Origin of the sequence: Photobacterium aquae, from assembly GCF_001029445.1 — a bacterium.
In the GTDB taxonomy this organism is placed as follows: domain Bacteria; phylum Pseudomonadota; class Gammaproteobacteria; order Enterobacterales; family Vibrionaceae; genus Photobacterium; species Photobacterium aquae.
Genome location: NZ_LDOT01000026.1, coordinates 1 through 57,671, shown reverse-complemented (window position 1 = coordinate 57,671; position 57,671 = coordinate 1). Strand labels below are relative to the sequence as shown.

The window sequence follows — 57,671 nt, the reverse complement described above, 5'->3', positions numbered from 1 at the left end:
TGCGGATGTTTTTTAAGATAAGGTATTGGTCGGCCATCAGCTTATTTCCTGTAGCGCTTGTTTGAAGGCGTCTTGCCATTGTGTGACTTCGATTGCACCTAACGATAACTCGTTGTTTGCAATGTGGTTCACGCTAGCGACTATCCACTGGCCAAACATCGTGGCTATTTCTTGCTGCCACTGGTCATCATGTACATCCCATTGAGGATGGTTAGGGTCGAGCCAACGACGCTGAGCGAGTGGTAATTCAGTGGCATTATTGCTCCATCCTGTAGGTAACTGTTGCCATTGCGCCACTTTGCTGATGATGTGGTCGACCGTTTCATCCACGAGCTGGGAAACTCGGTTGCGAATGCGTACGTTACTATCAGCATGTTGCTGGTTCACTTTGATCAGAAATGCGGTGAGTTGTTTAATTGGCATTCTGGTTGCGTAACGGACCTCTGGATGGGTGAAGATGTTACCGCTCATCACTGGTGCTTTAAGCTGGGCTTGCCATTGAGGTGGGCGGGTTGAAAAGAGGTAATTACGCCCGCCACGCCCAGAGTTCAACTGAGAGACATTTTGGGGTTTTGAACCACCTGCGATAGTCAGGGCTAGATTGGGATAGGCCACGACCGGTTTGTCATGATAACGCTGTTTCTTGCGGGCTTCTCTCGCGGCAACCATGTCTTGGCTAAAGCGGCTATGAGTTACTTCTTGGTAGAGAGCCTGAGAAAGTGATGACGAAAACAAGGGGGCGAGTAGGTGATACTCGGCATTTCCGATAGGGAAATAGACTTGCTTACTGAGTGAATGGCTACTTGGTGTGGCATCTTGCAGCGCTTGCTTTAAGCCGCTTGCCCACTCACTTAATTGGGTGTCGCTGTGCGTCAAGTCTTTTAACGGCGTTATGTCGTCACGTTTTAAATACTCAAGCAAAGACTGGCCGTTATCATCTGTGAGCTGTAATAGGCGAGCAACATCAAGCGCCGCTGCGTTGCCTACGGCATCGACCGCAGGGAAAGGCAGTGAGGCTGTGTCGAGGTAGCGAACATCGTGACCAAGATCGGAGGCCAGTATATTGGTGCCTTTGGCCGAACTATGGGTAAACTTTACCGCGTGAGTCACCATGCTGATTTGCGCGGCTCTTTTGGCGGCGCTGTCTAACCAGTTAGACAGTGTGAAATCTTGCGTCAGCTTTTCTCGTTTTGTCGCATATTGGGCTTCGACATCATCTGCGCTTTCGCTTGATACCGCCTTGGCTCGCTCTTTTTCATATTCTTTATCAAGGGTGTCTCGCTTGGTTTGAAAGCGATCTTCAATAAAGGCTTTTATGTTGTGGGCTAATGTCTCTGGCATGCATCCTCCCTGTTAAAATTGAATTTGCTCAAATGTCTTTTCCTCTAAAAATGCCCAATACAGGGTGGTAGCGCCAAGGCAAACCTAATTCGTTGTCGTTGAGCGTTCGTAGACTCACGCTGGCAAACTTAAGGCAGGTATCGGCAAGGCTTAAATCATGTTGTTCAGATAGCTTTTCGACCACATTGGGTAATGCGATCTCTCCCCAAACAGAGACTGAATTGGCTATAAGCAGGTTTTCAAATGGCACAAATCCGGCAGATGGTATCAGGCTATTACTGGCGTTATCCCACTGCTGAAAGGTCAGTTCACCGTCTAATTCTTCTAGCATGCAAATGTAATCAATGGAGGGCATGCTTTTCCTAAAGGGGGTCTGTTTTTGAAATTCGGCAAACAAGTGCGCTTTGGTGTGGCTGTACCACGGTTTTACGGTATCGCGGAGCGATAGGTTTATAGCTAAGTGCTCAAGTTCAATAAATCCGCAGGCTTTTTTATTTGGGGCTAACAGGTGCGTTGGTTCTATAAACCGCGGGGTTGAACTGATTTCATGCAAAGAGTTAATGTCTAATTGCTTGCATAAATCGAGGCTGGAAAGTTGCAAGCAGGGTGCTTCATCGCCTGCTTTGTTGAGCCTAAAAGATTGCTTGCTTTCATAGCCCGGCTTTATGTAAGCGACGTTATCGCCACCTTTAAGCGCCTTTATATTCTTATTTAGCACCAGAATGTTGGTGTGTTTAGGCGCAATACGTCGATGTCGTTGTACTCGTCCTGCTAGTTGAATGATCGATCGCATTGAGCTGGGTTCGACGATGGCCCAATCGTAATCATGATCGCGGCCAACTTCTGCGACTGGCGTTGCCAAAACGACAAAAACATGGTGTTGCTCAGGGTATGCTACAAGCAAGCGTTGTATTTTTTCATGCTTAATGATGCCCTGAAGATCATCTCGATCTCGCTGTAACAGCGAGTCTAATTCTTGTTCAATTTTAGATCGGATAGCCAAAGGATGATGGCTGTGGTAAACGCAATAGTGAATGCGAGTATCCGGCGGGGGGGATGCGGCAAACAATCGTGTGGCAACTGCAACTAGTGGTTCAATATTCGCCATACGAACAATACCAGCCGAAACGGTTTTACCTTGGGATTTTGGTTGTTCAGAGATTGTTTTGTGCTCGGCGGCAAGCTGGATGATACCTTGTAGGACGGTTTCTGAGAAATGGTTAATGACATTCTGTTCGGCCGCGGGAGATGTGGCAATAGGAAGCCAGTCGCCTCGGTGTAGATGTTCAGGTTTTTGTGCCAATTTAGCTTGTCTTACAGAGGTAAACTCGTTGTGGCTTGTTCTGAAATCAGTGGCATTTATAGCCTCTGCTGATTTCACACCAAATTCATCAAACCATGCACATGAAACGGGTACATGCAGCTGTTGGCCAACGACCTGGTTGTATTGCTCGCGTCCACTTTGGTAACAAGCAAATAGGTACGTGACCAATGCGGGGGGAAGGGTGGCAGAGGAGAGCAGTACCCGTGAACCCAGTAGACCGGCAAAATACACCAGCCGTGAAAGGGCGGGGTCATCCTCTAGCGAGAAATCATCCGGTTCATCTAAGACCAAGTCACTGGTTAATAGGCGTAGCATCGGCGCGATTTGTTGACCGCCAGTTACCCCTTCCGAAACAGGAATGATGTGGTCGATAGTACTGATAGATAGTGGTGCGCTCACTAGATTATGTATTGCACTGCGCTCTTTCAACCAGCGATGCAAATAGTGGTTATCGACCTCACCGTCATAGCGAACGTATTCGTGCTCGGGGAAAAACGTTTCTGACTCGCTACCTGACGTTATGATCTGCGCTTGCTCTTCAATTTTAGCTATGTGTTTCTGGCTATAGAAGAGTTCTTTTACCGCTTGTGAACCAATGTGAACGGCGATGTCGTCGCTATCTAATGTCAGTCGTTGCTGTAAAGCATCCCCAGTCTGCAATGTTAGTGTTCTTAGTCCTAGCGCGACACTAAACCGACAACCATGCTGAGAGTTTGAAAGACCATACATGATACGTGCATTGGCGAAGGTTTTTCCTTGGCCGGTGGATGCCATGTTGATCCCAAAGAAACCTTGATGTTCGGTGTGTTCTGCAATGCTACATGCGCAATCATAGGCTTTATCTTGCCAGCGAAATTTATTCACCGTACTGCGACGTTTAAACCCTTTGTGGTTGGTGATCGCAGGCATGATAGATCGAAGCTTGGGAAGGGTTCGCACGAGTCGGTAGGCATTGTGTGCAACCCCTACACAGTGCTCGTCGAGTTGTTGCTTTAATTTGCCTGACTCTCTATCGGTATTAGCAAAGGCATGGTATTCCCGGTCTTGCCAATGGGCTGATGCCTCGCCAGATGAATAAGTGTGGTCTGCCAGCATTAATGCCATGCGTGCAGTGTGCAGAGGAAAGGCTTTATTTAATGATGCGTATTCAGTGAGGTTGGTTTGATTAAGGGCGCGCAGTGATAGTTCTTTGGCTTTGCTACGCCATTTAAAACTGCGCATAGGGGTGCCAAAAGGGAAAGTGATGTTGTCAATTTTCTCTTGTTCAGAGAATTTATCACTATGATGATTCAGCGCATTCCAATTGGCATCAAGCCCATCTAACCAACTGTCAACATTAGTCAAATCTTGTGTGGTACGAAGGTTTTTGGGTAATCTGTGGTGTGAAAGAATTAGCCATGCGACACATTGCGCCAAAGGAGCCTGTGAAAGCAAGTTAAAATTAACGCTGGCTTCGGGGTTGCAGTGTTCGATGAGATGCTTGTCATCGGTATCTGATAGTTGGGTGAGATGCTGCAGCCACTCATGATCCGGCCTACCTGCAACAAAGTTAATGAACAGTTGGCATGACAACCACTCATGGCGATAAGGTTCAAATCCTTTGCCTTTTTTGAGTTTTTGCTGAAATAGCTTATTGCCTTTGCCGAAATCATGAAAGAGCCCAGCAAGACCTGCCATTATGGCGGATGCCTGAATGCTGTTGAGGGTACTTTCATCTCTGCTGCGCAGAATGTCACGCTGGGTGGTATTGGTCGGTACTGTACCGTCGCGATTGAATTTTCTGCGGTTACCTACAATCCATAGTAATTCCGTTTGGTTTTTTCCTCGCACCCAATGGCACGCAACGGCGGTATTACGCCTTGCTGTTTTCTTTAATAGTGTTCTGAGTGTTTTTAGCCCTTCGTAGGTAATCGGTGTTTGCCACGTTCGGTGGCCTTTGCGTTCAGCAAATTGGTCAAGTACCCTGCGGGTTTCCGGTAGGGCTTGTTTACTGCATTCTGACACTAATAAAATATTCATCGCGATGGTTTCACTATTTGTTTTGCGCCAAGGCCGATGCCGTGTTTTGTAACGTGTCTATCATTACGTCTAATGCATGGGCCGAGCGAAATTTATTCAAGCATCGCTGGCGGAATTCTGTTTCGTCGTCTCCTTCCATCGCGGCAATAAATGCTTGCGGCAATATTAATGCGTCTTTAATAATATCGGCGACATCAAATACCAATCCACCGCGCCGGGTTTTACCGTGTAATACGGCCAGCCCATGCGGTAATCCAATCACCCAACATGCGGTTGCGGCTAAACCATAGGCAAGGTAGTTGCCATGATCTAAAAACCGGTTGGCAATATCGGTGCTATTGCCGCGTTCAGAGCGGGTGAAGTCACCATAGTGTGTGGCATTGCAGGCGAGTTTATACAGTGTCTTGGTGGTCGTTGCTTCAAGAGACAAGAGATCTTGGGTCGATGTACAAGTTTGTATGTTGTCTTCAAAACGGGTTAGGGCACTATCCAGTTGTTCTTTGGATAGTGAAAACAATTCATTTTTTATGTTGGCCGATAGCCAGTGTTTTCGTATTTGCTTAATACGTTCCAATTGAAAACGTTTGGCTGCCTCTACTCGCTTTTCATCATCAAACCAGAAGCTGACCCATTGCTGGAGATACTCGGTAGGACGATATTCAGACTGAGGAAGTAGCCAAGAAACATCAACTTGTACTTCATTGCCTGCATAGAGTGGTGTGCCACCACCCCCACAAAAACCAACGAGCACGCCGGCTTTCGCGAGTTCACGCATCGCAGCTTGGGTAATTGATGTACCTGTACCCAGCATAATCGCCGTAGTATTGGCGATGGGGATATTCCAGTATAGGCTTTCTTTGCCTTGATCGGTGACATATTCCACACGACCAGCATTGACTAAAACTCGGCAATGTTGCAAATAGTAAAGATTCGCACGTTTTGAGTGGAGAATTGTTTTTAGTTCACTGGGCTTGAATGTATTCGCCATCGTTTGTTCCCTAAACGGGGTATCGGTTTATGATTGGTAATCTAATATTAAATATGATTTTTGTCCTGAAATATAAGGTTTTTTTTGATCGCGTTCAGATAATTACATAACAGATGATAAAAAATAATTATATTTTTAATGGTGTTTATGTAAAGGCGATTGTGTTGATTAAAAGGATTTTTTAGTTGTTGTGTGTTCTCTATCAGAATTGAATCATAAGTGATGATATATCCAACTAAAGAGTTGCTGATGAAGTGTGAGATTTTATGTTTAATAATATTATAAAATGGTTGATGCTGTTGCCTTGATGGTAATCAACGGCGGTTGTGTTGTATAAAATGATCAAATAAAAATTAAAGTAGTTTACCACAATAAATTAACTCTTGTTGTGCATAGTATAATGTTGAATCTGTGATTTGATTTATTCGTTTCCTAAAGACTTATTTTCCTAATCTCACGAAGGATTAAACTCGTTTGAGGTCTAGAAGTATCTTCAATTGGCTTTCGCCTATCATAGAGATGGATAATACAGTAGCTAGAAAATTTGTTAGTTGGGTCTTTCGTGGCGAGTAGCCAAGGTTCTTGAGCTTACTTTTTATGAATAGCTTGCGTTGTTAAGTACTTTTGATTTTTGGGCGACTTTGTTGTCAAAGCCTGTTTAAGCTACTGTTTGTACACGGCGGCTTTTTTATTATTATTGAGTTCCCAACGCGATAGGACACCACAATATGTTTTTCGGTTTTGGCAAACGTAAAGAGAAAGGCAGGGCAGCCCCTCGATTTGAGAATGTACATGCTATTTTGTGCCGTTCGATGGCATTGTACCCATACTTTTCAGACCAGCAGCAACAGGTGATCTGCCAGTTCGTGAATGGCTTTTACGACGGTAAAACAGTGTTGGTTAGCCCCGAGATAGAAGTAGAGGATCATGAAACGCTATTGGTTGTGATTGCCGCCAATGCCGCATTGGTTGGTGCGGCACAGCAGACGAATTTTTTCTCCTCTGTTAAATGGCTCCATATCTGTGCCGATGACTTGCCCGTCGATGGTGATGCTTATGAGTCTTCAACAGTAAGGTTGTGTGCTTGGCCCTGTTTAGAGGAATCGTTTGAGATCCTTGAAGGTCATAATCTGGTTGTTCATGAATTTGCCCATGTTCTTGATCACCTGTTTGGCCTTTCGGGAAGTACTCCGGCGCTTTGCGCAGGATACGAGAACTATCTGGATAATATTGAAAAGCAGCAGGATGATGCCATTGCTGATTGTGCGACACCGCCCGGAGAGCGAGGGGACACCTTATATGGTTATGATGATGCCTCTTTTCATCCGCCTGAGGAGTACTTTGCTGTCTTGTCTGAGTTGTTTTTCACCAATCCGTCAGCGATTTTAAACGACTCACCTGAGTTATATCGCGATTTGGTTGCGATTTATGGGTTGGATATGGCGTCACATTTACGTGACACAAACGCGTAACGGCGTAACTATTTGTGTCTCAGTTCTAATACTGAGGTAGAAGAAGCGAAGGGCATAAAATGAATATTGAAAAAGAGGAATGAAGAATTAAAGGTTTCTTGTAAATGGACGCTAAATATAATATTGATATTATCAATAATGAGAATAATCACTTGTTAAGTGGTTTTAACATTAAAAGTTCAACTTATCATTGGGTTATGATTACGATGATTTAATTGGTCTATAACTTATGTATTTCGATAACACCATTTACAAAATTAAATATTCATTCATTGCTTTGCATTTAAATAAAGGTTTTATTCTAAAATTTTGCGACGTTAATACATTCTTTATTTTATAAGATCGATTGCATTTTCAATAATCAGAATATCCCTCCTTGATAAATTTATTTTATCGTCACGATGTATATCTTTTGTTTTTCTGTGCGTTAGACACACTTCTAGTATGCAGGCTTCTGCGGTTCTTGGGCCGTTACAATATTCATTAATAGGTTTATCAAAAAGAAGTCATGTACTGGGTTTTAGCACTGGCGTTGCTGCTAAGTGGATGTGCTAATGGATTGCCAGATATAAACGGAGTTATTCAAAAGGATATACAAGATAGCAATGAAAAAATATTTGTCGGCATTCCGGTTCTATTTAGCTTGGAAGGTACGGCAGCTCGGTTGGATAATCATTGGCTGGTAACGTCGAAACATAATCGACTGATACTGGCTTTAGATGGGAGAGATGTGTATTACCATCCTTACTGCGATATTGCATTAGTGAGAAGTGATGGTAACAGTACTCAGCATGCTGGGGTGGTGTATCCTCATCAGGGTGTGACTCACGTGGGGTATCCTATCGGGTTGCCGCTGTCTTCCAGTAAAGGTGAATACCTTGGGGATGTATATGTGTCCGGTTGGAAAAAATGCCTGATGTCGGCGACGACGGCGCATGTGATGTCGGGAATGTCCGGCGGGGGAATTTACAATGATAAAGAAGAGCTGATAGGTGTGACTCACGGGTTTTCGGTGGGAAATGTAAGTTGGAAGAAAAAGTCTTATTTTCAGCCAGCCATTTTTGTTCCGCTGTATGGTGTGCGTGACTGGTTGCAGACCATTACAGGTAAAGATTACTTTCCGAATCTAGAAGATAGTGTTTTAGAAGAAGCCCAGAGCACGCATATTGCTGATTCCAAATTGTCACCTTAGCAAAAGAAAAGGGCTGCTTTACGCAGCCCTTGATTATTTTATTCGCTGTAAGCCATTAGCTGTATTTGATTACCGCCATGATTAGTACCACGACCATGCTGGTCAGCATAGGGACAGAGGTACGGCGGATAACATCGATTGGCGTGAGGTTGGCCATACCTGAAACGGTAATGATAACCCCGGCCACAGGCGAGATAGTACGGCCGATACCTGCTGCGAATAGAATTGGCACGAGTGGTAGCAGTGGGTTGACGTTAAAGTTAGCGGCAATTTGCGGCACGATAGGGATAAATGCCATCACCGGTGCGTTGCCTGAACCGGTAATGAAAGCGGTTAGCAAGATAAAACCGGAGAATACGATAACGATACCTGCTGGCCCCAAGTCGAACGACTTCGCGGTGTCGATGAGTGCGGTGATCGCACCGATATTCTTCAAACCGGCTGAGAAGAATTCTGCCGCGATCATCAAGGTTAGAACGCTGGCGAAGATCATCCCTGTACCTTTCAGCCAAGCCTCGAAGTTGTCGAATGCACGTTGCAAAGAGCGGAAGCGCAATGCTTCGATAACCACACAGATAGTGATGGTCGACATCATGGCAATCGGGATCGTCATGGTGATGGACTCAAACACCATGCTTGAGAAGCCAAACAGGAACACAAATGGCAATACAGGTAACAGTGCGTAGTAGCCAGGTACCTTGTCGTTGCTGTCATGCTGTTCTTCTAGGGTTTTTAGGAACTTGCCGCGATCTTGGGAAGGATCATAGCCTTCTTTTTTGTCGCAGTGGCGTTGCCATGCAATGTTAACCAACGGAATGCTCACCAGCAGTAGCAGCTGGAAAATAGTCTGATGGTTGATTACAAAGTCCATCACATCGACATTGATGGCATTGGCACCGATTACGGCATTGATTTGCCCCGGGCCATATTCCCATGCGGTAGGGATAACGATTGTCGCGACGGCTGTTTTTGCACTGACCCCGGCATTACGCAGTACTGGATAGAGAGTACCCATCAGTAGCAGCGACAGCGATGTTGCACCAGTAATAAACACATACATGATGGATACAAAAATCAGTACCAGCGCCAGCAGAACATACGGGCTTTTCACGGCCATAACAGGGCGTGAGGTAGATTTAACCAAAGCCTGTGATGCACCGATATGGTTTAGGTAAGTTGACACACCTGCAATCGACACCAATGTTAGGCCGACTTTACCTAATCGGCTGTTGGTGATTTCTGTAAAGCGCTGCCAAAGGTCGAAAAACAACGCACCTTGGGTTTTGCCGTCAGCGAGAACGGGTGTGATATCCGCCACTTGTGCGAAGGCAAGCAGGGCCAGACCTGCTGTGATAAGCGTGGCTTGCGGATTGTATTTCTTAAGCATTGAGTAGGCGACGAGGCCCACGATAAGTAGGGTAAATAAATATTCCATATACTACATTGTCTCCAAAAAAGGCGACGAAATAATGCCTGCAACCTAGTGAATAATATTGATCTAAGGCAATTTAAAAGATTAAAACTGAGTGCATAGTCAATAGTTGCAATGCTTGTCACCATTTTTGATGCCAATTATGGGTTTTTATATCCCGTTTTTAACAAATTTTGACCACTATGGCTAAAGGTTGTTTTAAATGCGTTTGTTTGATTGGTGGCAAATTAACAACCAAGTATGTTAACGCCGTTAGCGAGTGCCAGCATGGTCTGTTATGAATATGATTGGATTTTATCTGAAAGATTCAAGAGGTGCGAAGGAAGGGGAAGGGAGCAAGGATTGGAAATGAAAAAAGGGCGCATTGAATGCACCCTTTTTGAATTTTTACGTTTAAAATCTAATTAGATTTTTTCAACGTTAGCAGCTTGAGGACCTTTCTGGCCTTGCTCGATATCGAATGCTACTTTCTGGCCTTCAGCTAGAGATTTGAAGCCGTCACCAGCGATTGCGCGGAAGTGTACGAATACGTCTGCACCGCCGTTGTCTTGAGTGATGAAACCGAAACCTTTCTCATCGTTGAACCACTTAACGATACCAGTTGCTTTAGACATGTTAGTCTCCTGAATTTATGTGTTAATCGCTTAATGCGCACTTATGCCATCAATAATGAATTACTTATGGACAAAAGATGGTTGAGCTCTTCAGGACGACGCGGTGAACCGGTGTATCGAAGGTTTCTTATCAATTTGTAGCATAAATATGTTGTTGCATTATCGGCGCATCAACATTAGGCCATAGTGAATCCTGAGTGGCAAGCAAATAATGATATTTTTTTTATTTTCTTTAAAAAGTGAGACATAAGTGCGGCTGCGAGGTAACAATTCTTCGCTTTTACAGTGGTTTATCGTAAAAAATGCTCAGGATTTCCTGGGTTCAGATTGACTGTTTTGCCTCAGAATATACCCAACCAATGTGAGGTAACGGGAGCATCATGCGTGATAGGTGTGCGATATGGCGAGGAGGCCGTGTTGGACTCAGCGTTGCGTTGCAAGGGGATGTTTTAGGATTGTGAAATCAGCGAGTAGATGTTGGTATTAAGGCTGTACGTAAAAAGGGCGTTGCCGCCCTTTATTTAGATAGCGAGTGATTAGATTCTTTCGACATTGGCAGCTTGCAGGCCTTTTGGACCTTGCTCAATCTCAAAATTCACTTTTTGCCCTTCGGATAGAGTTTTGAAGCCGTCTCCGGTGATAGAGCGGAAATGAACGAACACATCGGCACCGCCGTTGTCCTGAGTGATAAAGCCGAAACCTTTTTCTTCGTTAAACCACTTAACGGTACCTGTTGCTTTTGACATGGTGTCTCCTGAATTGCTTACATCCTTACAAGTACCAATACTATTCAACACTGGTAACAATTGAATCCCTTTGCTCCAGTTTCACTTGAGAAAGTCTTGCTAGATGAAGCGATTCGTAAATATTGTTGAAACATTGCCAAACACTACTGGTCTCAGTTAAGAGTAGGCAGGCTAATACCATTTGCAAATATAATTATCAGAAAACTGTGTTGCCATTCACAGCGGTCGGAGTTTACTACCTTGAAAACATGAAGCTCATCAAAATGTTAAGTTTAAGGTTTCTTAAAAGTGGTAATCTGTGGCAGATATATTTCGTGCCTTGAATCAAAGTATTCGTTATTGGTGTTCGATCGGTTAAAATGTGACTTGTGTAGCATCCGGTGTTTCTGCTATAACGGTCAGCAGTTAGGTTTTTTAGATTCATGTAAGGACATACTATGAACACTATCCTAGAGCTAGTTCGTCAAACTCGCCGTAAGAACAAGCTAAAACGCGAAATTCTAGATAACGATCGTAAGATTCGCGACAACCGTAAGCGTGTAGAGCTGCTGGAAAACCTACTGGATTACATCAAAGCAGACATGACCCACGATCAGATTGTTGAAATCGTTGAGAACATGAAAGGCGATTACGAAGATCGCGTTGATGATCACATCATCATCAGTGCTGAACTATCAAAAGAGCGTCGTGAAGTCAGCAAGAGCATGAAAGACCTGAAAAAAGCTGAAATTGCTGCGCATCACTAAGTGCGAAAAGAATTATCAAACCCGGCCTTGTGCCGGGTTTTTTTATGTTTATTTTTCTAAAATCAATTCAGGAAAAAAATAAGCGGCAAGGGGAGCGTTTTGCAGACGTTATTTCATGGATGGAGAAATACCATTAGATGGGTTGGTGGGGCGATAGGTCTGTTTCCGTTAATGGCCTTGGCCGAATCAGAGGAGGCTCTTCATCTTCAGAGCAAGCCTCAAGGCATGATATCGGTGCATGATCTGAGAGCACGACGTGATGGGGAGCAGCAATGGGGAATTGCCGCAACCATCAGGACAGCCAGTATTCCCTATGCCACTAAAGATGTCGTTGAAGATACCAGTGTGAGTTCTTTTCTTCCATTGATGTTCTACGAGGGCGATCGTGTGTTTTTGCGTGGTATGGAAGGTGGCCTTAATCTGTATCGACAGGACAGTTGGGAGCTGAATGCGCTGTTGCGGATGCATTTTATTGATATCCCCTCGTCGTTTCAAAATCAGATTGGCGGTGATACTGCGGATTACGGGTTACAGTACCGGTATCTTTGGGGTGAAACCTACAGTGCCGAACTGGAATTGCTTTCTGATCCTAGCGGTAGAATGAGTACGCAGGCGGTGTTTCAGGGGGATTACCTTTTAGGGGATTGGCGCCTGAAGCCTGAACTGAGCGCTATCTGGAAAGATCGTGATTACAACAGCTATTATTACGGGCTTCAACAAGAAGAGATCGGTGCGGGGGTGGATGTTAAAGCTGGTGGCAGTGCGGCGTACCATGTCACTTCTAACTTATACCTGTTTGCAGGGGCGCATGCCCGTTATTTTGATAGCCAAGTCCGGGCATCTGATGTGGTTGAAGATGACTGGCAGGGTGAATTTTACCTTGGCTTTGGTTTCTTTAATGACCAGTCTCAGCCAAGGAAAAAAGAGATCGGGAATCAGCCGTATCTGCGTATTGCCCACGGTTGGGCAACGCCTTCCAACATTGGCGATATTTTTGCTTTCAACCGAGAAAAAGATCCGTTCAATAACCAGTTAAGTTCCGTATTTTATGGGTATCCGTTGACGGACGAGCTCTTTGGCTTGCCTTTGGATATCTTTCTTACCCCGGGAGTTGTTTGGCATTGGAGCTCGGATGTTCAGCCGAGTAGCCAAGAGTACCTGATGGCGATTAAGGCATACTATACGTTTGACTGGCCAGTCAAATGGCGTTTTGGCTTGGCTGAAGGGCTTTCGTATGCAAACCGTATTACCTATATCGAACAGAGTGAAATGGACCGCAAAGGTTACGAGCCAAGCAAGTTGCTCAATTATCTCGATTTTTCATTTGATGTAAATCTGGGATATATGTTCAACAACCGTAAGCTCGATGGGGTATGGGCTGGCTACAGTTTGCACCATCGTTCGGCGATCTTTGAAAGTGCTTCTCAATTTGGCCGGATCAAGGGCGGAAGCAATTATAATACGGTGTACATACAGTTTGATCTCTAGTTTTAGATCTCGCCGAGAGGCTTAGTGCTACCAAATCATAGTTGGCATGGCATGGTAGCACGGAGTTTATTTGCTCTCAAATAAGAAGAGTTAGGCCGTAAGTTGAGCAATATCTGCTTTGGCCGTTTCAATTCCCTTGGTTGCCATATCGTCACCCATGTTCAGTGCTTCGCTGTAAACAACGTTGACGTCTGTAAGGCCGACAAATCCCAGAACCGTTTTCAGATAAGGGATCATGGTATCGGTTGCGCTGTCTTTGTGCATACCGCCACGAGTCGTGACGATAATGACCTTTTTGCCGGTGAGCAGTCCAACTGGGCCGTTCTCGGTGTAAGAGAATGTCACGCCAGCACGGGCAATAAGATCAAACCAGTTCTTTAGCTGGGTAGGAATAGCAAAGTTATACATAGGTGCACCAATTACGATGGTGTCGCTGTTTTTTACCTCTTCAATAAGGGTATTTGACAGTTCCAGTGCGCTTTGCTGTTTTTCGCTAAGGTTGTCACCACCACGCAAACCCATCGCGATTTCGCCATCAAGTACCGGTAATGGATTGTCAGCAAGATTTCGCTCTACAATCGCATTGTCAGCCAGAGCACCGACAAGATGATCAATAAGGCCATTGGATTGAGAGTAGTTGCCAAGAATGCTTGATTTTAAAACCAGTACGTTTGTCATAGTAAGCTCCTAAATGATGAGTATGCGCTAAGGCTTGAACAGAAATATACTCATCGAGTCGGTTTAATAAAAGCGGGAAAACCTGAGTATCTTGTTCAAAAAATTCGAACGAGATTGGTTTTGATTTAAACTTTTGTTTTTATAGGTTAATTTATATTGGCGTGGTTTTCTGGTGAAGGCGTTATGGTTAAATGGTGATTGTTTTGTTGAATATGTTTATGTGGCTGTGTTGGTTAACGTTCAGCGTCGAGTTGGGGGAGTAGTTGTGTGGTTAAAGGCAAAAAAATAGCCCGAGACGACTCCTGTTTCGGGCTTAGGGGAATGGCTCGTGAGAGCCTTGCGCTAACTGGTTAGTAAATGGAGATCAATTACACTATCAATGTTAGTTCACGCAGAACATTTTGCCAGTATTGGCGTCGAGATTATCTTTCAACTCTGACACTTAACAAAAATATCCTGTATTGTGGTTAAAGCTGTTGTAGGAATTTGTACAGGCAAATACCGCTTATCACCGTGATGTATCTTGTCCCACTTTTCGCAAGGCTCATGACCTTGTTGCTAGATATCAAAAAGGTTGGTATCGCGAACTAATTCACGAGGCAGCCCGTTCTTGATGCGGTTTCCGACCCACTTACCAATTCCGATCGGGTAATCTCGGTAAGTGACGATGACTTCGCCTTGACCGGTAAGACCTTCAGGACGAATATCTCGTCCCATAAACCATTCTTTTGCATCCGCCGAGCCAAGATCAATAGCGGTACTTTCTTTGCCCGTTGCCAATGTCATTACGGCTTCATGCTGCCAGCGGTAACCTTTCTTATGTTGCTCTGCCAATTTAATACCGATGCGCTGGAAGCGGATCTCGTCGATAAGGCTACGGAGTTGGCTTGGGAATAGCCAAACTTCTTTGTCGCGGAGCCAAATATCACCACCAGCAGGAATGGATAGCCCAAGATCTTTATTGAAGCTTTGTGCAATATCCTGTTGTTCTTTCGCACTTGCCTGAGTGAATGGGAATTTGCCTTTGCGCTTTTTCACAGCTGGTGATTCTACGGAAGCCAGTTTACGAATACGGGCCACAAAGAAGCCTTCGCTGTCGTAAATTTGCGGGTAAACGTGAAGGAAGCCTTCTTCGGTCAGGGCTTTTTCAGCACCGTCGAACAAATCACCAAGAGGTTCGAATTCCACGGCGTCGCCGAATGTCTCTTTCAGGTAATGACAAACCTGCTGGTTTTCGCTCAGGTTAAGGGTGCAGGTTGAATAGACCATGACCCCACCAGGCTTGAGTGCTTGGAAACCACTGATGATCAGATCGCGTTGGACGGCTGCAATATCTTCAACCGAGGCAAGGCTCCAGTTTGCCATCGCATCTTCATCCTTACGGATAGCACCCTCGCCAGAACAAGGAGCGTCGAGCAGGATGGAGTCAAACGATTCCGGTGCCCAACCGCCGAAGACACAACCATCGAAATGGGTTAGGGCGGCATTGTAGACACCACAACGCTGAAGGTTGGAGTGGAGAACCTTAATTCGGCTTGCCGCGAGTTCATTGGCAACCAGTGCGCCTTTGTTCTGCATTGCGGCCGCAATCTGGGTTGTTTTCGATCCCGGAGCTGAGGCCATGTCCAATACGCAGTCGAGGCGGTCATTGTCATTAAGAAGTGCCGTGACGGGCATCATCGAGCTGGCTTCTTGAATGTAGAAAAGGCCAGCCATATGCTCGGCAGTATTCCCTAGCGAGACACTTTCTTCATCTTCACGCTCGATCCAAAAGCCGGTTTCACACCATGGTACAGGTGTCAGGGTCCAGCCTTTGTCGGCAACGCGGTCAAGAAAATCGTCAACACTGATTTTCAGGGTGTTCACGCGAATGCTGCGGCGAAGAGGGGTTTTGCAGATCGCAACAAATTCATCAAGATCAAGATGAGCGGGAATGATTTGGCGGATCTGCTCGATAAAAGCGTCAGGGATATGGATGTTTGGATGCAAGGGAATGTCTCGTTACTCAAGCTGTAGGGCGGAAGTTTACCACCTGTCACGGCTCGGAAAAAGCAAGCAGAAAAAAGAAAGGAGTGCAAGGCACTCCTTTGTCTAACTTATCGTCATCTGGATGCCGTTGATTCGTCGATGATTAGAGGCGAATCGTGGCATACAGTGCACCTAGTGGGTTGGAATAGCCGTACGCCATTGTTTCCAATCAGGCTCCGGGGCTTGATGAAGCAAATAGTGGGCTTCTGGTTTGGCCTTTATTTGCAGTGGCTGGGTTTCAGGCGTTGCAAAGGCAATTCCCCCGCGGATAAGGCTGTCTACCGTGCCGCTTTGCAGCGAGGCGCCAGTAAGGCCAATCGTGACATCAATGCCAGATACGTTCCAGAACACCGTGTTCTTGCGAACAAGGTGGCTGTATTCTTGTTCTACCTGCGCTTTGATGATAACCCTGTCGGCCAACTCGCCCAAGCTGACGTCGACGACTTGGCCGACCTGAATATCACGGTACAGTAGAGGGGTGCCTTGAGAGATCGATTGGCGATTTTCACTCTCGAGGATAATTGTCAGCCCTTTGCTGAAGAGTTCGCTGGTACCAAGTTTGAATGTCTGGTTGTAGTGGCCTTCACCCGGCTCGACGGCAATATAGCTCCCGAGCAGGGTATCAAGATCCTTGGCTCCGGTGAGGCTTATCTGCGGTGTTACCACCCAGAAATAGCTCTCGGCTTTAGCTAGGGTTTTAGCATATTTAGGGAACAGGCGAGCTTGGATCAGTACGCTGTTGTGCTGGAAATCTGGCGATATATCAACGACTTTACCTACATTGACGCCTTGATAGCGAATGTCCGTATTAATGCTTAGCCCTTTGGCGTCTGCGGCAGTGAAGGTAACCAGTGTACCGAAGTTCTTCGCTTCTTGCAGATCTGAATAGAGCTTATATTGTTTACCGACTCGGTTGGTGACGCCTTCGATATCGTCAAAGGCAATGCCTCCCTTGAGCAGGGTCGCGACAGGGGCCGCTTTCACCTTGACGCCCGATAAGCCGGCTTCAACTTCAACCCCTGAACGGTTCCAGAAGACGGAGTTTGGCGTTAGCAGATGACGGTACTGGTTCTCAATTTGTAATTTAATTGTGACGCCGTCACTTGTTAGTGCGTAACTGCGGACTTCACCAACGGGCATATTGCGATAAAGCAGCGGGCTACCTTCCGATACCGGCGGCAGTTCGTCGGCAAATAGGGTCAAGGTGGTATAACCGTGGGCTTTTTCTTCGGCGAGTGTTGCAAGCTGACGGCTCTTATAGAGCGGGTACTGCTTCATAACTTGCTTGCTGCCGTTACTGGTAAAGCTGATGCTTTGGCTAATGAGCTGCTCGGCAGGGGGGATCGTAACATCCAGTCCTTGGCTGCTGACATTGGCCTGAATACCCCCATCAATATAGAAGCGGCTGGCAGAGCGAACCAACTGGGTGTATTCCGGTAAGATAAATACCTTGAAATGCACTTTACTGTTTTCAAGCTTAACGTGGGTGACTCGGCCAACCACAATGCCGCGATGCTTGATTTTGGTGCCGCGCTTGATGCCATAACTTTCATTGGCATAAAGGTCGAAGGTTGCAATGCCGTGTTGTTGCTCTTGGAGCTGGTCTTGGTCGATAGCAACAAAAGTACGGGTCGACTCGCCGGGTCCTGGCACAACGGTTAGAAAATTACCGCGAATCAGGTTGCCGATATTTTTAACGCCGTTGAGCGATAGCTCGGCTTCTTCGAGCAGCATTTTTGAACCAGTGGTCAGCAAGTCACTCATGCTTGGTTCGATGGCTGCATGGGCAATGATCTTCTGGCGGTCATCGCTGAGTTTCAAATCGGTGATTTGACCAATTGGCAATCCACGGTAGACGATGGGAGCTCCGCTTGCGTTGACATTGTTGCCTTCAGGCAGCTCGATGGTAATGGCTATACCACGGCCAGCGGTATTGAGATCAGGGTACAGGCGGAAAAGATGGCTTGGCTCGGTCAGCGGGCGGCCTTCGTCTGGAGAATCAAAGGCGATGGCTCCGCTAATCATCGCTGACAGGCTTTCGAATTGTACATCGACACCGTTGAAGCCGATATTGGCACTCATGCCACTGACATTCCAGAAGCGGCTTTTATTGGTAACAAGATTCGCATACTGCGGTTTGATCAGTACGTCGATCAGAACCCTGCGTTTGCTATGGCTCAGGGTATAGTTGAATACCTCGCCAACGGGGATCTTCTTGTACAGCACCTGAGAGCCGATATTGATCGAGCCTAGGTTAGGGGCTTGAAGTTGAATCTTCAAACCATCACCTACCGGGGTATCAGCTGGCTGGCTATCTAGGGCGGTGAATTCTTTGGCGGCTGCGCCGGTGCCCGGTTGCAAGGCGATATAGTTGCCTGACACCAAAGCATCTAGACCAGAAATGCCGGTGATTGATGCTTTGGGTTTTACCAGCCAGAAGCGGGTATCTTCACGCAGGGTTTTCACCGCTTCAGGGTAGATATCGGCGGTGACATAGATACTTTTGAGATCGGTGGACAGGTTAACGTCACGAACGATGCCCACTTCAAGCCCTTGATAGCGGATAGTCGTACGCCCGGCCACTAAGCCAGCTGCATCATTGAAGTGTATTTTAATCCGTTCCCCGGCCTCGTTTACGGCATTGAATACCAGCCAACCGGCCAGTATCAATGAAAGTAAAGGCAGTATCCATAATGGCGAAAGCCCACGGTCTCGCTTTATATCTACCGATTCTGGCAGTGGGTTATTTTGTCCTGTGCTCATAGTTGTCCCATATCAGACGTGAATCTAGACTCTCTGCAGCTAGCATGGTGAGAACCACCACAACACCAAAGGCGATGGCGCCTGGGCCGGGGGTGAAATCCAGTAATTGCTCGCGGTCGATCAATGCAACCATGATGGAGATAACAAACAAGTCCATCATTGACCATTTACCGATCCATTGAATGAAGCGGTATACCCGCATTCGTAATAAATGATTGACCTTACGCTTGAATTGAATCATTAGCAGGATTAAGGCCAAACCAAGAATTTTGGCTAACGGAACAACAATACTGGCAACGAAAATAATGATCGCGATGCCATGCATATCTTGTTTGATAAGCGAGGCGACCCCAGAAAAAATGGTGTCTTCTGCGCGTTTGCCGTTGTTGAGAAAGATTGAAATCGGATATAGGTTGGCCGGAAAGATAAAGATACTGGCGGCAATCAGGTACGCCCATGTTTTCTGGATAGAATGTGGCATACGCTTGTGCAGCGGAGTATGGCACCGTACGCAATGGTCATGCTTGCTTTGAGACATATGGCAAGTATGGCAGTGGTGAGTAATGCTTTCGCGCTTATGATCGGTTTCTGGCTGCCATGCTTCCCAATAGTGATTGATACTGATACGTGTTAGTAGCAAAGAGAGCAGAATTTGCAGGATTACCAGCGAATAGAGCCCCGGACCAACGAATATATCGGCGTAGTCCTGAACTTTGAAACAGGAAATCGCAAGACTGACGAGAAATACATCGAACATTGCCCAGTATTTGAAGTGCTCAATGATCCATAGTGATGATTTGAACAGCCTAAACTGTCGGCGCTGTAACCCATATTGGGCTCCGAGTACTGACAGGCATACCAGCAGGGGAGCGATGGAACTACAGAATAGGATCAGTCCTGCAACCAGCGGGAATTCAGGCGCTAATGTGAATGTACCCGATACGATGGTGGCGGGGATCATCACGCCGAACAGGCGGATAGTGATCATCGGGAAGATGTGGGCCGGAATAAACAGGATAAGGCAGGCAAGGGCAATGGCCAATTCTGCTGAGAACAGCCGCGATCCACCACGGTACAACCGAGTTTTGCAACGCGGGCAATATGCGCTCTGGCCGTGTTGGGCTACCTTTGGCAACACTGGCAGATCACAACCCGGGCAGAGTCTGGCTGTGGATGTGGTGCTCATGAATCTTATCCCCTAAACGAAACCAAGCGCATTGCTGCGCTCGGCTTGGTCACACTTGAATCATCTGGGCATGGATGACAACCAAGAAGATCAGCATGTTATCTAAATGAACAGAATATTATTATTTTATATTGAGTCTGGCTACAGAAACTTGCTGGCCTGTTTCCGCATTTGCTGACTCAGCAGATTGTACGTTGCCGTAAAGGGTCTGGTACAGTCCTGCCATATTCACCAGTTCATGGTGAGTACCACTTTGGCTTACTTGGCCATCCTCGAGTACATAGATTACATCCGCTTGTTTAACAGCAGATAAACGATGGGCCACAATCAAGGTGGTTCTGCCTGCCAGAAACTCATTGAGGGCACGGTGCAGAGCTGCTTCAGTGGCGGTATCTAGCGCCGATGTAGCTTCGTCAAGAATGACAAACTCAGGGTTGGCAAGCACCATACGGGCAATAGCAAGGCGTTGTCGTTGGCCCCCTGAGAGTTTAATCCCTTGTCGGCCGATTTCGGTGTCCAGCCCATCGGTTAGACGCTGGGTGACATCGGCCATCTGGGCAATATCGAGTGCCTGCCATAACTGCTCATCACTAAAGTCGTTACCCAAGCTCAGGTTGTGGCGGAGTGTATCATTAAATAATACTGGATGTTGTAAGACCACCGCCATCTTGTTGCGCAGCGCCTCGTAGCTGACGTCTTCTATTCTTTCGCCGTTGATCAATATATCGCCTGCATCTTTTTGGTAGATACCAAGCAATAATTGGATGAGGGTTGATTTACCGCCCCCAGAGGAGCCGACCAGAGCGACCCGTTTGCCTGCAGGTATATGAAGGTGGAGTCCACGGAGTACATCTTTGTCTTCATCATAGGCAAATTGCAGGTTGTTAATTTGGATGTCGATAGTCTCGCCGTCGCGGAATGGGTTGACGGTCTGCACCGGGCGCACTTCCTCATCGAGGGAGAGAAGTGTGTTGAGGCGCTGCATCGCAGCGGATGCACTGTACCAGGCAAATTGAATACCGAGGAGCTCTTGTACCGGGCCAAGCATAAACCACAGGTAACCAAATACGGCAAACATTTGGCCGACGCTCAGATCGGTAAATAGCACCATGATCATAGCCATAGCTCGGAATAGCTCGAACCCGACGAGGAATAAAAGGAAGGAAATACGTCCAGCCGCCTCAGACTGCCATGCATACTTGTCTGCGTCGTGGCGGATATCGTTCGCGCTGCCTTTGAGTTGATCGAGAAAGTCACGCTCGCGGTTGGCTGCACGCAGCTGGTAGATCCCGTCTAAGGTTTCGACCAGCCGTTGCTGAAAGCGTTCGAATGACTGGTTTTCAAGCTTCTTCAGGGTTTTTACACGGTTGCCCATCAGTTTGGATGCATAGACAACCAACGGGTTCACCAACAAGATAAAGAGGCCAAGCTGCCAGTTAAGCCATAGCAGGATAATGGCGGTGCCAACCACGGTAAGCAGGCCAATCAGAAAACGGCTGAGAGTATCGCCGACAAATTTGTCGATGGTTTCAACGTCGGTAATAAGGTGGGAAGTAATTCCGCCGCTGCCGCGCTCTTCGTATTGACGCATGCTAATCCGGCCGAGCTTGTCTATCAAGTGCTGGCGCATCTTGAAGGTAATGTCTTTGGCAACAAGCGTAAATTGGCGACTTTGCAGAATGTTGAGTGCTTGGCTTGCGATACGCATGATCACGACCATCAGCAGCACCAGTAGAATATAGGCCGTATGCTGGTGCCATGCCTGAGGTAAGATCTGGTTCATAAAGGCGATGCCGTCGCCGGGTTTGTTAAGCAGGATCTCATCAACCATTAACGGCATAAGAAGAGGAATGGGCACGCTGATGAGTGTTGCAACGATGGCAATAAGATTTGCAGAGATGAGCCGAGGCTTATGATGTTTTGCTTGCGTTATTAGCCAAGACCAGTTAATCATTTGGTTTGTATCGCCTTTCACAATGATAATGATTCCTATTACGTGTGTTGGCGCCATTCTATCGGCAATCTGTGGAGTAAGCCATGACAAATCTGTCTGATTTTTATAAAACACTCACTAAGCAAGCCGTAGCCCTGATTGAAGGGGAGTCAGATCTTATCGCCAATATGAGTAATATTAGTGCGTTGCTGGCGATGGAGTTAGAAGAGATTAATTGGGTTGGCTTTTATCTCCTCAAAGATGGGGAGTTGGTGCTCGGCCCATTCCAGGGAAAGCCGGCTTGTGTACGTATTCCCGTAGGGCGGGGTGTGTGCGGAACGGCTGTCTCCGAACAGCGTATTCAACGTGTTGAAGATGTTCATCAGTTCGCTGGACATATTGCCTGTGATGCACAGAGTAATTCAGAGATCGTACTGCCACTGTTTGTTAAGGGCGAACTGATCGGCGTATTGGATATTGACAGCCCAAAACTATCAAGATTTAACCAATCTGACGAGGATGGGTTGGCAACTTTGTTAGAAGAAATACAAAAAAGGCTCTAATTGTATGCTTTCGGTGGTTTTTCAGCGTTAGGTAACTATAATAGCGGAACAAATTTCTTTTTGATTTAAGTACCAACGGCGGGGATGCTCGCCTTTGTCAGGAAAGTCCATGGAAAACTCTGAAAAGCTAACGAACAGTAAAGAAGTGATTGCTTATATTGCTGAGCGTTTCCCAAAATGTTTTACAGTTGAAGGTGAAGCGAAGCCACTTAAAATCGGTATCTTCCAAGATTTGGCAGAACGCCTTGGCGATGACCCGAAAGTAAGTAAGACTCAGCTACGTACAGCACTACGTCAGTACACTTCTTCCTGGCGTTACCTTCACGGCGTGAAAGCTGGTGCAAACCGCGTTGATCTAGATGGCAACGAGTGTGGTGTACTGGAGCAAGAACACGTTGAGCATGCGAAGCAAGCGCTAGAGGAAAGCAAAGCCAAAGTGCGTGCACGCCGTAAAGAGCAGGCCGACGCAAAGGTATCTGCCGACAAACAGGGTGAGGCGACAGCGAAAAAAATTCGTGCAAAATCGGCTAAACCAAAGAACACTAAACAAAAAACGACTAAGCTAAATAAAAAGCCTGCAGAAACCACCCGTGCACTAACAGCTGACGAAGTTGTTGTTGGCAAAGACGTTAGTGTGAACATGGGCTCTGGAAACATGCCGGCGACTATCGTTGAAATCAATAAGGACGATGTGCGTGTTCGTTTAGCGAATGGTTTGACCATGGTAGTTAAAGCGGAGCACCTACGTTCGTAGATGGAGAATGCTCGACGCATGAAATGTCGATTCCGTTTCTCACTGATCGCTGCCGGCATGATGCTGGCAGCATCGGCACAGGCCCTAGAGGCCAAATATACATTAAGTGATATCCCGCAGCTTGCCCCCGAAAAGCAGCATGCCACTGCAAGTAAACGTGTTGCTTCTCGCTTTACGCGTTCTCATTACAAGCAGTTTTCTCTTAATGATCAATTCTCAGCCAGTATGTTCGATCGTTATATTGAAATGCTGGATTACAACAAAAGCTTTTTAACGGCATCTGATATTCAGCAGTTTGATAAATGGCAAAACCAGCTTGATGACCAGCTTAAACGCGGGGATACATCAGCGGCGTTTGATATTTACAATACCGCCTTGAAGCGTCGTTATGACCGCTATCAATATGCGCTTACCTTGTTAGATCGTGAAATCAACTTCGACATTGACGAAGAGATGGTGCTGGATCGTTCTGAGTTGCCTTGGGCCAAGGATCGCAATGAGCTCAATGAAATTTGGCGTAAGCGTGTGAAATACGATGCGTTGAATTTAAAGCTAGCGGGTAAAAACTGGGATGAAATAAAAGAGACCTTAAGCAAGCGTTATAATAATGCGCTTAAGCGTTTGACCCAGACCCACAGCGAAGATGTGTTCCAACTTTACATGAACGCTTTTGCGCGTGAAGTTGACCCTCACACAAGTTATCTTTCCCCGCGTAATGCAGAACAATTCCAGTCTGAGATGAATCTGTCTCTAGAAGGAATCGGTGCTGTGTTACAAGTTGTCGATGACTATACCGTTATTCGTTCACTTGTTGCTGGTGGACCGGCATCATCAACGAAGAAACTTACCGCAGGCGATCGCATTATTGGCGTAGCTCAAGATGGCAAGCAGATGGTTGATGTTATCGGCTGGCGCTTGGATGATGTTGTTCAGTTAATCAAAGGCCCGAAAGGGAGTAAGGTGAAGCTGGAAATCCTGCCAGAGGGTAATAACGCAAAAAGTTACGATGTCACGATTGTTCGTGACAAAATTCGTCTAGAAGATCGTGCAGCCAAGTCAGAGGTTGAGACCGCTGACGGCAAGAAAATTGGGGTTATTGAAATTCCAAGTTTCTATGTTGGTCTATCTGAAGATGTGAAAAAAGAACTGGCTAAATTAAACAATAGTCAGGTCGACGCTGTTGTTATTGATTTACGTAACAATGGTGGTGGTGCACTTACTGAAGCGACAGCATTAACGGGGCTGTTTATTAACAGCGGTCCGGTGGTACAGGTGCGTGACAGTTACGGTCGAGTGAAAGTGAATGGCGATTCTGATGATCGTGTTTACTTTGATGGTCCGCTGACGGTATTGATAAACCGTTATAGTGCATCGGCATCTGAAATCTTCGCGGCAGCGATGCAGGATTATGGCCGAGCTGTTATTCTGGGCGAGCAGTCATTTGGTAAGGGTACGGTACAGCAGCATCGTTCTTTAAATCATATTTATGATTTGTTCGATAAGCCGCTGGGTCATGTTCAGTACACGATTCAGAAATTCTACCGCATCAACGGTGGTAGTACCCAGAATTTGGGTGTCGTGCCTGACATCGCTTTCCCTACAGCCGTTGATCCATCGGAAACAGGCGAGAGTGTTGAAGATAATGCACTGCCGTGGGATAGCATTAAAGCTGCCGATTACCAGAAGCTTTATAATTTTTCGACTGTCTTGCCATCACTTGAGCAGAAACATGATGCCCGAGTAGGTAAAGATATGGAATTTGGTTTTATCAATCAGGATATTGCCAAGTATAAAGTTGAAAAAGACATCAACACGATTTCGCTTAGCGAGAAAGTGCGAATTGCCGAGCGTGACAAAGAAGATGCGGCTCGATTGGCTCGTCTGAATGAACGTCAGAAGCAACAAGGCAAGAAGACATTTGCGACGTTGGATGATGTGCCGAAAGACTATGAAGCCCCTGATGCTTATCTTGATGAAGCATTAGTTATTTCGGCTGATTTAGCTAAAGCACAAGGTTAATTCCATCTAGCAACCTTATTAAAAACGGTACCTTCGGGTGCCGTTTTTTTAATTAGAATAAGGGCTTGTTGGTTTTGATAGCTCATGTCTCATTTGCGAGACGAATGTGATCATATCTGTGATATTCATCGAATTTCTCATCACTCCTTGAAAATGAAGGCTAGGGTTAAAGATAGGTAATGAATCTGTCTGGAAGAGGGAGTGCTTATGAATAAGTCGTTACTGGTTGCCATTTTACTGATATTTGCAACATTTAATGCTAAAGCCTCTGATCTAACAGAGTTCGATTATCCCTTGCTGCTTGGTGACTGGTATTGGTTTAGCAATACAGATGAAGGCGTTGAGAGTGAAGGGGCAAGTTATCGTGCGATGAATGTGAAATTCAAATCTGATTACCGTTTTGTTATTCGCTTGCTGCAGGTGGATGGTAGCGTTGATGAGTGGAGTGGCATCTATGATATTGATGAAACAACGGTAACCTTTCGATCTCGTGGCCAGCCGGAACAACAGCATAGCTATATGCTAAGCTACAATCAGTTCTTACTTGATGGTGCACGTTTTACTAAGTTGGCTCCAGAGAATTTACCAGGTAATTGGCGTTCGGCGCAGATTTCAGGGCAAGATGTCGGTGATGCGGTCTCTGAGCTTTCTATCTCTTTACGGCCAGACTTTTTATTCTCAGCTGAAGTTTCAGGTAAAGATGGCAAGAAAAAAGAGCACAGAGGTATTTACTACATCGAGGATGATCGCATTGTTTTGATTTATGAAGACGGTCAGCAAGATAGCCAGTTTAGCCTTGGGAGCGACACCCTAACATTAACCAACAAGCAATTTGGTATGGAAGCTGTTATGCGAAGAGAGTAACAGGGTTAAATGCGGGCCTCTTATCAATAAAAAACCTCCCATTGGGAGGTTTTTTATTGATCCGTTAACAGATGATGTTTAGCTAACAATTTGGAATGCCTGTCGTAATTGGCTTAGGTAGCCTTCGTCACGACAAATACTCTTGCCCGGTTCATCTGAAATTTTGGCAACTGGTCGTCCTTCGCACTCAGTAAGTTTGAGAACGACATTCAGGGTTTTGACCCCTGGAAGATCACAGGTTAGCTGTGTACCGATACCAAAGCTGGTATTAATACGATGAGCAAAATGTTTATAGATGGCCAACGCCTTATTAAGGGTCAGGCTATCAGAAAAGACCAGTGACTTTGTCTTAGGATCAATCCCCAGTTCTTCATAATGTGCTATGGCTTTTTCGCCCCAGGCAATAGGATCACCGCTGTCATGGCGTAGGCCGACAAATCGCTCTGACAGGCGAAGGTCGAAGTCACGCAGGAATGCATCCATGTTGATGCAGTCGGTTAGGGCAATACCTAGGCTGTCTGGATATTCTTGAAGCCAGCGGTTAAGAGCCAGCTGTTGTGAATCAGCAAGTTCGCCAGAAAGCTGTTGGTGCGCTTGGAACCATTCATGAGCTTGCGTTCCCACAGGGGTCAGGTTACGGGTGCGCGCCAGATGGTAGTTCGATGTGCCTTTGAATTCAGGAACATGATTATGAAGGTATTCGACAACACGATGGTGCACGGCCTTGGAGAATCGACGGCGTGTACCGAAATCCACCAGCGAGAAAGCATCAAGGTTAATGCCTTCTGCATCAGCTTTTTGGTAGAAGTCTGCTAACTTTGATTTTAACTGCTCGATGGCGTCATCAGCAGTCAATTCAGGGTAGAAGTGCTTGCAGCGAACTTCACAGATGATGGCAAGTAACGGTACTTCCCATAAAATGATATCTAACCAAGTACCACGAATCGTGATGGCTAGCTGTTCACCGTCGTGGTCAATGTGAACTTGTTTACTGTCTAGTTTGAAAGTTTTAAGAAACTCAAGGTAATCCGCTTTGAAGAAAGATAAGGTCGAGAGATAGGCGATCTCGTCTTCAGTGAAAGACAAACCGGATAGACGATCAATTTGCTCTTGAATCTCTTGGCTGTATGGACGTAGGTCTTCCTTGCTTCTGCAATGGAACTCGGCCACTGCTTCAACAGTCGGATATTGGTGAAAAATTGCTTGCTGCATATGCAATTTATATGCATCAGTATCAAGCAGGGAATCGATAATCCCAATGTGTCCAAAATGATTCATAACGTATGTGGTTGTATTTTCCAATCCGGAGATTTTACCTTATTTTGAGCTTGAGTTGCCTCAAAATGTTTCAGATAGTTGCATTTTTTAGGGACAGTACGATACGCCGAAATGGCACTAACAACAAGCCTAACGGGTGTTTTTTGTAGTTATATAATACTTTGTGTTAATGGGATGTTTTTAAATCGATCTTGCTGTTAGGTTTGATTTAGGTAAACATTACTGTTCGTCATATAAGTATAGACAATAGAATGCGCCATAAGTGGACTTGGAGTTGGCGAAAAGAACTGCATAAGCGTGCAAACTTTCAGCATTCGTAAGTGTGAATGAGAAACATATCGCCAATGATGGGGAATCAGCTTGTTTGATGGCGTCAAACGCAGAATAATGGACATATAACCGCATCTTGAATTTTTCAGCCATTATGATGGCATCGCGGAACATAGAAGGAATTATTATGGCCGACCAAGCTTTTATCCAGCCAACAGCGAAATACCGCTCTGATTACCAGTCTCCGGATTTTACTATTACCGATCTAGATTTAGTGTTTGACCTTTACGATACCGCAACGCGTGTTGTTGCGAATAGTAAGGTAATTCGCCTGAATGAAGCGGCAACCTCTCTGGAACTTGATGGCGATTCACTCACCTTGGTTCGCTTGCAAATCAACGGCAATGACTGGCAGGACTATCTTGAGCAAGACGGAAAATTGCTAATTAACAACCTGCCTGCACAGTTTGACCTGTTGATTGAAACTGAAATCAACCCAGAGGCAAACACCGCACTGGAAGGGCTTTACAAATCGGGTGGGGCATTCTGTACCCAGTGTGAAGCTGAAGGTTTCCGTCGTATTACCTATTATCAGGATCGCCCAGACGTATTGGCACGTTTTACGACCAAGGTTATTGCTGATAAAGCTCAATATCCATTCCTGCTAAGTAATGGTAACCGTATTGATGGCGGTGAGTTGGAAGGTGGCCGCCACTGGGTGCAATGGCAAGACCCATTCCCGAAACCAAGCTACCTATTTGCGCTGGTTGCGGGTGATTTTGATGTATTGCGTGACAGCTACAAGACGGTAAGTGGCCGTGATGTAGCTTTGGAGATTTTTGTCGATAAGGGCAACTTGGATCGTGCCGAGTACGCGATGACATCTCTGATCAATTCTATGAAGTGGGACGAAGAGCGTTTCGGCCTTGAATATGATCTTGATATCTACATGATTGTCGCGGTTGATTTTTTCAATATGGGCGCAATGGAGAACAAAGGACTGAATGTCTTTAACTCTAAGTTCGTATTGGCAAACTCAAAGACAGCGACAGACACTGACTACCAGGGAATCGAAGCGGTAATTGGCCACGAATACTTCCATAACTGGACCGGTAACCGTGTTACTTGTCGAGATTGGTTCCAGCTAAGCCTGAAAGAGGGTTTGACGGTATTCCGTGATCAGGAATTTTCGTCAGATCTTGGCTCTCGCCCGGTAAACCGAATCAACAATGTTCGCATTATGCGCGGCCCTCAGTTTGCTGAGGACCGTGGTCCGATGGCGCATCCTATTCGTCCAGAAAAAGTAATTGAGATGAATAACTTCTATACACTGACTGTGTATGAGAAGGGTAGCGAAGTGATCCGTATGATGCATACCTTGCTGGGTGAGAAAAACTTCCAGGCCGGTATGAAATTGTACTTTGAGCGTCATGATGGCACCGCAGCAACCTGTGATGACTTTGTCGCGGCAATGGAAGATGCCTCGGGTATTAGCCTTGAGACATTCCGTCGCTGGTATAGCCAATCAGGCACGCCAGTTGTGGAAGTCGCGACGCAATACCTCGCCGAACAGAAACGTTACCGTGTCACTGTTAAGCAGCATACACCGGCAACGCCTGATCAGGCTGAGAAACAACCACTTCATATTCCATTCGATATCGAGCTTTACGATTCGAAAGGTGGGGTGATTGCACTGGAAATGGACGGTAAGCCAGTACACAGCGTATTGGATGTGACTGAAGCCGAGCAAGTGTTTGAGTTTGAAAATGTCGGCGAAGCACCCGTTATCTCAATGCTTCGTGAGTTTTCGGCACCTGTTGTACTGAAGTACGACTATACCGATGAAGAGCTGATCTTCTTGATGGTGCATGCCCGCAATGAGTTTGCCCGTTGGGATGCCGGCCAGATTTTGCTGGCTAAATACATTAAGGCGAATGTTGCACGTAGCCAGCAGGGTGAGCAATTCGAATTGCCTGAATCTGTAATCGATGCGTTCCGCGGCGTATTGCTTGATGAGACATTGGATCCAGCCTTTATTGCTGAAATGCTCACTCTGCCAAGCGAAAACGAAGTTGCTGGTTGGTATGACATCGTTGATGTGGATGCGATCAACAAGGTATTGTCCAATGTGACAACCACGTTGTCGAATGCGATGACCGATGAGTTTTCGGCAATGTACCATTCGCTGAATCAGGGCGAGTACAGTATTGATCATGAGGCAATGGCCAAGCGTGCTTTACGCAATACTTGCTTGGCGTACTTAGCTTATACCGAACAGGGTGATGCACTGGTAGCTAAGCAGTATGCTGAGTCTGACAACATGACAGATACTATTGCGGCAATGGCTGCCGCCAACGATGCCCAATTACCATGTCGTGCAGTTCAGATGGCTGACTTCAGTGAAAAGTGGACGCATGATGGCTTGGTTATGGATAAGTGGTTTGTTCTGCAGGGTAAGAACCCAGCAGAAAATGCACTTGCCAATGTACGTGAAACCATGAAGCATACGGCATTTGATTTGAAGAACCCGAACCGAACCCGTAGTTTGGTGGCAAGCTTCTGTGCAAATAACCCAGTTCGTTTCCATGCCAAAGATGGTTCTGGCTACCAGTTCCTGACGGAAATCCTGAAGGCACTGAATACCAGCAATCCGCAGGTGGCATCGCGTTTGATTGAGCCATTCCTCAAATATCGTCAATATGATGAGCAGCGTCAGGCATTAATGCGAACTGAACTTGAGAGCTTGTCGCAGTTGGATAATCTGGCGAAAGATCTGTATGAAAAAGTACAGAAGGCACTGGATCTGTAAGTTGTCTATAGGCTAGAGCTTTAGGTAGACTAGGGGCGCAGTGTGATACTGCGCCTTTTTCTTTATTGGCTAAGGGGTTGCAACGAAAAATACTATCGGGCGATCTCTATATGGATGTTTTGGGATACAAGAGATGAATGCCTATACATTTTCAATTCACGTTACCTACAATGACTACCTGAATTATTACTCCGGTGCGGCGAGTACGGTATTGGTTGTTACTGATAACGGCCTTAAGCTACAGCTGCCGGCATCACGGCTTCGTCCGTATTTGACCCAGCTGGGTATTAAAGGACGTTTCCGCCTGACGGTTAATGCTGACAACAAGTTCCAGCAATTGGAGAAATTAGCGTAGCGCCAAGGTCGGCTTGATCATTCTATTTCCATTCGATCAAGATCGATCGTAATTCTGGATCGTGATCGACAAACAAATCCATTCTCTTGCTACCTTTATTTTATCCTTTGTTTAACATGTTATTTCGTATGACTATCGATGAATGTTAGGGTTTAATTTGTAGAAGGTATTTATTTGTACTGGGTCTTAGATCGTAAAAGCCTATGTTTTTTATGCTTTGTCATTAAAAATAATGGTTTATATGTTTATAGATTCGATTTTTTGATCCGGTATTTTTTGCTGCTATTGGTATATTGGCAGATGTAAAATTCCCACCTTAGTCACATAACAGAGTATTTCCCTTTCAAAATAACAGTCTCCAGTAACTAAAACTAAACAAAATGCATACAATGGCGATGTCGCGCCTACCCAAGATCATTTGAGCATCAGGCAATGTGTGCGGGTAGTGCGTTCCAAACTCTATACTGATTATTAATTATAAAGATGGAGCATTGCTATGACCGCACCTGACCCTATAGTGCCGGTGTTGCTTGAGAAAGTGTATGGCTTGATTCAGGATAAGATTGAAAGCCCTCAGCAGCCTTTAGTCGAAGTGTTTGCTCAGCGATTGTTGGGGCAACTTGCCGAAGATGATCTGCTTCAGCGGAATGAATCTGACTTGTACGGTGCCGTTCTGAGCTTATGGCATCATTTGGTACAAAATGATCCGAAGGATATTTCGGTTCGGGTCTACAATCCCACCCTTAGCCGCTATGGCTGGCAATCGACTCATACAGTGGTTGAAATTATTACACCGGATAGGCCATTTTTGGTTGATTCAGTACGGATGACATTGATTCGTTTGGGAATAACCAGTCATTTGATGCTAAATGGGCCTTATTATTTCCGCCGTGATAGCGAAGGCAATATTCAAGAAGCGTGTGGTAAAGACGGCGATCTCCAGACCCTTTTCCATATTGAAGTCGATCGTCTCAATGACAAGCAGGAGCTGAAGACCCTAAAGCAGGAGCTCGAGCAGGTTTTGCTTGATGTTAATATTGTCGTGAATGATTGGCAGTCGATGCAAGACAAAATGAAAAGCATTGTCGAGCAACTCAAGTCATCCTCTTTGCCCGTTACTACTGATAAACGTGATGAGGCTATCGCTTACCTGGATTGGGTAACACACCATAATTTTACCTTTATGGGGTATCACAATTATGATCTGGTGGCGATTGAAGGGGATTATGAATTAAGACCTTGCCATAACACCGGATTGGGGCTGTTAAGTAAGCCCAATAAAGTGCGATCGCTGCGGCTTTCGTCTTTGCCGGAATCCGCTCGCTTCGAGGCCCGCAAGCCTGAATTGCTCATCTTGACCAAAAGCAATGCCAAGTCGAAGATTCATCGGCCCGCCTATACCGACTATATCGGGATCAAGCGTTTTGATGAGGATGGCAATGTCATCGGCGAGCATCGCTTCACCGGCCTCTACGCATCAACAGCCTACCATCAGTCTACAACTAATATTCCCCTGATTAGCAACAAGGTCGCACGGATCCTCGAGGAGAGCCGCTATCCAGCGGGTTCACACTCTTGGAAGGCATTGAACAACTTGCTGGAGACATACCCGCGTGATGAGCTGATCCAAGCGACAGAAAAAGAGATGCTCGACGTGGGTTGGGGGGTCGTGCGGATGCAGGACCGAGACTTACTGAGGCTTTTTATCCGCCGAGACCCATTCGGCCGATTTTTTTCGTGCATGGTCTATGTGACGAAAGAGCGTTATAACACCGAGCTAAGGCGTAAGACGCAGGAAGTGTTGCGCGATTATTTTGGCTCAACCCAAGATGTTGAGTTCACGACCTTTTTCTCTGAAAGCCCATTGGCGCGTACGCATTATATTGTCCGGGTTGAAAACAATAATTTCGATGTCGATGTTAAAGCAATAGAGCACAATCTCGTTGAAGCGGCATCTTCATGGGAAGATCGGTTGAGTAGTTCTTTAATCGCTAATTTTGGCGAGAGCAACGGAACCTTACTGGCCAAAAATTATGCCCGGGCATTTCCTCGTTCCTATAAGGAGGCAATGCTGCCCGGTTCGGCGGTTGCGGATATCGAGCGGCTGGAGAATCTCAGTGAAACCAACAAGCTCGGAATGCTATTTTATCGCCCGCAGGAAGAGGCTACAGACTCGCGTTTTGTGAAACTCAAATTGTTCCATCGTGAAGAGCCCATCCACTTGTCTGATGTGATGCCTATGCTGGAAAACTTGGGTCTGAGGGTGATTGGTGAATCACCGTACCAAGTCGTTACCGCCAAGGGGACGGTGTATTGGATCCTGGATTTCGCCATGCTCCACAATGCTTGTACCGGTATCGATTTGTCAGAGGCGAGGGATCGCTTCCAAGAGGCCTTCTCGGCGATTTGGCACGGGGAGCTGGAAAATGATGGTTTCAATCGGCTGGTATTGTGTGCGGGGCTAACGGGCAGAGAGATTACGATCTTACGTAGTTACGCACGTTACATGCGTCAAGTGGGCTTTCCGTTTAGCCAGCACTATATTGAAGAAACGCTTTCTGGTCATCATGACTTGGCCCGAGATCTCGTCCGTTTGTTTGCGTTGCGGTTCAGGCCAAAGGGTAAATATAGTGACAAGGCGGCTAATGATCATATCGCCAAGATTAACGGCAAGCTGGATCATGTAGAGAGTCTGGATGATGACAGGATCATTCGCCGTTATATGGATATGATCTTGGCCACTCAGCGTACCAATTATTATCAGGTCGACGAGCAGGGGCACTGTAAGCCTTGGCTGTCATTGAAGCTCCGTCCTTCGGACATCCCGGAGATCCCAGCACCTGTACCGTTCTTTGAGATTTTTGTTTATGCGCCGGATATCGAGGGGGTTCACCTTCGTGGCGGTAAGGTAGCCCGGGGCGGATTGCGCTGGTCGGATCGGCAGGAGGACTTCCGTACTGAGATCCTCGGTTTGGTTAAGGCCCAGCAGGTTAAGAACACCGTGATTGTCCCCGTTGGCGCCAAAGGCGGGTTTGTCTGCAAGAAGCAGCCACAGTTGATCACCCGGGAGGAGATTTGGGCGGAAGGGCAGCGTTGTTACAAACGCTTTATCCGAGCTCTGTTGGATGTGACGGACAATATTATTGACGGCGAGCTTGTGCCACCAGCCAATGTAGTGCGCCATGATGAGGATGATCCATATTTGGTTGTGGCCGCTGACAAGGGTACGGCAACATTCTCGGATCTGGCTAACTCTGTCTCTGAGGATTATCGCTTCTGGCTGGGGGATGCATTTGCATCGGGCGGCTCTAATGGCTACGACCACAAGAAAATGGGGATCACTGCCAAAGGTGGCTGGGAATCTGTAAAGCGGCATTTCCGCGAACTGGGTATTGATTGCCAGAATACGGATTTTACCTGTGCGGGTATTGGTGACATGGCCGGTGATGTGTTTGGTAACGGAATGCTTCTGTCTAAGCATATACAGTTGGTGGCGGCGTTTAACCACATGCATATCTTCCTCGATCCCAATCCTGATGCCGCGTCGAGTTGGCAAGAGCGGGAACGCCTGTTTAACCAGCCTCGTTCAAGCTGGGAAGATTATGATCCGGCATTAATCTCGGAAGGTGGTGGCGTGTTCTCTCGTCGTAGCAAATCGATAAAGCTATCGTCACAGGTTCAGAAGTTATTGGGGACACGTAAACAGGTTATGCCGCCCAATGAGCTGATCCGGCTGATATTACAAATGGATGTTGATTTATTGTGGAACGGCGGGATTGGCACCTATGTAAAGGCATCGGCAGAAAGCCATAGCGAGGTTGGTGATCGGGCTAATGATGCTTTGCGGATCAATGGCTGCGAGCTTAGGGCGAAAATTGTTGGTGAAGGGGGGAATCTGGGTCTGACCCAGCTAGGTCGAGTTGAATATGCCAAGCATGGCGGCCGGGTTAATACCGATTTTATTGATAACGTGGGGGGCGTTGATTGCTCGGATAACGAGGTTAATATCAAAATTTTGCTAAACAGCCTTGTTGTCGCTGGGGATCTTACCTACAAGCAGCGTAATGAGTTGCTGGAGCGCATGGAAGATGAGGTCGGTGAGATTGTATTGGATGATGCTTACTTCCAGAGCGAATCCATATCGGTGACTCAGCAGCAGCAGGTTTTGCTGCTCAAAGAGCAGATCCGCTTTATCCACCATCTGGAAAAAGAAGGTAAGTTGGATCGGGTATTAGAATACTTGCCTGATGACGATACCCTCGCGGAGCGAGAAAAATCGGGGATGGGCCTGACCAGACCAGAGCTAGCTGTGCTGGTGGCTTATGGAAAAATGGTTTTGAAGGAGCAACTGGTTACCGACGAGGTAGCAAGTGATCCGTATCATGCCCGTTTGTTACCGGCCTATTTCCCTAAAGAGCTCAGGCAGAAGTATCAGCTGCAAATGGAGCAGCATCCACTGCGTAGGGAGTTAATTGCAACCTCGCTGGCCAATCAAATGTCTAATGAAATGGGCTGCAACTTCGTAACGCGGCTTCAGGAAGAGACAGGGGCAACAGTGGCAGAGATATCTTCTGCTTATTCTGTTGGGCGTGCGTTGTTTAACTTTGAGTTGTATTTTGAACAAGTAAGAGCGCTAGACAACATTATCCCGGCAAACGTGCAGTACGAGGTGTTGTATCGCTGCCGTAGAATGTTGCGCCGGGCGACTCGATGGATATTGCGAAATCGTGATCGTTCGTTGGGAATCGAGCAGCAGATCGCTTTTTATCAACCGGTCATTAATCGGTTAAGGGAGAATTTAGAGCGTTACCTTGTCACTGAAGAGGTGCAAGAGCATAACGAGCAGGCACAGTTGATGCTTGATCAGGGCATCCCCGACCAACTGGCGCATAACATTGCGCGTTTGAGCAGTTTGTACTCGGCAATGGACATAGCACAGATTGCCAGTCAGCTAGATAAGGACATTGACTTTATTGCGCATGTTTATTTTGTGATTGGGGCTGACTTGTCATTGCATTGGTTCTTGAAGCAGGTTCATAACCAGCCGGTTGAGAACCACTGGCAAGCGTTGGCCAGAGCTTCGTTCCGGGAGGATCTTGATTGGCAGCAGCGGCAGCTAACATTGGCGGTGATCACGAGTGGTGTGAATGGGGATAATGTCGAAGCTTTGATTGAAAACTGGCTGGAAGTCCATCGTCCGGCTATACAGCGTTGGAATACCGTATTGGCAGAATTCAAAGTAGGAACGACGCATGAGTTTGCTAAGTTTTCGGTGGCGTTGCGTGAGCTGATGTTGCTTAATTTGAATTGCCGACCAGCAGGCTAAACTTAACCCCGTAGTCTGGATGTAGCCAATTATAGGTGAAGGCCACATGGCAATGTCATGTGGCCTTTTGTTGAAATGGGGGAGTTAGGTTAAACGTTTGCTTTTTTAATGTGAAACAAGACAGTAATTTTGATATTTGATAACTATATAACGAAAATTCGCGTTGAATGCAGAAAATAAACGTTGAACTAAGAGGGTAAAGTAGGAATAATGTCCTCCCGTTTATACGGGGCTTTTATAGGAGGTACAATGATTTACCGCCTCGCACGATCTGCAATTTTTAAGCTGGACGCTGAAAAAGCACATGATCTTGCTATTCAGAATTTTTCTCGCTTCACCGGCACTCCTCTCGATCTCTTCTATCGTCAACACGTTCCTGATCGCCCAGTTGAAGTAATGGGCATTACCTTCAAAAATCCAGTTGGTTTGGCTGCAGGCCTTGATAAAAACGGCGAATGTATTGAAGCATTTGGTGCTATGGGCTTTGGTTTTGTGGAAGTGGGGACGGTAACGCCTCGTCCACAGGCGGGTAATGATAAGCCTCGTTTGTTCCGCGTTATTCCTGCGGAAGGGATTATTAACCGTTTCGGCTTTAATAACCTAGGTGTTGATAATCTGATTGAAAATGTCAAGAAAGCCAAATATGACGGCGTTATTGGGATTAATATCGGTAAAAACAAAGATACACCATTGGAAAAAGGCGCGGAAGATTACCTGATCTGCATGGAGAAGGTGTATGAGCACGCGGGGTATATCGCGGTAAACATCTCGTCACCGAATACGCCTGGGTTGCGTACACTGCAATACGGCGAGATGCTGGATGAGTTACTGGCCCAGCTAAAAGAAAAGCAAAGCGAACTAGCGGAAAAGCATGGTAAATATGTCCCGCTGGCGCTCAAGATCGCACCAGATCTTGAGGATCATGAAATTCGCCAGATTGCAGACTCATTGATCAAGAGTAAGATTGATGGGGTGATTGCAACCAATACGACACTGGATCGTACTTTGGTTCAGGGAATGCCGCATTGTGATGAGATGGGGGGCTTGAGTGGCCGTCCGCTACAAAATCGCAGTACAGAGGTCATTCGCTTGCTTGCTGAAGCTCTGGATGGTGCGTTGCCAATTATCGGGGTAGGTGGCATTGATTCGGCCATTGCCGCTCGTGAGAAGATCCAGGCAGGGGCTAGCCTCGTTCAGGTTTACTCCGGTTTTATCTACCACGGGCCTAAATTGGTGAAAGATATTGTGATGGGCTTAGAGTAAATACTCAGATTCACGTGACCTTGTCACTTAAATTGGTAGAATAAAGATGTGCTTGTGATTTAATCACAAGCACTTTTTTTTATTAAATGCTTATGACAAAAGAGATTTTTAGTGTAAATTGTCAAACTTTCATAAAGTTGCATTCGTTTTCACGAATATTTTTCCTCTTTTTATTTGAGTTGAGCAAAGTAAAATTCTCCTAGAGTTGTTTCAAGTGTTGGACAATTTGATGTTACGGAGAAGGTTTGGAGCGATAACATGTTGAAACCTAACAATTCATGGATGTGGTATTACGACCAGAAAGTTGACGCTTTGATGCTAGATCTTGGCGATGAAATGGTTTTCCGTGTTTCAATTCCGACCAAGCATCTTATCCCGTGTGCGTTCGCGAAAAGCGTATTCACGGTTGATGATGCAACTACTTATCAAACCTACCTTGAAGGCATCAACCAGTTAGATCTTTCTCCTCCGAGAAAGGCCGAATTGGCCCTGACTGCTGTTGCCGCAAGCCGTTTCCATAAACCAATGATGCCTAAGAGCTGGTTCTTTGAGTCGAGCAACGCAAATTGTGTCCCTCAAACCGGGGATGTTGTGACCCTAACAACCAAAGATGGGAAGGGTAACTTCTTGATTATTGAGAATAGCGGTTGTGCTAGTTTGTGTATGCTGGCCTCGGTTGAGGGCTTGACCCTTACAACAAGCAAGGAAATGGCGTTTTGTGAGCTGATTAAGGTGATGAATGACCGTATGTCTGAATACGAAGTTTATATCGAACAGCCCGTGGTTAGCTTTGCGCTGGTGGGGTAGTGATTTCCCCGTTGGAGTAAAGAGTCGCTATCCATTTGCATCTTATACATTGAGAAGCTAGGCTTCTTTTTTTTGTTTTCTTAATCTTTCCTCTCGGTCATCTTCTTTCTTTTCCTATCTCATATCTTCTTTGTCGTTAGTCAATTGTATCTATGCGGCCTGTTTCCATCATGATAGTCATGCCGTTAATGACGCCATATCGTTATGCAGACACGTCCGTATTTCGCTATCTTGATTGATACCTTATACCATTCTCTCTGCTTGCCGGATATATTCGTGACGCTGTCACAACAAGACCATACTAATACCTTCTTCTGGACAACCTTACGATATGTAAATCGATGTGCTTTATGAAGACATAGTCTGCGGGTCGTTCTCTCTTATGCGAGGAGGGGTTGGTCATCGTTAGATGTCAATTATTTGGCAATTTGGTGCCTATATCTTAGCCACTATTAGGATATTCAACCTCTTTCCTTACACAAAATAACCGTGCCTAAAGTGATCTTGCTCGTATTTTTTTATTATTGTTGAATAATTTTTTTGTCTTAATTTTAGAGATTAGGACAAAAAAACACCCATATTTTACCCACAAAAAGACAACACCAATTACCTCGTTTCCTCATTTAGTTGTGATCTGTAATTTATTTTCATTATGGATTTTTTATCCACTGGTGTGCCAATCCTCAATCTTTCCCAAAAGGAAATTAATGGTGATTGGTAGGATAACAATGGCATAGGAAGTGGTTAATGAGCATCTATTTAAAGGTTTTTTTCGACAAATAAAGTCAAAATAAATTAGATAAGTAAATGAAAATAAACAATAAAAATCCATTGTTTATCTGTGGAAACCATGTTGGGTGTGCCGCCTGATAGGAAGGGAGGATATTGTTGCCACTTCTGTTTGGCGAAGGTGCGCACTAGATTGTTGCCTGACAGCTACAATCTGTAGTGTGTTTACTTTCGAAGGGCTCAGTTGAGAATAGGGGTAAAACAGGCGATTGCTGTTTTTTTAGCTAAATAGGCATTTAAGTTCTTTCTGGTGCAAGGTATTTGGTCTGTTTTCAGTTATAATTCTTCGCAACATAAGCGCGAAAAGAACCCCATGAATCAATATCTAGCTATTACATCTCGAGGTCTTGAGAACCTCTTGGCTCAAGAGCTTGAGCAACTGGGTGCCCAGAGCATCAAAGTTGTTCATGCTGGTGTACGTTTTAAAGCAGAGAAGGCAGAAGCGTATCGCTGCTGTCTGTGGACGCGTCTGGCTTCCCGTATCATTTTGGTGCTAAGCGAATTTGACGTTCGTGACGATATGGATCTGTACCTAGGCGCAACAGCCGTAAACTGGATGGAGCAATTTAGCCATACCACACGGTTTGTTGTTGATTTTAACGGTACTAACCGTGAAATTCGCAATAGCCAATATGGCGCGATGAAAGTGAAAGACGCCATCGTTGACCGTTTTACCAAGGCCGATCTTCCACGCCCTAATATTGACCGCGAACGTCCTGATCTGCGTGTACACATGCGTCTATCAGGTGAAAAGGGTGTATTGGGCCTGGATATGGCAGGTAGTGGTCTTCATCAGCGCGGTTACCGTAGCGAAGCGGGTAAAGCGCCATTGCGCGAGACCCACGCGGCGGCACTGGTACTGAAATCAGGCTGGACGGTTGATAAACCGCTGCTCGATCCTATGTGTGGCTCGGGCACGTTGCTGATTGAAGCGGCAATGATTGCGGCTGGCATCGCACCAGGGCTTAAGCGTAAGCGTTGGGGCTTTGAGTCATTTAAAGATTTCGATAAAGAAGCCTGGATGGAAATCCATGCCGAGGCGACGGTAAAAGCCCGCCGTGGTCCTGCGACTGTTACAACTAAATTCTTCGGTATCGAAAAAGATCAGCGCGTACTGAGTATTGCCCGCGACAACGCAGGTCGTGCTGGTGTGAAAGATCTGATTGATTTCCAGCATGGTGATGCAACGCAGTTGGTTTGCCCTGAAGGCTTTAGTGAGGGTGTGATCCTTTGTAACCCTCCTTACGGTGAGCGTTTGGGTACGACACCAGAGTTGATTTCTTTGTACACTTTGTTTGGCAATCGCTTGAAACTGGCGTTTGCAGGTTGTACGGCAGCTATTTACTCGTCGTCTAATGAATTGTTGAGCTGTCTGCGCATGCGTGCTGACAAGCAATTCAAATTGCGCAACGGTGCGCTTGATTGTGTCCTGAAAACCTACCTGATCACTGCTGGTGGCGTAAAGCATGTTGAAGGTGAGGCCGAAGGTCGTCTTGAAGAAACCGAAGTTGCACCGGATTTTGCCAACCGTCTGAAGAAGAATATTGGTAAGTTGGGTAAATGGGCCAAGAAAGAAGGTTTGGATTGCTTCCGTCTGTATGATGCCGATTTGCCAAACTACAATGCGGCGATTGACCAGTACCAAGACTATATCGTTATTCAGGAATATGCTGCGCCGAAAACGGTACCAGAAGAAATGGCGCGTCGCCGTTTGATGGATATCATGCGTGCCACGATTCAGGTAACCGGTGTTGATAGCAGCAAAGTGGTACTGAAAGTGCGCGAACGCCAGAAAGGCAAGAGCCAGTATCAGAAGCTATCAAGTGCTGAGCGTCACATGGTGGTGAACGAGTACGGTGTTGACTTGAAAGTGAACCTGTTTGATTACTTGGATACAGGCTTGTTCCTTGATCACCGCATCACTCGTCGTATGTTGGGTGAGATGTCAGCTGGCAAAGACTTCCTGAACTTGTTTGCTTATACCGGTTCTGCAACTTGTCATGCCGCAGTTGGTGGGGCGAAGTCAACGACAACGGTTGATATGTCTAATACCTACCTTCGTTGGGCACAGGAGAACATGGAACTGAACGGTCAGATCGGCCGCCAGCACCAGTTTATCCAAGCGGACTGCTTGCAGTGGTTGCAGCAGGTGGACGAAACGTTTGATCTGATTTTCATTGATCCGCCAACGTTCTCGAACTCGAAGCGTATGACCCAAAGTTTTGATATCCAGCGTGACCACATCATGTTGATGGAAAACCTCAAGCGTATGCTACGTCCGAATGGTCAGATTGTTTTCTCGAATAATAAGCGTCTATTCAAGATGGATTTCGAGAAACTTGAAGAACTTGGCTTACAAGCGAAGAACATTTCTGATAAAACGTTGCCATTGGACTTCGGTCGCAACAAGCATATCCATAACTGCTGGATTGTTACTCACAAGGAAGGGTAAGTGCTAATCACGCTATATAGCACAACAGGATGTCACCTTTGCGAGCAGGCTTATAGCCTGCTCGTTCGTGCTGGTGTGGCTGAGAATATCAAGGTAGTCGATATCGCCTTTGATGATGCGTTGTTTTCACGTTACGGCACTACAATCCCAGTACTTTCTCTCCAATCTTCCAATTCTGAACAACATAGCCCGGAGCTCGGCTGGCCTTTTGACGCCGAGTTGCTGGCATCATGGTTAAAAGACAATGGCTTTAATTCATATCAGTAACGCCCAGTTGGCGTACGGTGATCATGCACTGCTAGATAAAGCAGAGTTTATCCTTCAACCTAACGAACGAGTATGTTTGGTAGGGCGCAATGGCGCGGGCAAATCAACCTTGATGAAGGTAATTTCGGGCGATGTATTGCTTGATGACGGCAGCATCCAGCGTCAGTCGGAACTGCGCGTATCGCGTCTTGAACAGGATCCACCTCGTGATGCTGAAGGTACGGTATTTGATTTTGTCTCTGAGGGCCTTGCCGAGATTGGTAAGGTGCTTAAAGAGTACCACCACCTGCTGGATTTGATCACTCGTGAGCCAAGCGATGCGAATTTCGCTAAGCTGACTCGTGCCCAAGAGCAGATTGAACATGCGGATGCTTGGCAGTTTGATAACAAAATCACCTCGGTGTTGCAGCATTTGCAGCTTGAGCCGAGTGTACTGCTCAAGGATCTATCAGGCGGTTGGCAGCGTAAGGCTGCTTTGGCCCGTGCGCTGGTTTGTGATCCCGATATTCTGCTGCTTGACGAACCGACCAACCACCTGGATGTAACAACCATTGAATGGCTTGAAGGCTTCTTGAAAGAGTTCAAGGGCTCGATTGTCTTCATTTCTCACGACCGTGCATTCATTCAGTCTATGTCGACACGTATTGTCGATTTGGATCGTGGTCAGCTGGCATCTTTCCCTGGGGATTACGAACAGTATCTTGATGCCAAGGAAGAGATGCTGCGCGTAGAAGCGGAGCAAAATGCTGAGTTTGACAAGAAACTTGCTCAGGAAGAAGCGTGGATCCGTCAGGGTATCAAAGCCCGTCGTACCCGTAATGAAGGCCGTGTTCGAGCCCTTAAGCAGCTTCGTCGTGAACGCAGCGAGCGCCGCGATGTAGTCGGCAAGGCAGACATGCAGCTGCAAGAAGCCAGCACGTCGGGCAAGATTGTCTTCGAAGCGAAGAACATCAGTTATAGCTACGATGATAAACCAATCATCAAAGACTTTAGCTTTAATGTGATGCGCGGCGATCGTATTGCGCTTATCGGTCCTAACGGATGTGGTAAGAGTACGCTGTTGAAGATCATGCTGGGCAACTTGGAGGCTCAGGGTTACTTCCATTGTGGAACCAAGCTGGAAGTGGCGTATTTTGACCAGTACCGCGAAGTGCTAGACCCTGAGAAAACCGTGATGGACAACCTTGCTGACGGCAAGCAGGAAGTAACCGTTAATGGCCGTACTCGTCATGCGCTAGGTTATTTGCAAGATTTCTTGTTCCATCCTCGCCGTGCCCGTACTCCGGTAAAAGCGTTGTCTGGTGGTGAGAAAAACCGTCTTCTACTCGCAAAATTGTTCCTTAAGCCAAATAACTTGTTGGTACTCGATGAACCAACCAACGATTTGGATATCGAAACCTTGGAACTTTTGGAAGAAATTCTTGCCAATTATCAGGGTACTTTGCTGCTTGTGAGCCACGATCGTCAATTTGTCGATAATACAGTGATGACAAGCTGGATTTTTGAAGGTGATGGCGTGATCGACGAATACGTCGGCGGCTATCATGACGCGCAGGAGCAGCGTGCGAACTCGCTGAGTCAAAGGGCGAAGGCGCAAGCCGAGCAAATTGAACAGGCAAAGAAGAAAGAAGAGAACAAGCAACAGCGCCAAGAAGCTCGCCAGCGTACGGTTAAGAAACTCTCTTACAAGTTACAGAAAGAGCTGGAAGAGCTGCCGCAACTTATTGAAAAACTGGAAAATGAAATTGCTGAGTTGCAGGAAAAAATTAATGATCCTGCGTTCTTCCAAGATGTGAAGAATGACACTCAGGCTGTGCTGTCTCGTTTGAGTGAGGCAGAGGCGGAGTTTGAACAGGCATTCGAACGTTGGGAAGAACTAGAAGCAATGCAGAAGGAATCTTAATGCAACATAAAATGTTAAAACTATCAGCACTGGCTCTTATGGTAGCCGGTGCGACAAGCGCCAATGCTGCAGTTTACCGTGTTGTTGAGGTAACCGGTGATAGCTCTGTTGCTGATCAGCAGTATTACCCTGAAGTCTCAAATGACCGTCTAAGACAGAATGTTGAGTTTTACGGTGAAGCGATTGCGCCAAGCTCGGCACAAAACTGTTTTGCTCAAAGCTGTAATGAAACCAGCTTCCCATTGGCAGGTGAGAGCCGTTTGGGTTCTGAAGGTGTGCCGATTCGTGATGAAGTGGCTTATATCAGTGACAACTTACAGCATATCGTTGATAGGGAAAGTCTGCAGCGCTACTGTGAGACCCGTTTGGGGCCGAATACCTGTGGTGACTGGGCGCTGACGCGTTATTACGGTAAAGGTTACAATACCATTGACGCTACTGATCGTACTGGTATCGGTGGTATGGTGCGTGAGCAAGAATCGTGGAATAACGGTTATTTTGCCAATACAACCGCAATGATTGAGCAAAGTGGCAATACCATGCAGCCAATCGAGACGTTTGCCGACAAGAGTGAAGGTTATGATCCTGCGGTAACGGGTGTATTGGGTACTATTAGTTCAACACAATCTAATGATTCAGTTATCAATCAGATCATTGATGATACAGGTTCTGATTTCCTAGGGGTAACGACGGGGGCCTATTTCTCTAATGGTGACCGTAATGCCCGCCAGTTTGATAAGCGTGGATTTGTAAACCTCGGTGGCAATGAAGTGCGCCTGGATCCGGTGCAAGGCAATGCGATGACGCAAAATGCGGGTCAGAGCTTGGCTTGGGATTCGGTTACGTTGTCAGATGGCAGTCGCTTGGTGGTTGGTAGTGCTTCGTTCTCGCCAAGTAAGTTCGACGATGAAGACAAGGTACCGGACAAGAGTAACGATACCGATCCGGGCTTTAGTTTTGATGCCTTCAAGAGCTGTGTTGATAAAGGCGATAACTTGGCCGCGTTTTTTGGTACCAAGGAGTGTCAGCTATCGGTATTTGCCAATGATGCTGTGTTCTGGAGTGTCGATGGTACAACAGGTGCTGTAACGGCGAAGGCATTGGCTGACCGTGTTGACGGGAGTGGTCGCGAATACCCGGCGCAGGATCCTGATGAAAACAAGCGTTCATTCCAGGCGTCTGCTCGTGCCGTAAGTTTGGTGCAAGGTAAGCCAGTGGTAGCGGGCTTTACGACTGACTCTGTAAATAATGGTGTGGGTAATACCGTAGAAGGTGATTACTACGCAGTACGCGCTGCTGTGTATGAGCCATCAACTGATTTCGCTAGCGGCAACGAGAAATGGGAACGCAAGATCATTCCTGGTTTGTCGATTAAGTCCGATGATGAGCGCAAGCTAGTTTTTAGTATGGCGACAGATATTAATGACAATAACATGGTTATTGGTGTTGCGAAGAACAACGTTGCCCAGAACCGCTCTTATACCGAGCGCATGTTCGTTTATGATAATGCAGTCAATGCATCTGCGCCGACGTTCCTGAATAGTGGCGTGTCTTCGCTGTTCTTTGAAGGCGCCAACGGTTACCCTGCGGCTATCAACAATAATAACCAGATTGTTGGCCGTGTGGATGCAGAGTCTATAAATCAGGTAGAAGGTCGTTTCCGTCGTCAGCGTGCTTTCACCTATGCAATGGGCGAAATCCCTGAATCTGCGGCATTGAAGCGTGGTGATGTTTACTTCCTTGATGATCTGGTCAACGATGGCAACAAGGGTGGTGTGGCTAACCAATTCCGTATCTTTGATGCGTCTGACATTAACGATGCGGGTGTGATCTCAGCAACGGCCTACAAGTGTGATGGCGGTTATGACGATTTGTCGAAAGACTCGTTCTGTAAAGGCGGTCAGCCAGGTTCAGAGCGTATTGTTGCGGTTAAGCTGATCCCAATCGATGCTGGACAGTCTCCATCGGTGCAGACACGTCCACAGCGAGAAGAAAGCATTGAGCGAGAGGGTGGTTCTCTGGGCTTCCTTGCATTATCCGTGCTAGGTTTGCTGGGTTTCCGTCGCCGTAAGTAAGTTTTCTGTCAACATTGTTTGAAGTACTAACAGGCTCACATATCGTGGGCCTGTTTTTTTATAAGGGTTGATATCCAAGTCCATTTGGCTAATTCTTATAAGTGGAGTCACAAAAGCTCCATCATTATGCAATAGTAATGAATGAAACAAATAAGGATGAGGATCGAACTATGAAGAGACAAAAGCGGGATCGTCTGGAGCGCGCACAATCTCAGGGCTATAAAGCCGGTATCAATGGTCGTTCCAGTGAAGACTGTCCGTATCATTCTACGGATGCCCGTACAAACTGGCTAGGTGGCTGGCGAGAAGCAAGAGAAGATCTGCAATCTGGCCTGTTTAAATAATTAAACCTCCCTTCATATCACCCTTATTGAGCCCCTATTAGGAACAGGGGCTTTTTTATGCCTCAAATTTCTAGGTTCTGCCACTGAGTGGGCTATAAGCGACCGATAAAGAAAAGGCCGCATCAGGTGCGGCCTTTATAGTGTTACCAATAGATATTAGTGGGGGAAGGAACATCTATGGGTTAGAAAGCAGATGTATCCTTGAACAGACCCACTTTCAGGTCTTTCGCTGTGTAGATTTCTTTGCCGTCTACCAGAACTCGGCCATCGGCGACACCCATGATCAGCTTGCGGTTGATGACACGTTTGAACTGAATTTCATAAGTTACCTTTTTCGCTTCAGGCAGGATTTGGCCGGTGAATTTCACTTCGCCAACGCCTAGAGCGCGACCTTTACCTTCACCGCCGGCCCAACCAAGGAAGAAGCCGACAAGCTGCCACATTGCATCAAGGCCAAGGCAACCAGGCATGACAGGGTCACCTTTGAAGTGGCAATCGAAAAACCACAGATCAGGTTTGATGTCGAGTTCGGCATGGATAAAGCCTTTACCGTGCTCGCCACCTTCGTCAGTAATGGTCAGAATACGGTCGATCATCAACATGTTGTCAGAAGGCAGCGACGGAAAGTCAGGGCCGTGAAGCTCACCTTTACCACAGGCAACAAGTTCATCATAGTTATAAGATTGCTGGCGTTTCATCAGACTTTTTAGCTCCTTGAAAAGTATGGAGCTAAATTAGCTTACACATGTACGCTAAACAACTCGGATCAGTTCTGGACAAACCAGTGACGAAGACGAGAAAGCAAACCACCGTGGTGATCATCCAGCGCGTGGTGCACGTCATCAATACGTTCGGCAATTTTTGCCAGCAGCGTATCATCGTCGTTTTCATCGTCGCTTCGGAATACCTTGCCGGTCAGGCGCGGCAGGGCATCGTCAACGCTTGAAACCGTCCAGATATGGAACTGACCTGCTTTTATTGCCTCGACAACCTCATCACACAGGCACAGGTTGGTTAGGTTTGTCTGGGGCAGGATAACGCCTTGGTTACCTGTCAGGCCGCGATAGGCACAAACCTTGTAGAAACCTTCGATCTTTTCGTTGATGCCGCCCACGGCCTGTACACGGCCAAATTGGTCTACTGCACCGGTAACGGCAATCTGTTGATTGATAGGCTGCATAGACAGGGCTGATACTAGCGAGCACAGCTCGGCAAGTGAGGCGCTGTCACCATCAACTTCCGAATAGGATTGTTCGAAAACGATAGAGGCCGAATAGGGCAATGGCTGGTTGAGATCGAGGGCGGTACTCACGAATGCCTGCATGATCATCATACCTTTGGCATGGATATTACCGGCAAGCTCGGCTTTGCGCTCGACATCGGAAATATCACCGTCGCCAAAATGCACCACGCAAGAGATACGCGCGGGCTCGCCATAGGCTCGAGGGTGTCCCGGCACTTCGACAACCGTAAGGCCGTTGACCTGGCCAATCTCTTCGCCCTGACAGTCGATAATGACTTGGCCATGATGAATATCTTCAATTGCTCGCTCTGGCAGGTAAGACTCGCGGTACTCACGCGCATCTAGGGAGTCTTGGATATGTTGGGCGCTAATGGCGTTACCCTGTGACTCAATGGCCGCTTCGCACAGCAGGCTCTGATGCCAGATAGGACACAGCGGCACTCGCGTTTGGTCTTCGGCATAACGGGCCCCCGTCTTCAGCACCATTTCGATCGCCTGGCGGTCGGCAAGGTCGGGTAGCTTGGCTTTGTTGATAATGGCTTTTACATAAGTGAGGTATTTCGGCAAGTTTGTATCGTTGATGATCAAATCCTGCTCGAATTCACCATACATGGTAAACCCTGATGAAATATCTGGTTCGGCGTTTTCGAGTTCACCCATTAGATACCGGTCACCGATAATAACCAGTTTGATATTAAGTTGTTCAGGCTGGGGAAGCGGGTAGAGCTTCTTGTTACAAGCGGCTTGCCATTCTAACTCACCGTTCATCAGCACGCTTTTGAGGCGAGGCCATAGGCTTGGGTTTGCCAAGATAGAGCTTACGGCAAGAACCAAGTAGCCATTGTTGGCTTGGTGAACAAGGCCATGCTTGATCTGAGACTTGGTAATGCTACCTTCAACCGGCGGGTAAACGGCCCCAAATAGGCTTTGCTCTGTGACATTCTCACCAAAGACAATCACCGGCGCTTCGTTGTTACGCTGACCATGTATGTTCAATAGTTCAATCACGTAGTCACGGTACACTTTATTTTCAGGTGCGGTGATACGGAGGACTCGGGGTTGAAGCTCTACAGCGGTAAACCGGCGTACGGCATCGGTAAGGCGATCTTGCAAGGTGCCTGTAATTGCAGGCTGGAGATCGCCATACTGTTCTAAGATGGCTTGATAAGCGGAGTAGTCCGGAGTCATCGTACGCCAGGTTTCTTCATGCATAAGCGTTGTATTTAAGTTGTTAGTGTGAAAAGGACAGCAGTATAAAGGAATCGAAAGCTGCATAATAGCGAATGGATAAGGTAATTTTCATCAATTGCCATTTGGTTGGGATCGACTTAAAAACAAACGCTTAAATATCAAAAGAGAATTGAGCTTTTACAAGTACGCAGTTACACTGTCACTATTAAGTTTAGTCTTATCGAGAATCACTGCCTACAATGAAATATCAGCAACTTGAAAACTTGGAAGCCGGCTGGAAGTGGAATTACCTGGTAAAGAAATGGAAAGAAGGTGAAGCCATTACCGCTTACATTGACACCAGTGAGGCAGAAGCAGCGCTTCAGGAGCTGCTTGCTATCGAGCATGAGCCAACCAAGGTGCTGAAGTGGATCAGTAAGCATATGTCGCCGGATCTGGAGAATAAGCTCAAGCAAGCTATTCGCGCTAAACGCAAGCGTCATTTTAATGCCGAGCAGGTTCATACACGCAAAAAGTCTATTGACTTGGATTTTCGTGTTTGGGAAAAACTGGCAGAGAAGTCGAAAGAGCTTGATTCAACCTTGTCCGATACCATTGAATACTTGCTGTCTGAATCGAATAAGACCGAGCAAGCAAGTAAGCAGGTTCTGGATATTAAGAATGACCTGCATGAACTGTTAGATTTCGATCTCGACTAAGGATAGTACTATGGAATACGTGATTCTTCTGACTGTAGCGGTGTGCCTGCTGGTGTTCTGGGACCGGCCTGTCATGGTACTGGTGTTTGAAGACGGTAAGCTGGTTAAGCAATCCGGGAATATTCCGGTTGGTTTTCTTCGTGGCTGTAAAGACATTGCCCATAAAGAGCCATTTAGTGGCAAGGTGAAAGTCTATAAGAACCGCTTTACAACTAAGCTGGTCTTTTCCAAGTCAGTGCCTTCTAAGATCAAGCAACGTATTCATAATGTGTTCCCCTATAATGGGAATACCAAAAAACGCGGTAAACGGGCCTGAGAGCTTGATAAGCATTTCGGCTAAAGGATAATAAAAGAGTCTCTTCGTGAGGCTCTTTTTTTATGTAAGCGTATTCGGCTTTTGCTGCCGATGACTTTAACACGCTGACTCACGTCCCTAAAGAGGATAAGGAAACACTGATATGTTAACTCCCCATGCATTTCGCCTGACTCAGGGTGACGATTTAAAACAAGCAGTCCTTGCGTATATACAAGGTCATCATATCCTGGCCGGTTCGTTAATCAGTGGTGTAGGATGTTTGTCGGCAGCTGAGATTCGTTTAGCCAATGAGAAGAATGAAATAACATTGTCAGGGCCTTTGGAAATTCTGACCCTATCAGGTACGTTGACGCCCGAACATGTTCACCTGCATATTTCTGTTGCTGATGCAGAAGGTAAGGTGACAGGTGGCCATTTAATGGATGGTTGTATTGTGTCGTATACGGCTGAAATATGCCTTGTTGAATATGGTAATATGGTGTTTTCTCGAGAAGTTGATTTAGCTACCGGGTTTACGGAACTGGTGATTGATAAGCGTCGATAATCGAAGGGAAGGGTATCTAACCTTATTGTGATAGATTAAGAAGCCACCACACATTATGCTGGTGGCCTTAATATACTTTTCTATGATGATTTCGTTTTGGATAAGTCAGCTGTTAATGCATGTTGTAGGGCATTTTTACTATTGATATAAGATTTGATTGTTTCTTTAAGTGCGTTGAGTTCATCTTCCGCTTTTTGTCTTTTGGCTTTTTCATCTTCCAATGCTTGCCCTAGTTCTACAGCAAGGTATCCACCTTTAATTAAGGCTTTGGTTGTGACACTACTATTGGTGAGTTCTTTTAATGATTCAATCATGTAGTAGTGTTCTTCGATATTGCGAATAGTAATTGCCATAAAAAAGTGCCATAAAATCAGACTAGATTGCATTATCGTTAGATTGAGTTTGTTGTCAATTATAATGATTGCATTCTCTCGCGGCGGTATCTCGACTGTTTTTTGAAAATGATTGCAATCGAGTTCATCGCTAGAGCGACCCATAAGCCCATAGCCTGCTCGTTGATCACTGGCCTTGTTAGGCATTTGCTATGTATAGAGACAAAAATGATATGAATTGGACATCAGAACAAATATTAAAGATTTTGGATACATGTGCGGAAGAGTCTACGTTCCCTGTTTTAGATAATGGTTATGTTTACTTAGCCGCAACAAGAATGTCTGTTTATCGCTCTAATGAAGACTGGGCAATAGTTATTGAAGTCTTTGGTTTTTCCCCAAGATCTGGTGATCCTGATGTTCAGATTTACACGTTCTCAAGTAAATTACATAACCGAAATCTTTCTTCAAATTATGCGACTGAAGATGCTTATAACGGTTATCTAAAGTCCAATCCATATAATGAATCCAGATTTATTTACCCAATTGAAAATGATGATTGGCTAGATGAAAAAGACTTGGAGTATACAAAAACGAAGGGGGTGTGCGTACTTCGTGGTAATAAGGTATTGGTTCCTGAATTACCAGAATATCAAAAGTACGGCATCGAGCTTGAGGAAGAAAGTCCTCTTACTTTTGAGTTCTGTCGATTTCTAGCTCATAAGTATAGAGACCTAGTTCTATGTACAGAAGATGAGAGGCGAGTAAGTGTTTCTCCGGAATTGGAGCTATTACTTCAGCTTGATGCTTGGAGTCATCCTGATATTTCAAGAGGGGATTTACCAAGTTCATCAAACACCTTCAAGCAAGTTGTTAAAGCTATAGAAGTAGGCAGTGCAAAGAGTTATAAACAGACTAAAGATGAAAACACACATTGGGTTAATTGGCCTGATGCAGGCACCTTATGAAGGTCGAGCCTAACAGGAGCACCCGCTTAGCCAAAGCAAGATCCGCTACATTAATTTGGCGAGGGGACCCTCATTTTTCCTGATCTACTTGGTGCTATTGTGCAGCACTTGATTCCAATGAAGAGCTTGCAGATGTAGATAGAAATCGTGAAAGGGTAGAATGCTGAAATGAAGGTAATAAGCTTGTGAAGGGCAGTATTATTCATTCAGATGTTACTTTTGAGAGTATGATGCCATGTGTATGTTGGGCCGTTTGGTTTTAATCTACTGAGTAGATAATCCAACAGCGAAGGATTGTTTATTAAGCACTTGTTTTCACATGCCCGATGCTTTTAATTCTCTCAGGAATACACCTAATGCACTATAACTTTATTGCGTTAATTAAATACATAACCATCTCATAAAAATAACCAAAGCCTTGCTAGTACAAGATGTAAGAGGGCAATATCGCTGGTGGACATATCTTTTCATAAGCTATAAAAAATAAGGGCAATAAAGATTGAAGACGATAATGAATATTAAAAAACACATAACAAACAAAATGTACAAATTCCTTGTTAAGCTGGTGGGTAAGAACGCTATCTTTCAAAAGGGTAGGCCGAGAGCTGCATCTTCACCCGCTAACCGTAACATCCGCGGTATTCGAAACAACAATCCATTGAATATCGAGTTCAATAAGAATAATGATTGGATCGGCCAGCTTGGTAGTGATGGTCGTTTTGTCATTTTTTCAGAACAAAAGTATGGCTTTCGCGCAGGAGCGCGCGTATTAAGAAGCTATCAACGTAGAGGAATTGATACCATTTCAGGAATTGTACATGTGTTTGCACCTAACCACGAAAATAACAGTGAGCATTACGCCAGGATGGTCGCACAGTGGAGTGGCTATGGCTTGACACAAAAACTAGATTTTAATGATTCAAAAACGATTACTCGTATCATTCAATCTATGGCAAGAATGGAAGTTGGTTACCAGTACAGTTTCGATGAAGTAAAAGCAGGCGTTGACCTGGCATAGTGGCATTAAGATGAAAAGAAAAGGCGGCCAATACATTGTTTGGTGAAAGATAAATGCCTTCCAAACCGCCGTAACAACACCTAAGAGCTAGATGTGATAAAGCGTAACTTATTAGTTAGCGAAGCGCAGGCAGAATAGGTAATTTTTAGGGAAAAAGCCCACAAATCAGCTTGTTGTAATACAAGCCCAGTTTTTTCCCCAGTCTATATCACATTGTGGTACGACGATTTCGTGATCCGCGATAGTGACACTGTCACACAATGCTGGGTGGCGAATAGCTCCCCAGCGTTAAAGGAATCTTTAAAATTAACTAACTACACACTTTTTCTTAGTGATCTCATGATTTGCGGCCCAAAATGCGAACAAAAAACCATCAAGCGCCTTTTTTTATGAAGAAGAATGGAGCCTAGACTACTTTCTGTCAGCAATAAGAGTATGATAGCAGTAACACCCGCTACAAATTGTTACGCCAATGACCCAATCTCAGATGCTACTTGATGTTAGTACCAATGCTCTATTGCTTGTCGAATTCAAAAAACTGGAAAAACCACTGACGAAATCTGAAAGCAACAACCTGCTTTTGAAATACTTAAAACGAATCGCTAAGATTGAGCGTTACAGAAAAATCAGGAAATCTGTCAAACATTGGATCTTACTGGGGCGGCAAGCTGATGCTAATTTGGAAAACATTTTAGATATTGAGCACGACCGCTTGCTAAACAACAGCTCAACTGATCTCTATCGCTTTGTTGTTCTGATTGAAGAGATTGAATCTGAACTGAAAACAAAAGTGCAGTACTCAAGTGCGCATAAGATAGATCTTTCAGCTCGATTTGGCCAAGTATTAGTCTGTGTTGTTGATGAAAATTTAAAAGCTAGCTTTGATGATGATGGATTGATGTGCAAATCGACTCAAATCCTGTTCATTGGTAGCCCTGAATATAAAGATGTATTTTCATCGGTTATAGATAAAGCTTATTACTTTCAATCTGTTGTCGCTTATGAAGATGAAAGCCACCTAAGGGTAGAGTTATTTAGGCGCTAAGCCTCAACTTTAGATAGTGGAAAATGCGACAACGTAACGTATTTTCTTAAAGTCATAAAGCCCCTAAAGGGGCTTTTAAGAAAAACTTATTAACCTTAATTTATTGATTTTATTTGCTTTTTGTATAGCATGGTCAATCTTCACATTTGGAGTAGATCACTAAAGTTATATGAAATCGATTATACCAATAACGCTTCTTTCTGGCTTGGTTCTCCTGTTGCCAAGTCTCGCATCTGCAAATGAATTCACAGTGAAAAATGTGAAGAATCCTCATTTTTCTGAGTCAGATTTTCCTTTTTTTGTATCTGAAAAATATCCAGAAAGTGCTTCTCGTATTAATATTTTCCTTCAATATTATTACTTCGATAAAACATTACAAGAAGAAGATTTTGCTAGTAAATCATCGAGCCCATTTAGAACAACCGATAGCTATCGAAGAGTTTTCTCTTTTTACGAACCGATAGTGACAGAAAAGAAAAATTATATAGAAGTAACCATTTCAGGGGATGCTTGTGGTGCTTATTGTGAATGGGGTGAAAATACATTTCTCTTTGATAAATATTCTGGCCGACCAATCACTTTAGTAGATCTATTATCACCAAAAGGTACAAAATCACTTGAAATAAGATTAAGAAGTGACAACCTAAATAGGGTCAAAAAATATATCATAAATAAGCCGGATGATAATTCTGATGAATATGTCATGGGCGAGTATTACTTATATAATGATTGTTATCAAAATAGATTCAGAGATAACTATGACAAAATTGACGAAGATACTAATTTTCATTTGTCTGATAACCAGCTGACTATAACGTTTGGTCGATGTTCAAACCATGCATCGAGGGCACTTGATGAAATCGGAAAGTTTGAAAATACACTTTCATATGAAGAGCTTAAACCATATTTAAGTAATGATGGTATTCAGTATTTATCGAACCAAACACACTCGCTCTCCAACATACAAACGCCTTATAGAGTTTTCCAAGGAAAAATTGCAGATAAATATCCTATTACAGTCGTAAATATTAAACATGGCGGGTGGTCATATTGGTATGATAAATATCAAACACCAATTGAATTACACAAAGTTGACTGTGTTGACGCAACAGCTCAATGTTTCAAAGAAGGCCGTTATGACAATATGATGCAGAAGTGGGTATATACTGCAGAATGGAAAATGAATCAATATAACGATAACATCTTAGGTTCATTTATTAGGATTTCAGATGGGAAGAGAATGAGCGTTTCCATAAAATGAAAATTCCTATTAACTTTAATACCGATGATGGTATTAATTACCAAGCAAGATTGGATGAAATACACGTATATTAATTAGTTGATAGATTAGGTTGACCATTCAAAAGCCCACAAACGATCTGCGAGTGGGCTTTTTCAATTTGAGTAGACTCACATTTTGAACGGTAAGATAACTATTAATTTTAGAGCCAACTATAATTTAGTTGGTTACTGTTAATTTACCAATAGGAGATACAAGGATGTCATGTTCAAAAATTCATTCTCATTCTAATCATGTTCACGGCCCTGGTTGCGGGCATACTGCTATTCGCCATAATGGCCATATTGATTACGTTGTCGATGGTGTATTGCATCATCCGCATGGTGATCACTGTGATGAACATGTCATTGCTATTAATGAGAAGCATCCAGATGAATGTAATGCAGAACATTTATGTGGAGAGCATGTTCATGGTCCTGACTGTGGTCATGAAGCCATCCAACATGGTGATCATATCGATTATATTGTTAATGGTAGATTGCATCATCAACATGGTGATCACTGTGATGACCATGGACCTGTTGAAATCATTGAGAGTTAATCAAATAAAGCCCCTTTGGGGCTTTTTTTGTCTTGATGGATGGGGAACTTGGCAGAATAAACCAATAACATCAATGTGACAGCGTCACAAACCATGCATTTACGCTGACATACTGAGCGCTTCGTTCAATATCCAACCCGTATATTCGTTTCTTATGTCATTAAATTATCATTGCGGTCGTTATTTGTGCGTTATGGCTAGATTGCGTCTCGTTTGTTCTCTCATATAAGGTATTTATTAGCTAATAAATAAAGCTATGAAAGTGCCGGAACGTACAATTTTTGCTAGCTTTGCATCACATCTTTCTTAAATAATTTTTGTTATTTATAGCGTCAAGGATTTTACCCATAGACACTATAGGCAGATCTTGCGATTCTTAGGTTAACTATCCAATTAATGACAACAAGGATGAGGATGTCGTATGAAAATAAAAAAACTATCCACATGCTTTTGCACATCAGAAGTCGCTGCTTGCCGAGAATTTTATCGAACGTATTTATCAGCAAAAACAGTTTTTGATTGCGGTTGGTACATTATTTTGAAAATAGACGGTATTGGCACAGAGCTTTGTTTTATTCAACCACAAGAAAATATGCCTGTTTTTGGTGGAAATGGGGTAATGCTAAATTTCCTCGTCGATGATGTAGATTCAGAACATTCACGTTTAATAAATGCAGGACTTCAGGTCATTATGCCACTAAACGATCATCCATGGGGTGATCGCGGTTTTTCTGTTTTAGATCCGATAGGAAACTCCGTTTATATTTACTCATCACGCGAACCAAGTGATGAATTCAAGCCATACTTTGACAACTTAAATGAGTCGTGACATTGCCAATTGAAGTAAGAGTCGGTATCGATATTGTAGGGATCAGTATATGGCTAAATTAGAAGACAGCAGGAAGTCAAATATCCATAAAAAGGGGAGTGTTGTCTATCGTCCTCTCAATACATGGAGCAAAAGCGTCCATCGTTTTCTGCATCACCTAGAACAAGAAGGTATAACTGAATCACCAAGATTTATAGGTATTGAGGGAAATCAAGAAAAATTAAGCCTGGTAGAAGGCTTAACTTTTGATTATCCATTAATTGGAAATATCGCAACATCAGAAGCATTAATCACGGCAGCTAAACTACTTAGAAGAATTCATGATGCATCTGTTTCATTCCTCCACCAAAAGAATACAACATCACTTAATTGGATGCTTGAGCCTCGTGAACCTTACGAGGTTATCTGTCATGGTGATTTTGCTCCGTACAATATTGCTTTAATTGGAAATAATGTTGTAGGAGTGTTCGATTTTGATGCCGCACACCCAGCCCCTAGGTTATGGGATATTGCGTATGCTTTATATTGCTGGGCACCATTTAAAACCGATAATGTGGATAGACTAGGAACTTTCACTGAACAAACCCAACGTGCAAAATTATTTTGCGACAGTTATGGGCTAACATCAGAGCAAAAGAGTCAACTTCCAGAGTTTATGTTTTTACGGATACAGGCATTGGTGAACTTTATGAAGAAGGAAGCCATGAAAGGAAATAGGCAATTTGCTGATAATATCGAACAGGGTCACCATCTTGCTTATTTAAGCGATATTGAATATATCAAAAGTAATGCGGAAGAAATACGCCATGGATTGATCTATTAGTCAGCATCCTATCAATTATACTTGTCTTTACGTTATCAAGTATTTTAATAGCCACATGCCATATTAACCCACATCAAAACAACAAGATAAAACTGTGACAGCGTCACTGAATGTGCTTAATTTAACTTGATAATGGCAACACAAAGCCTATTATTTTAACAAATAACGTCAAATTTAGCATATATAACGATATTCAAGTTACGATTTGCCATATTACACTGTAAGCTTAGGGTGATATGCATACATATGGCTCAAAATAACCACATAATGATTGACCGTTTATACAAAAAGTCTGATGAATTTGATGTAACAGCATATCAAAACATAACCATAGAGTAGGGAAGTCAGGTCTTTTCATTAAAAGATATCATCGATTTCGCTGAGTGATTCACGTTCTGGCCGGTGCATGTCCTTGGGATAATGCGCCGGTTTGGCAAAGCGCTGGTTGAAATCAGCGATGAAGTCGGGGGAGCCATGCATTGGCTTGCTCAATAGTATCGATTCCTTGTAATCGCATTTCTTTAACTAAGCGATCTTGCAAGGTTTTGTTGGCTCGCTCGACACGGCCTTTAGCTTGTGAACTGTTGGCACAAATAAGCTCGATATTAAGGTCTTGAAGAACACGACCGAACTGAGTCAGGCGTTCGGTTTGCGCATCACGCTTACTGACATGGAAAACAGCATGACGATCGCTGTAAAACGCAGTCGGTTTACCATGTTGGTCAATATATTCAC

General features: G+C 45.2%; 44 protein-coding genes and 1 pseudogene (1 of these 45 running past the window's edge). 28 read left to right on the top strand and 17 right to left on the bottom strand.

The window, feature by feature from the left end; translation table 11 throughout:
• The 4 genes in view from csy2 to cas1f are tightly spaced (at most 28 nt apart) and all read right to left on the bottom strand, a layout consistent with a single transcriptional unit that may run on beyond the window.
• A protein-coding gene (gene csy2, locus ABT56_RS17625; RefSeq protein WP_047880225.1) for a type I-F CRISPR-associated protein Csy2 crosses the window boundary here: on the bottom strand, positions 1–37 show its 5' end (the start). The gene continues 896 nt to the left of window position 1, outside the view; the window shows 37 of its 933 coding nt (coding positions 1–37); the start codon lies at positions 35–37; its stop codon lies beyond the left edge, outside the window.
• Complete coding sequence (gene csy1, locus ABT56_RS17620; protein ID WP_047880224.1) at positions 37–1,341, bottom strand: type I-F CRISPR-associated protein Csy1; 1,305 nt, start codon at positions 1,339–1,341, stop codon at positions 37–39. Before csy1 ends, csy2 begins: the two co-directional genes overlap by 1 nt.
• A 28-nt stretch (positions 1,342–1,369) precedes the next feature.
• Positions 1,370–4,684 (bottom strand): type I-F CRISPR-associated helicase Cas3f, encoded by a 3,315-nt coding sequence (gene cas3f, locus ABT56_RS17615; RefSeq protein ID WP_047880223.1) that lies wholly within the window; start codon positions 4,682–4,684, stop codon positions 1,370–1,372.
• 13 nt (positions 4,685–4,697) lie between these two features.
• Positions 4,698–5,672 (bottom strand): type I-F CRISPR-associated endonuclease Cas1f, encoded by a 975-nt coding sequence (gene cas1f, locus ABT56_RS17610; protein WP_047880222.1) that lies wholly within the window; start codon positions 5,670–5,672, stop codon positions 4,698–4,700.
• Positions 5,673–6,400: 728 nt separating this feature from the next.
• Here cas1f and ABT56_RS17605 point away from each other — a divergent pair.
• Together ABT56_RS17605 and ABT56_RS17600 are read left to right on the top strand one after the other, a co-directional pair.
• Positions 6,401–7,144, top strand: a complete 744-nt coding sequence (locus tag ABT56_RS17605) for a zinc-dependent peptidase (RefSeq protein WP_047880221.1) — start codon at positions 6,401–6,403, stop codon at positions 7,142–7,144.
• Between the two features lie 508 nt (positions 7,145–7,652).
• Entirely contained in the window at positions 7,653–8,336 is a 684-nt protein-coding gene (locus tag ABT56_RS17600; RefSeq protein ID WP_047880220.1) for a serine protease family protein, read from the top strand.
• A gap of 55 nt (positions 8,337–8,391) precedes the next feature.
• Here ABT56_RS17600 and dcuC read toward each other — a convergent pair whose 3' ends face one another.
• The 3 genes from dcuC to cspE (ABT56_RS17585) form a co-directional block, all read right to left on the bottom strand.
• The gene (gene dcuC / locus ABT56_RS17595; RefSeq protein WP_047880219.1) at positions 8,392–9,771 is read right to left on the bottom strand and encodes a C4-dicarboxylate transporter DcuC; all 1,380 of its coding nucleotides are present in this window, start codon (positions 9,769–9,771) and stop codon (positions 8,392–8,394) included.
• A 401-nt stretch (positions 9,772–10,172) separates the two neighbouring features.
• Positions 10,173–10,382: a transcription antiterminator/RNA stability regulator CspE gene (gene cspE / locus ABT56_RS17590; protein WP_047880218.1), complete on the bottom strand. Its 210-nt coding sequence runs from the start codon at positions 10,380–10,382 to the stop codon at positions 10,173–10,175.
• Positions 10,383–10,918: 536 nt separating this feature from the next.
• Entirely contained in the window at positions 10,919–11,128 is a 210-nt protein-coding gene (gene cspE, locus ABT56_RS17585; protein ID WP_047880217.1) for a transcription antiterminator/RNA stability regulator CspE, read from the bottom strand.
• A 437-nt stretch (positions 11,129–11,565) separates the two neighbouring features.
• Between cspE (ABT56_RS17585) and ABT56_RS17580 the strand changes: the two genes are divergently transcribed.
• Together ABT56_RS17580 and ABT56_RS17575 are read left to right on the top strand one after the other, a co-directional pair.
• Entirely contained in the window at positions 11,566–11,874 is a 309-nt protein-coding gene (locus tag ABT56_RS17580) for a DUF496 family protein (protein WP_047880216.1), read from the top strand.
• A 171-nt stretch (positions 11,875–12,045) separates the two neighbouring features.
• Complete coding sequence (locus ABT56_RS17575) at positions 12,046–13,362, top strand: MipA/OmpV family protein (RefSeq protein WP_047880215.1); 1,317 nt, start codon at positions 12,046–12,048, stop codon at positions 13,360–13,362.
• 90 nt (positions 13,363–13,452) lie between these two features.
• On the opposite strand, the gene ABT56_RS17570 is transcribed toward ABT56_RS17575, so the two are convergent.
• The 5 genes from ABT56_RS17570 to ABT56_RS17550 form a co-directional block, all read right to left on the bottom strand.
• Positions 13,453–14,040, bottom strand: coding sequence for an FMN-dependent NADH-azoreductase (locus ABT56_RS17570; RefSeq protein ID WP_047880214.1), 588 nt, complete (start codon positions 14,038–14,040; stop codon positions 13,453–13,455).
• A gap of 558 nt (positions 14,041–14,598) precedes the next feature.
• Positions 14,599–16,029 (bottom strand): 16S rRNA (cytosine(1407)-C(5))-methyltransferase RsmF, encoded by a 1,431-nt coding sequence (gene rsmF / locus ABT56_RS17565; RefSeq protein ID WP_047880213.1) that lies wholly within the window; start codon positions 16,027–16,029, stop codon positions 14,599–14,601.
• Between the two features lie 171 nt (positions 16,030–16,200).
• On the bottom strand, positions 16,201–18,831 hold the full coding sequence (locus ABT56_RS17560) for an MlaD family protein (protein ID WP_047880212.1): 2,631 nt from the start codon (positions 18,829–18,831) through the stop codon (positions 16,201–16,203).
• On the bottom strand, positions 18,812–20,017 hold the full coding sequence (locus ABT56_RS17555; protein WP_047880211.1) for a paraquat-inducible protein A: 1,206 nt from the start codon (positions 20,015–20,017) through the stop codon (positions 18,812–18,814). The genes ABT56_RS17560 and ABT56_RS17555 overlap by 20 nt, the downstream gene beginning before the upstream one ends.
• Before the next feature lie 121 nt (positions 20,018–20,138).
• Positions 20,139–21,971 (bottom strand): ABC transporter ATP-binding protein, encoded by a 1,833-nt coding sequence (locus ABT56_RS17550; RefSeq protein ID WP_047880259.1) that lies wholly within the window; start codon positions 21,969–21,971, stop codon positions 20,139–20,141.
• An 83-nt stretch (positions 21,972–22,054) separates the two neighbouring features.
• Here ABT56_RS17550 and ABT56_RS17545 point away from each other — a divergent pair, with 83 nt between their 5' ends.
• From ABT56_RS17545 to ABT56_RS17530, 4 genes are all read left to right on the top strand, one after another.
• Complete coding sequence (locus ABT56_RS17545; protein ID WP_047880210.1) at positions 22,055–22,513, top strand: GAF domain-containing protein; 459 nt, start codon at positions 22,055–22,057, stop codon at positions 22,511–22,513.
• A 109-nt stretch (positions 22,514–22,622) separates the two neighbouring features.
• Positions 22,623–23,267, top strand: a complete 645-nt coding sequence (gene proQ / locus ABT56_RS17540) for an RNA chaperone ProQ (protein ID WP_047880209.1) — start codon at positions 22,623–22,625, stop codon at positions 23,265–23,267.
• 18 nt (positions 23,268–23,285) lie between these two features.
• Entirely contained in the window at positions 23,286–25,286 is a 2,001-nt protein-coding gene (gene prc, locus ABT56_RS17535) for a carboxy terminal-processing peptidase (protein ID WP_047880208.1), read from the top strand.
• Between the two features lie 207 nt (positions 25,287–25,493).
• A complete protein-coding gene (locus tag ABT56_RS17530; RefSeq protein ID WP_047880207.1) occupies positions 25,494–26,150 on the top strand; it encodes a lipocalin family protein in 657 nt (218 codons plus the stop codon).
• A 78-nt stretch (positions 26,151–26,228) separates the two neighbouring features.
• Here the strand turns inward: ABT56_RS17530 and pncB are convergent, their stop codons facing one another.
• Positions 26,229–27,428 carry a nicotinate phosphoribosyltransferase gene (gene pncB, locus ABT56_RS17525; RefSeq protein ID WP_047880206.1) on the bottom strand — a complete coding sequence of 400 codons (1,200 nt, stop codon included), beginning with the start codon at positions 27,426–27,428 and terminating at the stop codon, positions 26,229–26,231.
• Positions 27,429–27,885: 457 nt separating this feature from the next.
• Between pncB and pepN the strand changes: the two genes are divergently transcribed.
• The 10 genes from pepN (at position 27,886) to rmf (ending at position 46,088) form a co-directional block, all read left to right on the top strand.
• On the top strand, positions 27,886–30,507 hold the full coding sequence (pepN, locus tag ABT56_RS17515; RefSeq protein ID WP_047880204.1) for an aminopeptidase N: 2,622 nt from the start codon (positions 27,886–27,888) through the stop codon (positions 30,505–30,507).
• 133 nt (positions 30,508–30,640) lie between these two features.
• Entirely contained in the window at positions 30,641–30,862 is a 222-nt protein-coding gene (locus tag ABT56_RS17510; RefSeq protein ID WP_047880203.1) for a DUF2835 domain-containing protein, read from the top strand.
• A gap of 496 nt (positions 30,863–31,358) precedes the next feature.
• Positions 31,359–36,188 carry an NAD-glutamate dehydrogenase gene (locus tag ABT56_RS17505; protein WP_047880202.1) on the top strand — a complete coding sequence of 1,610 codons (4,830 nt, stop codon included), beginning with the start codon at positions 31,359–31,361 and terminating at the stop codon, positions 36,186–36,188.
• Between the two features lie 249 nt (positions 36,189–36,437).
• Positions 36,438–37,451 carry a quinone-dependent dihydroorotate dehydrogenase gene (gene pyrD, locus ABT56_RS17500; RefSeq protein WP_047880201.1) on the top strand — a complete coding sequence of 338 codons (1,014 nt, stop codon included), beginning with the start codon at positions 36,438–36,440 and terminating at the stop codon, positions 37,449–37,451.
• Between the two features lie 258 nt (positions 37,452–37,709).
• Positions 37,710–38,258, top strand: a complete 549-nt coding sequence (locus ABT56_RS17495; protein ID WP_047880200.1) for a cell division protein ZapC — start codon at positions 37,710–37,712, stop codon at positions 38,256–38,258.
• 1,102 nt (positions 38,259–39,360) lie between these two features.
• Positions 39,361–41,499, top strand: coding sequence for a bifunctional 23S rRNA (guanine(2069)-N(7))-methyltransferase RlmK/23S rRNA (guanine(2445)-N(2))-methyltransferase RlmL (rlmKL, locus tag ABT56_RS17490; protein WP_047880199.1), 2,139 nt, complete (start codon positions 39,361–39,363; stop codon positions 41,497–41,499).
• Complete coding sequence (locus ABT56_RS17485; protein ID WP_047880198.1) at positions 41,500–41,766, top strand: glutaredoxin family protein; 267 nt, start codon at positions 41,500–41,502, stop codon at positions 41,764–41,766.
• Positions 41,744–43,669: an ATP-binding cassette ATPase Uup gene (uup, locus tag ABT56_RS17480; protein WP_047880197.1), complete on the top strand. Its 1,926-nt coding sequence runs from the start codon at positions 41,744–41,746 to the stop codon at positions 43,667–43,669. Before ABT56_RS17485 ends, uup begins: the two co-directional genes overlap by 23 nt.
• Positions 43,669–45,744 carry a DUF3466 family protein gene (locus ABT56_RS17475; protein WP_047880196.1) on the top strand — a complete coding sequence of 692 codons (2,076 nt, stop codon included), beginning with the start codon at positions 43,669–43,671 and terminating at the stop codon, positions 45,742–45,744. The genes uup and ABT56_RS17475 overlap by 1 nt, the downstream gene beginning before the upstream one ends.
• Before the next feature lie 170 nt (positions 45,745–45,914).
• A complete protein-coding gene (rmf, locus tag ABT56_RS17470) occupies positions 45,915–46,088 on the top strand; it encodes a ribosome modulation factor (RefSeq protein ID WP_047880258.1) in 174 nt (57 codons plus the stop codon).
• Positions 46,089–46,270: 182 nt separating this feature from the next.
• On the opposite strand, the gene fabA is transcribed toward rmf, so the two are convergent.
• Entirely contained in the window at positions 46,271–46,786 is a 516-nt protein-coding gene (gene fabA, locus ABT56_RS17465; protein WP_047880195.1) for a bifunctional 3-hydroxydecanoyl-ACP dehydratase/trans-2-decenoyl-ACP isomerase, read from the bottom strand.
• Between the two features lie 68 nt (positions 46,787–46,854).
• Positions 46,855–48,543 (bottom strand): AAA family ATPase, encoded by a 1,689-nt coding sequence (locus ABT56_RS17460; RefSeq protein ID WP_047880194.1) that lies wholly within the window; start codon positions 48,541–48,543, stop codon positions 46,855–46,857.
• Positions 48,544–48,761: 218 nt separating this feature from the next.
• Here ABT56_RS17460 and matP point away from each other — a divergent pair, with 218 nt between their 5' ends.
• The 3 genes from matP to ABT56_RS17445 all read left to right on the top strand — a co-directional run bounded on the left by matP (position 48,762) and on the right by ABT56_RS17445 (position 50,080).
• A complete protein-coding gene (gene matP / locus ABT56_RS17455; protein ID WP_047880193.1) occupies positions 48,762–49,220 on the top strand; it encodes a macrodomain Ter protein MatP in 459 nt (152 codons plus the stop codon).
• Between the two features lie 10 nt (positions 49,221–49,230).
• Positions 49,231–49,536 carry a DUF3634 family protein gene (locus tag ABT56_RS17450; RefSeq protein WP_047880192.1) on the top strand — a complete coding sequence of 102 codons (306 nt, stop codon included), beginning with the start codon at positions 49,231–49,233 and terminating at the stop codon, positions 49,534–49,536.
• A gap of 142 nt (positions 49,537–49,678) precedes the next feature.
• Complete coding sequence (locus ABT56_RS17445) at positions 49,679–50,080, top strand: PPC domain-containing DNA-binding protein (protein WP_047880191.1); 402 nt, start codon at positions 49,679–49,681, stop codon at positions 50,078–50,080.
• A gap of 80 nt (positions 50,081–50,160) precedes the next feature.
• Here ABT56_RS17445 and ABT56_RS24535 read toward each other — a convergent pair whose 3' ends face one another.
• Entirely contained in the window at positions 50,161–50,619 is a 459-nt protein-coding gene (locus tag ABT56_RS24535) for a hypothetical protein (protein WP_240478346.1), read from the bottom strand.
• Between the two features lie 5 nt (positions 50,620–50,624).
• On the opposite strand from ABT56_RS24535, the gene ABT56_RS17435 reads away from it, so the two are divergent.
• The 7 genes from ABT56_RS17435 (at position 50,625) to ABT56_RS17405 (ending at position 56,936) form a co-directional block, all read left to right on the top strand.
• The gene (locus ABT56_RS17435; RefSeq protein WP_053062539.1) at positions 50,625–51,380 is read left to right on the top strand and encodes a DUF7003 family protein; all 756 of its coding nucleotides are present in this window, start codon (positions 50,625–50,627) and stop codon (positions 51,378–51,380) included.
• A gap of 511 nt (positions 51,381–51,891) precedes the next feature.
• Positions 51,892–52,398, top strand: a complete 507-nt coding sequence (locus tag ABT56_RS17430; RefSeq protein ID WP_240478345.1) for a virion protein — start codon at positions 51,892–51,894, stop codon at positions 52,396–52,398.
• A gap of 472 nt (positions 52,399–52,870) precedes the next feature.
• A complete protein-coding gene (locus tag ABT56_RS17425) occupies positions 52,871–53,443 on the top strand; it encodes a DUF2913 family protein (RefSeq protein WP_047880190.1) in 573 nt (190 codons plus the stop codon).
• 250 nt (positions 53,444–53,693) lie between these two features.
• Positions 53,694–54,704 carry a hypothetical protein gene (locus tag ABT56_RS17420; RefSeq protein ID WP_157037892.1) on the top strand — a complete coding sequence of 337 codons (1,011 nt, stop codon included), beginning with the start codon at positions 53,694–53,696 and terminating at the stop codon, positions 54,702–54,704.
• A 238-nt stretch (positions 54,705–54,942) separates the two neighbouring features.
• On the top strand, positions 54,943–55,284 hold the full coding sequence (locus tag ABT56_RS17415) for a hypothetical protein (RefSeq protein WP_084722374.1): 342 nt from the start codon (positions 54,943–54,945) through the stop codon (positions 55,282–55,284).
• Positions 55,285–55,705: 421 nt separating this feature from the next.
• Entirely contained in the window at positions 55,706–56,113 is a 408-nt protein-coding gene (locus ABT56_RS17410) for a VOC family protein (protein ID WP_047880187.1), read from the top strand.
• 49 nt (positions 56,114–56,162) lie between these two features.
• The gene (locus tag ABT56_RS17405) at positions 56,163–56,936 is read left to right on the top strand and encodes a phosphotransferase enzyme family protein (RefSeq protein WP_047880186.1); all 774 of its coding nucleotides are present in this window, start codon (positions 56,163–56,165) and stop codon (positions 56,934–56,936) included.
• Between the two features lie 360 nt (positions 56,937–57,296).
• Here ABT56_RS17405 and ABT56_RS17400 read toward each other — a convergent pair.
• Positions 57,297–57,671, bottom strand: a pseudogene (locus ABT56_RS17400) (ISNCY family transposase); the annotation flags it as partial.

Bases quoted from the DNA above. Each gene is read 5' to 3' on its own strand.
- csy1 (WP_047880224.1), bottom strand. From the start codon at position 1,341: ATGCCAGAGACATTAGCCCACAACATAAAAGCCTTTATTGAAGATCGC.
- cas3f (WP_047880223.1), bottom strand. From the start codon at position 4,684: ATGAATATTTTATTAGTGTCAGAATGCAGTAAACAAGCCCTACCGGAA.
- cas1f (WP_047880222.1), bottom strand. From the start codon at position 5,672: ATGGCGAATACATTCAAGCCCAGTGAACTAAAAACAATTCTCCACTCA.
- ABT56_RS17605 (WP_047880221.1), top strand. From the start codon at position 6,401: ATGTTTTTCGGTTTTGGCAAACGTAAAGAGAAAGGCAGGGCAGCCCCT.
- ABT56_RS17600 (WP_047880220.1), top strand. From the start codon at position 7,653: ATGTACTGGGTTTTAGCACTGGCGTTGCTGCTAAGTGGATGTGCTAAT.
- dcuC (WP_047880219.1), bottom strand. From the start codon at position 9,771: ATGGAATATTTATTTACCCTACTTATCGTGGGCCTCGTCGCCTACTCA.
- cspE (WP_047880218.1), bottom strand. From the start codon at position 10,382: ATGTCTAAAGCAACTGGTATCGTTAAGTGGTTCAACGATGAGAAAGGT.
- cspE (WP_047880217.1), bottom strand. From the start codon at position 11,128: ATGTCAAAAGCAACAGGTACCGTTAAGTGGTTTAACGAAGAAAAAGGT.
- ABT56_RS17580 (WP_047880216.1), top strand. From the start codon at position 11,566: ATGAACACTATCCTAGAGCTAGTTCGTCAAACTCGCCGTAAGAACAAG.
- ABT56_RS17575 (WP_047880215.1), top strand. From the start codon at position 12,046: ATGGCCTTGGCCGAATCAGAGGAGGCTCTTCATCTTCAGAGCAAGCCT.
- ABT56_RS17570 (WP_047880214.1), bottom strand. From the start codon at position 14,040: ATGACAAACGTACTGGTTTTAAAATCAAGCATTCTTGGCAACTACTCT.
- ABT56_RS17560 (WP_047880212.1), bottom strand. From the start codon at position 18,831: ATGAGCACAGGACAAAATAACCCACTGCCAGAATCGGTAGATATAAAG.
- ABT56_RS17555 (WP_047880211.1), bottom strand. From the start codon at position 20,017: ATGAGCACCACATCCACAGCCAGACTCTGCCCGGGTTGTGATCTGCCA.
- ABT56_RS17550 (WP_047880259.1), bottom strand. From the start codon at position 21,971: ATGATTAACTGGTCTTGGCTAATAACGCAAGCAAAACATCATAAGCCT.
- ABT56_RS17545 (WP_047880210.1), top strand. From the start codon at position 22,055: ATGACAAATCTGTCTGATTTTTATAAAACACTCACTAAGCAAGCCGTA.
- proQ (WP_047880209.1), top strand. From the start codon at position 22,623: ATGGAAAACTCTGAAAAGCTAACGAACAGTAAAGAAGTGATTGCTTAT.
- prc (WP_047880208.1), top strand. From the start codon at position 23,286: ATGAAATGTCGATTCCGTTTCTCACTGATCGCTGCCGGCATGATGCTG.
- ABT56_RS17530 (WP_047880207.1), top strand. From the start codon at position 25,494: ATGAATAAGTCGTTACTGGTTGCCATTTTACTGATATTTGCAACATTT.
- pncB (WP_047880206.1), bottom strand. From the start codon at position 27,428: ATGAATCATTTTGGACACATTGGGATTATCGATTCCCTGCTTGATACT.
- pepN (WP_047880204.1), top strand. From the start codon at position 27,886: ATGGCCGACCAAGCTTTTATCCAGCCAACAGCGAAATACCGCTCTGAT.
- ABT56_RS17510 (WP_047880203.1), top strand. From the start codon at position 30,641: ATGAATGCCTATACATTTTCAATTCACGTTACCTACAATGACTACCTG.
- ABT56_RS17505 (WP_047880202.1), top strand. From the start codon at position 31,359: ATGACCGCACCTGACCCTATAGTGCCGGTGTTGCTTGAGAAAGTGTAT.
- pyrD (WP_047880201.1), top strand. From the start codon at position 36,438: ATGATTTACCGCCTCGCACGATCTGCAATTTTTAAGCTGGACGCTGAA.
- ABT56_RS17495 (WP_047880200.1), top strand. From the start codon at position 37,710: ATGTTGAAACCTAACAATTCATGGATGTGGTATTACGACCAGAAAGTT.
- rlmKL (WP_047880199.1), top strand. From the start codon at position 39,361: ATGAATCAATATCTAGCTATTACATCTCGAGGTCTTGAGAACCTCTTG.
- uup (WP_047880197.1), top strand. From the start codon at position 41,744: ATGGCTTTAATTCATATCAGTAACGCCCAGTTGGCGTACGGTGATCAT.
- ABT56_RS17475 (WP_047880196.1), top strand. From the start codon at position 43,669: ATGCAACATAAAATGTTAAAACTATCAGCACTGGCTCTTATGGTAGCC.
- rmf (WP_047880258.1), top strand. From the start codon at position 45,915: ATGAAGAGACAAAAGCGGGATCGTCTGGAGCGCGCACAATCTCAGGGC.
- fabA (WP_047880195.1), bottom strand. From the start codon at position 46,786: ATGAAACGCCAGCAATCTTATAACTATGATGAACTTGTTGCCTGTGGT.
- ABT56_RS17460 (WP_047880194.1), bottom strand. From the start codon at position 48,543: ATGCATGAAGAAACCTGGCGTACGATGACTCCGGACTACTCCGCTTAT.
- matP (WP_047880193.1), top strand. From the start codon at position 48,762: ATGAAATATCAGCAACTTGAAAACTTGGAAGCCGGCTGGAAGTGGAAT.
- ABT56_RS17450 (WP_047880192.1), top strand. From the start codon at position 49,231: ATGGAATACGTGATTCTTCTGACTGTAGCGGTGTGCCTGCTGGTGTTC.
- ABT56_RS17445 (WP_047880191.1), top strand. From the start codon at position 49,679: ATGTTAACTCCCCATGCATTTCGCCTGACTCAGGGTGACGATTTAAAA.
- ABT56_RS24535 (WP_240478346.1), bottom strand. From the start codon at position 50,619: ATGCCTAACAAGGCCAGTGATCAACGAGCAGGCTATGGGCTTATGGGT.
- ABT56_RS17435 (WP_053062539.1), top strand. From the start codon at position 50,625: ATGTATAGAGACAAAAATGATATGAATTGGACATCAGAACAAATATTA.
- ABT56_RS17430 (WP_240478345.1), top strand. From the start codon at position 51,892: ATGAATATTAAAAAACACATAACAAACAAAATGTACAAATTCCTTGTT.
- ABT56_RS17425 (WP_047880190.1), top strand. From the start codon at position 52,871: ATGACCCAATCTCAGATGCTACTTGATGTTAGTACCAATGCTCTATTG.
- ABT56_RS17415 (WP_084722374.1), top strand. From the start codon at position 54,943: ATGTCATGTTCAAAAATTCATTCTCATTCTAATCATGTTCACGGCCCT.
- ABT56_RS17410 (WP_047880187.1), top strand. From the start codon at position 55,706: ATGAAAATAAAAAAACTATCCACATGCTTTTGCACATCAGAAGTCGCT.
- ABT56_RS17405 (WP_047880186.1), top strand. From the start codon at position 56,163: ATGGCTAAATTAGAAGACAGCAGGAAGTCAAATATCCATAAAAAGGGG.